Genomic DNA, 57671 nt, shown 5'->3' on the forward strand with positions numbered 1-57671 from the left:
CGCAGGCCGTCGGTGAGCAGGGCGAGGTCGGGGGTGTCCTGGCCGCGGTTGCGTGAGGCGTGTTCGACGGCTTCGAGCTGGTCGGTGAGGACCGATTTGGAGTCGTGCAGCAGTCGGCCGACGAGGGTGGACTTGCCGTCGTCGACGGACCCGGCGGTCGCGAACCGCAAGGTGTCGGCGGCCCGGGTGTCGACGGTGGGCATGTCGATGGTGGACGTGTCGGTGGTGGAGTCGACCGTCGCCGTGGTGGGGGTGCTGGTCATGGTTAGAAGTACCCCTCGCGCTTGCGGTCTTCCATCGCGGCCTCGGACATTTTGTCGTCGGCGCCGGTGCAGGACATGTCGCCGACGGTGCGGTAGCGGGCCAGGCGCCTCTCGACGCTCTCGCCGTTCCTGGGGCCGCCCCATTCGCCGGCGGTGAGCCACATGCCGGCGCGCTGGAAGACGTCGCGTCGGTGTGCGAAGTAGATCTGGGGCAGTTCGATGCCCTCGCGGGCGATGTACTGCCACACGTCCAGCTCGGTCCAGTTGGACAGGGGGAAGACGCGGACGTGTTCGCCGGCTGCGTGGCGGCCGTGGCGCTCGACGGATGCGAGGGCCGCCGGCAGGGTCGTCGCGGTGCTCACGCCAGCCCCCTGGCCGCCAGCACCGCGTGCACCGAGTCCGCCGATTCCTCGGGCGTCTGCGACCGCGTGTCCAGCGCGAGAGCCGGGTCGAGTGGAGGCTCGTACGGGTCGTCGACCCCCGTGAGTCCGGTCAGCCGTCCGGCCGCCTGCCGTGCGTACAGGCCCTTCACGTCCCGCTCGATGCACACCTCGACCGGCGTGGCGACATGCACCTCGATGTAGGGCGTCCCGCTCGCCTCGTGCCGCTTGCGGACCGCCTCGCGGCTGTCGGCGTACGGAGCGATGACGGGGACGACGGCGAGGACGCCGTTGCGGGCCAGTACCTCGGCGACCAGCCCGATGCGCTGCACGTTGGTGTTGCGGTCCTCGCGGGAGAAACCGAGGCCCGCGGAGAGGAAGCGGCGGATCTCGTCGCCGTCGAGCACCTCCACACGGTGGCCCTCGGCGCGCAGCCGGCCGGCGAGGAAGCGGCCGATCGTCGTCTTGCCCGCGCTCGGCAGCCCGGTGAGCCAGATCGTGGCCCCCTGAGCGGTGGGAGGCTTCTGACGGCCCCTTGCCGTGATGGTCATGCGTGGTGTCCTTTCGCGGCGTCCGGGGTGCGGTGACGTTGTTCGGGGAGGTCGAGGACGGGGTCGTGGGACCCGGGCCCGGCGGACCCGCCGGACCCGCCAGGTCCTTCGGCTCCGCCGGGTTTGCCGAGTTCGCCGAGTTCGTTGAAGAGGGCCTCCCAGCGCGGGTGCACCGCGTCCGGGCCGTACGAGGCGGCCGTCAGTACGGCGGCGACGCCCATGTCCGCGCGCAGCGCCCGGTCACCCATCAGCCTGGCCATGGAATCGGCGAGCGCGTCGGGGTCCTCGGGCGGAACCAGCAGGCCGTCGACGCCGTGGGTGAGCACGTCCGACGGTCCGGTCGGGCAGTCGAAGGACACCACCGGCAGTGCGTGGCTCATCGCCTCGATCATCACCATCGGCAACCCCTCGAAGCGGGAACTGAGCACGTAGAAGGAGGCCTTGGCGAGTTCGTCGTCGAGCCGGTCCGTGTGCCCCATCAGCAACACGTGGTTGTAGAGGTGGTACTCCTCGATGAGTGACCGCAGTTCGGCCTTCTTCTCGCCGCTGCCGTAGATCCTCAACTGCCAGTCGGGGTACGTCCCGACGAGCTTCGCCCACGCGGGGATCAGCAGGTCGAAGCCCTTCTGCGGGAAGAGCCGGCCGGCCGCCACCGCGATCCTCGACCGCTGGTCCGAGGGAACCTGGTCGAGGGAGTGCACGGCGTTGGGGATGCGGACCACCCGGGTGCCGGGCAGCAACTGCTCGTACTCCTCGCGGTCCCGTTCCGTCAGGACGGCGACCGCGTCGAAGCGCGCGTAGGTCTCCCTGATGCGTCGCTGCACGTCAGGCTTGTGCGTACCGTGGTTCATGTGCTCCTGCGCCACCCGCACCACGCCGCCCGCCGCGTGCTCGGCGGCGAGGAAGTTGAGCGCGGGCCGGGTGGTCACGAGGATGCCGTCGCGCAGCGAGGAGAGGTACGCGATCAGCCGCTGCTCCACGTACCGGTTGAAGTAGCGGTAGCCGAACTCGCCCGGCGGGATGTGCCGCGCGGACCGCTCGCTCAGCCGGCCGCGACGCCAGTCCCGCCAGCGCTCGGCCACGCCTTCGGCAGGAGCGCGGGCACCCTCGCGAAGGTCGACGACCGTGGTGACGTGGACGCGCGGATCCAGCGGGAACTGGAGGTCGTCCCGGCGGCGCAGCGCGCTCACCAGCTCGACCTCCCAGCCTGCCCGTACAAGGGAGTTGGCCTGGTTCATCACTGTCCGGATGGTGCCGCCACGGCCGTACGCGTGCAGCAGCAGATAGCGGACCTTCAGTCGCCCGTGCGTGCCTGACGGACGCGTACGTGCCTGATGGGCCGTCATATGTCAGCTCCCGTACGGCACTCTAGCGAAAGGTTGTCCCTCACTGTGTAGTACGGACGCACACTCAGACACCCGCTCAGACCGCGTACGCGCTGCTCCGGGAAGATCATGATCTTCTTCTTGCCGTGAATGTCGTCGAGCTGTCGCCCGGCTCTCAACCGGGCCTCGCCGTCGGTGAGATGGATGTCCCACTCCTCGGGCCCCTCGGCCTCTTCGGTCTCGGCGGGGTTCGGTGCCAGCAGGTCGGCGATGGGCAGCTCGCCCTCGAAGCGGTCGCCCGTCACCTGCGCGGGGTAGTCGAGATGCCGGTCCGCACGGCCGCGGCGGGTGAGCAGCAGGCGCCAGTCGCCCTCGGCGGGGCGTCCGTGAATGCGTCCGACGAGCCGGAGGTGTCCGTCGCGCGGCCATACCTCCGCTATCTCGGCGTGCGGCTTCACGAGCTGTATCCCCACGCCGTGCACATGGGTCGCAGGAGCTCCGGGATCTCGTCCTCGGCGGGCAGCGCGCGCCCGCTCTGCACCTGACCGGAGCGGATCTTGTCCCGCCAGTCGCCGAGGCCCTTCACCATCTGGGTGTCGTCCTTCCTGCCGTAGTCGAGCATCGACGGTTCGAAGCCGACGCCGAGGAAGGCGCAGAGCCTGCGCAACTCCTTCTCGGCGTCGGCGGTGAGGTCCTCGTAGCGCACGGTGTGGCCGCCGGTGGTCGCCTTCCGGGCGTTGTCGACGGCCTTCATGTAGCGCAGCGCGTCGGCCGCGGCCTCGTCGAAGGACCGCTTGCCGGGGTCGCTCTCGTGCCAGGACCGGGCGATGGACGCCGGATGGCGGAGCAGGAAGACGAAACGGGCGTCGGGCCAGCAGTCGCTGATACGCCGGTGGACGAACGCGTTGCTCGGCGTCTTCTCGACGATGACGTCCTTGCCGGACCTGACCAGTTCCCGGTGCATGACCCGGTCCCAGAGCAGATGCTCCAGGTCACCGCGCTCCAGGTCGAGGGCGCTCATGGCGCGCTGCGACAGTCTGCTGCCGAAGTCGACCTCAAGTCGGCGGATGTGCAGCTCGTGCGGGGAGTGCAGTCGCGAGTGCGCGTTCAGGAGCATCCGCAGCAGTGTCGAGCCGGAGCGTACGGGCGACATGATGAAGACCGGCTGCCGCAGCAGCCGGTCCGTGGCGAGGTCCCCGGGCGCCGGACATCGGTACACCGGCGTGGGCCGCTTCCCGGGTTTCGGCCCGGCCCTCCTCGGCTGTTGCGGTGCGGCGGGGGCGGCCCGGCGTACCTGAAGACCGGTGGTGGCGGAGAGCGCCCGGTTCAGATTGCCCATCAGACTCATGCGGCCCGACGCTAGGTAAGGATTATGAGAAGGGGGACTGAGCGGCCTGAGCGTTCCCTTAGCGACCTGGAATGTGCCTCAGCTCACATGGATTCAGGTTTCGGGGCCCACAGGTACGCCCGCGAAGGCCGCCCCGGCGTCCCGCAGTCGCTCGTGCAGGGCTCGGAAGACCGCCGCCGAGCGAGCGCCCGGCCAGTCCTCGGGCAGCAGCGCGGGGGGCAGCCCCGGATCGGCGTACGGGAGATGGCGCCAGGAGTCCAGGGCGAGCAGATAGTCGCGGTACGCCTCCTCATCGGGGGTGTCGGCCCGTGCCTCCCAGTCGTGCAGCACGCGCGCGTGCTGGTCGAGGAACGCCTCGTGCTGCTTGGCGATCGTGGCCAGGTCCCACCAGCGTGCGACCGCCTCCGCCGTCGCCGCGTAACCCAGGTGCTCGGCGCGGAACAACTCCACGTACGCGTCGAGGCGCAGCCGTTCCAGCGTGTGACGGGTCTCTTCGTAGAGGCGGGCCGGGGCGAGCCATACTCCGGGGGCGGCGGTTCCGAAGCCGAGGCCGGCCAGCCGTGAGCGCAGCACGTGACGTTTCTGCCGCTCGGACTCCGGTACGGAGAACACGGCGAGCACCCAGGTGTCGTCCTCGGGTGGCGTGGCCGCGTAGACGCGGCGGTCGCCATCGTCGAGGAGCTGCCGCGCGTCCGGCGACAGGACGTACCCGGCAGAGCCCGCCGCCGTACGGGCGGGCAGGAGCAGTCCGCGGCGTTTGAGCCGGGACACCGACGACCGTACGGAGGGTGCGTCCACGCCGGCCGCGGCGAGGAGCCGAATCAGTTCGGCCACGGGTACGGGACCAGGGGCGAAGCGGCCGTACGCGCCGTAGAACGTGACGATGAGGGACCGGGGGGCGTGCTGCTCGGACACGTTGATCACTCTAGATCGTCACCGTCACGCGAGATCGCCATCCGGGAGCAGGGGGTCACATTCCGTTCGTACGGAACGCCCGTCCGTACGCCCCGGGTTGACGCCCTCGGTCACGGTGTCGGTGGTCACGCGGGCTCGGGTCCCCTCGTTCGCGCGAGGTTCTGCGTCGGTCGCGGTCTTCGGTCGCGGTCTTCGGTGGCGAGCACCAGGAGCGTATCGATGTAGCGTATCGATTTCATGACGGCAGTCAACGGTCCGCGATAGCCAGCCTGTGTCCAGCGGCTGTCAACGGATGCCGACGACTGTCGACGGATGCCGGTGACTGTCGGCTGTCGCGGGCGGGCGGCGATGGTCAGGCGGCGATGGCCAGCTGCTCGACCGGCACCCGGTGCGGACCGACGACCTGCCCGTCGGGCAGCAGCGCACCGGTGTCGTCGAAGACGATCGCACCGTCGCACAGCAGGTACCAGCCCTGCTCGGGGTGCGCGGAGACGATATGCGCGTCGCTGCGGTCGGAGCGGCCGTCGGACGGGCACGAAGGCTGGTAAGAACACATGATGGGCCTCCACGTGCGGGGAGTTGAGCGGCGTTTTCGTCGCCCGTATGGATAGACCATGCGCCTGCCGCGAACTCATCGGAACAGCCGGACGGGAAGCGTGACAACACGCGGACAACACGCGGACAACACTCGGACGAGCCCAGGACGGACGGTGCGGACTCGCCACCAAAGGGGTGAGGATCACGCTCGCGGAGGCGCCGGTCCGGTACCTGTGGAGGCCCCCCACCCCAGGAGGTACTCCGATGCGATTGCACCAGGTCATGGGCACAGCCGCCGGTGCGGCACTGCTACTGCTCGCCGCCCCGTCCGCAGGCGCCCTGCCCCAACAGACCGGATCCGCCGAGCTGGTGGAGACAGTGACCGTCGATCCGACGGTCCCTCTCGCCGCGGACGGCACCGTCACACTGTCCGGTACCTACCGGTGCACGGGTGCCACCGGCCCGGTCTTCGTCAGCTCCTCCCTGCGGCAGGGCGGGTTCAGCCGGCGGGGGAGCGTCGGCGGCACCGCCGCGGTCTGCGACGGCGCCTGGCACCGCTGGACGAACACCGAGCGTACGAAACCGGGCTGGTTCAGGCCCGGCGCGGCGAAGGTCGGGGCGACGCTGACGGAACTGCGCGCGGTCGTCCTTCCGCTGCCGCTCTTCCACGCGGCCCGGGAGCAGGACGTCACACTCGTCGGCTGACGTCGTCGAACACACACCACGACCGCGCAGCCGCCCCTGGCCTCCGTACCGGCTTCCGTGCGGACCTTGTCATTGGAGATCCGTCAGAAGCCCCCTAGGGGGCAGGCCAGGGTCTTGCCGGATACCGGGCGGAGCGCCCACGGACGATGCTCAAGACCTCGGACGAGGTGAGGGGCAGTTGCTGTGGTGGACAGTCATGCACGGGGTGAACGGCGCGGCCGCCGCTGGAGAAGGCGGTCGCAGCTCGCCTGGGGTGCGGTGTTGGCCGTGACGGTCAGTTTGGCGGGCGTGGAGATCGCGAGCGGGGCGCCAGGTCGAGCGGAGGACGGAGCGGGGGCGGCGGGTGAGGGGCGGGGGCAGGGGCCCGTCGGGGCGGGTTCGCACATCGGGTGGAGGCCGTGCAAGGAGGATGCCTCGGCGGAGTGCGGCGCACTTTCGCTGCCGGTGGACTGGGCCGAGCCGGACGGGGAGCGGTTCGATCTCCAGCTCGCCCGGCGCAAGGCCACGGGCCCCGGCGCTCGGGTCGGTTCCATGGTGTTCGGCCCCGGCGGGCCCGGAGATTCGGGCGTGGACCGGATCGTGGGCAAGGGCAATATGGGCCGCTTCAGCGACAACCTCCGCAGCCGGTTCGACATCGTCAGTTTCGATCCGCGCGGTGTGGGGCTCAGCAACCCGATCCGTTGCTCGCAAGAACTCCTGGACAGGCGTCCGTCACCGCTCATGAAGAGCCGCGCCGAGTTCGACGCCACGGCGAAATTCAACAGTGACCTGCGAGAGGACTGCAGGAGGAACACCGAGAACGGACTCTTCGACCACGTCGACACCCTCAGCATGGTGAAGGACCTCGACGCCGTCCGGGCCGCTCTCGGCGAGAAGTCCCTCACCTTTCACGGCAGTTCGTACGGCACGCTGCTCGGCGAGCAGTACGCGGAGCAGTATCCGAAGCGGGTCCGTGCCCTCGTCCTGGAGTCCGTGGTGGACCACAGCCTGGACACGAGGGAGTTCCTCTCCACAGGGGCCGCCACACTCCAGGACTCCTTCGACGAGTTCGTGGCGTGGTGCGAACGGACCAAGAGCTGTGCCCTGCACGGCTCGGATGTGCGGGCACGCTGGGCGGATCTGCTGGACCGCGCCGAGCGCGGGGAACTGTCGGACAACGGCACGGCGCTGACCCCGTTCGACCTCAACGTCATGGTGATGAAGCGGCTGTACGGCCCCGAGTGGACGAGGCTGGGCGAGTACCTGCGCGGGCTGATGGAAAGCAAGCCGGAGGCGATACCGGCGGCCGGAACGACAGAGGACAGGCCCGAACCCGCGCTCGGAGCGAATCCGTTCGAGGTCTTCTGTCAGGACTGGAGCCTGCCCGTCCGCGGTTACCAAGGGTACGCACGGGAGTTGCGCCGCGTCGGCGGGATCGCCCCGGACATGAAGTACCCCCGCGCCCTGATGGCCGTCTCGGCCTGTCTCGGCGCACCCGAGCCCAACAACCCGCAGCACCGGCTGAAGGTGAGGAACAGCAGGCCCATCCTGCTCACCAACTCGCTGCACGACCCGGCGTCCGGCTACAACTGGGCCACCCATGTAGCCGAACAGCTCGGCAGCAACGCGGTCCTGCACACGTACGAGGGCTGGGGCCACGGCACCTACAGCAGCAGCCCCTGCGCACAGGAGACAATCGACGCCTATCTCATATCGCTGAAGGTCCCGCCCCGCGGCGCCAGTTGCCCTGCCGTCGAGCCGACCGGGTGAGGCAGGCTCATCCGGCGTCGACATCACCAACAGCGTCCTGGGCATTGCCTCTGGACCGGTCTTCTCCGCCGGTGTTCATGCCAGCCGCACGGTGAGGAGTACCGCCGCGTCTGTCTCGGCGGTCAGGCTGTGCCGTCGGCCGGGAATCGCGACGATGTCGCCCTGGCCGAGGGGCCATGTGCGGTCGGTGGTGCCGAGGGTCACCTGGCCGGTCAGACAGGTGAGGGTGGCGGCGTCCGGGGCCTCGTGTTCGGCGAGTTCGGAACCCGCTGTGAGCGCGATCAGGGTGACGCGGAGTCCCGGAAGCGCGACGACGGTTCGTGCCGTTCGCCCGGAGCTTCCGGAGTTCGCGGACCTGGCATCGGCGAGCAACTCCTCCCCCATGGCCGGAAGGCTGGTGACCTCACCGGCGGACAGGTGTGTCTCGTGAGCCCGGGCAGGACCGTTGTGGTGGGTGTTCATCAGGTGCGTTCCCATCCGCGCCGGGGCGTGCGGGAGCCCAGCTGCGCATCCCGGCTGCGATAGACGATGTAGGGGCGGGTGAGGTAGCCGAGCGGTGCGGTGAGCATGTGCACCAGCCGGGTGAACGGCCAGACGCCGAACAGCAGCAGGGCGCTGAGCGCGTGCAGGCGGAACAGCAGTGGCGCACCGGCCATCAGCGCGGGGTCCGGGTGCAGGTAGAAGACCGACCGGAACCAGGGCGAGATGGTGGTCCGGTAGTCGTAGCCTCCGCCGATGATGTTGCTGACCACGGTGGCGGAAAGACCCAGCGCCAGGGTCAGGGTGAGCATCACGTACATGAGCTTGTCGTTGCGGGTGGTGGCGCCGAACACCGATCCGACCGTACGTCGCCGGTAGACGAGGATCGCGAGCCCGGCCAGGGTGCTGACCCCGGCTACGGTCCCCAGCAGCGTGGCCATGACGTGGTAGCTGTGCTCGCTGACGCCGATGGCTCGGGTCCAGCTCTCCGGGATCACCAGTCCGCCGATGTGGCCGACCACCACCGCCAGGACCCCGAAGTGGAACAGCGGGCTGCCGATACGCAACAGCTTGCTCTCGTACAGCTGGCTGGACCGGGTGGTCCAGCCGAACTTGTCGTAGCGGTAGCGCCAGACATGGCCGACGATGAACAGGGTCAGCGCGACGTACGGCAGGACGACCCACAGCACGACGTCGAGCGCGTCCACGTCCCGGGTCATGACCTGCCTCCCGTCGGGGCCGGCATGGCCCCGCCATCACCATGGGGCGAGGGCGCGAACGGCGCGAGACCTACCTGTTCCTCGGGCGGTCCCTGGGCGGCGAGCTTGGCGACGGCTTCGCGCTCGTCGCCGGCCAGTGGGGGCAGGGTCGCCGACACGGAGTCCAGGACGTCGGCCCAGGCGGAGCGCGCGTCGCGCAGCGCCAGGCGCAGCAGTTCCAGTCCGGCCCGGTGCTCGGTGAGGAGGCGCTGTCCTGCTTCGGGGTCGCCGGTGGCGGCGAATTCCAGGACGACGCAGAGGTGGTCGGGCAGTTCGTCGTCGGTCAGGCGCAGCCCGGCCGCGGCGTAGGTCTGCTTGAGGCGCAGCAGCGCGGCGCCGCGATTGCGGGTGTCGCCGTGGGCGTAGTACGTCAGGAAGAGGCAGTTGCGTTTGCGGTGGTCGAAGGTGGTGACGTAGTCCGCCGCCAGTTCCGTGGCGGGCGTCCGGTGGAGGTGCCCGAGGAATCGGCGCAGGGGTTCGGCGACCCGGTCGGGCAGTGTGCCGGTGACTGCCCGTACGAGCCGTGCCTGTTCGAGCAGCCGCTCGTCGGGATAGCCGAGGAGCAGCGACTGGACCTGCCAGGCGGCGGCGTGCCGGGCAGTGCTTTCGCGGGCAGCGGCTCTGCGTTTGTTCGTGGGGCTCATGGACGCGGCTCGCTCTCGGTGTTCGTATGCGGTGCGCCGCGGTCCCCGTCCCCGGAGGGGCGGGGGAACAGGCCCTGGGGGCGGCCGTTGCCGTCCCAGTTGAGGAGGTTGAGCCGAGTGGACTTGTCGCCGGGGGCCGCGGGGGTGTCCACGGCGTCGGCGGTCTGGCGGTCGCGTTGCAGGTTGAAGTTCTCCACGGCGATCGGGGCCGGAGCCCCGGACGCCTCGCCGAAGGGACCGGAGCCTCCCATGCCGGGGCCGTCCTCGAAGTCGAGGCTGCACTCGGTGGCCAACTCCTCCAGGCTGTGCGCCTGTTCGGCGTGCGCGGGCGGGATGACGTACCTGTCCTCGTACTTGGCCAGCGCCAGGAGCCGGAACATGTCGTACATCTGCTCCTCGGTCATCCCCACCGCGGCGGGGATGGTCGCGTCGGGTTCGCGGCCGAGGTTGATGTCGCGCATATAGCTGCGCATGGCGGCCAGCCGCCGCAGCACGGCGTCGACGGGGGCCGGGTCGCCGGCGGTGAACAGCTGGGCGAGGTAGTCCACGGGAATGCGCAGGGCGTCGATCGCGGCGAACAGGTTGCCGCGGTCCTCGGCGTCGTAGCCGGTGTCGCGGACCACGTCCACGACCGGGGACAGCGGCGGGATGTACCAGACCATGGGCAGCGTCCGGTATTCCGGGTGCAGCGGCAGGGCGACCTTGTACGTGTTGATCAGGGCGTGGACCGGGGAACGCCGGGCGGCCTCGATCCAGTCCCGGGGGATGCCCGACCGCTCCGCGTCGGCGGCCACCTGCGGGTCGTCGGGGTCGAGGAAGACCTTCCGCTGCGCCTCGTACAGGTCGGTGTCGTCGGGAGTGGAGGCGGCTTCGAGGACCTGGTCGGGGTCGTAGAGGACCAGGCCGATGTAGCGGAGCCGGCCGACGCAGGTCTCGGCGCAGACGGTGGGCTGGCCGACCTCGATGCGCGGGAAGCAGAAGGTGCACTTCTCGGCCTTGCCGGTGCGGTGGTTGAAGTAGATCTTCTTGTACGGGCAGCCGGACACGCACATCCGCCAGCCCCGGCAGCGGTCCTGGTCGACCAGCACGATGCCGTCCTCGGAGCGCTTGTAGATCGCGCCGGAGGGGCAGGAGGCGACGCACGACGGGTTGAGGCAGTGCTCGCAGATCCGCGGCAGGTAGAACATGAAGGTCTGCTCGAACTCGAACTTGACCTTCTCTGCGATCCCGGCGAGCAGTACGTCCTTGTCACCGTGGTCGGCGGAGCCGCCGAGGTTGTCGTCCCAGTTGGCCGACCAGGTGATCTTCATGTCCTTGCCGGTGATCAGGGACTTGGGGCGGGCGACCGGGGTGTGTTCCTGGAGCGGCGCGTTGGTCAGCGTCTCGTAGTCGTACGTCCAGGGCTGGTAGTAGTCGTCGAGCGACGGCAGCGTGGGGTTGGAGAAGATGTTGATGAGCTTGTTGAACCGGCCGCCGCCCTTCAGCTTCAGATTGCCGCGCCTGTTGAGGTCCCAGCCGCCGCGCCACTTCTCCTGGTCCTCGTAGCGGCGCGGGTAGCCCTGGCCGGGGCGGGTCTCGACGTTGTTGAACCACACATACTCCACGCCGGGCCGGTTGGTCCACGCCTGTTTGCAGGTGACCGAGCAGGTGTGGCAGCCGATGCACTTGTCGAGGTTCATCACCATCGCCATCTGGGCCATGACCCGGCGGCCGGGCGCCGCGTTCGGGGGCTTCGCGGGCTTCGGGGCCATCAGTACGTCACCTCCTGGTCGGTGCGGCGGCGGATGACCGTGACCTCGTCGCGCTGGTTGCCGGTTGGACCGAGGTAGTTGAAGGCGTACGTCAACTGGGCGTATCCGCCGATGAGATGGCTGGGCTTGACCAGCAGTCGGGTCAGCGAGTTGTGGACGCCGCCGCGCCGCCCGTTGGTCTCGGTGCGGGGGACGTCGATGAGCCGGTCCTGCGCGTGGTGCATGTAGACGGTGCCTTCCGGCATGCGGTGGGAGACGACCGCGCGGGCGGCGACGACGCCGTTGCGGTTGACCGCCTCGATCCAGTCGTTGTCGTGCACGCCGATCTTCGCCGCGTCCTCCTTGCTCATCCAGATGGTCGGGCCGCCCCGGGAGAGCGAGAGCATGAACAGGTTGTCCTGGTACTCGGAGTGGATGGACCACTTGTTGTGCGGGGTCAAGTAGCGCACGGTGATGCCGAGTTCGCCCTGATCGCCGACTTCGGGCTCGTCGAAGAGGGCGTGCATGTTGAGCGGCGGCCGGTAGACGGGCATCCACTCGCCGAGTTCGGCCATCCAGTCGTGGTCGATGAAAAAATGCTGACGGCCCGTCAAGGTATGCCAGGGCTTGAGCCGTTCGACATTGATGGTGAACGGCGAGTAGCGGCGCCCGCCGGACTCCGTCCCCGACCACTCCGGCGACGTGATGACCGGGACAGGGCCCGCCTGGGTGTCGGCGAAGGTGACCCGCTTGCCCTCGGCCTCGGCGGCCAGGTCGGCCAACTTGACGCCGGTACGGGCCTCCAGGGTGCGGAAGCCCTGGGTGGCCAGGTGTCCGTTGGTGGTTCCCGACAGGGTCAGAATCGCCTCGCAGACCTGCACGTCCCGGGCGATCGAGGGACGGCCGTCCGCGGGACCCCCGCGCACGGTGCCGTTCTTGTGCCGCAGGTACTCCAGCTCCTGTCGTACGTCGAAGGTGACGCCCTTGGTGGTGGCGCCCAGGGTGTCCAGGAGCGGGCCGAGAGCGGTCATCCGGTCGGCGACGGCCGGGTAGTCGCGCTCGACCGTCACGAGCCTGGGCATGGTCCGGCCGGGGACCGGTTCGCACTCGCCGGCCTTCCAGTCCCGGACACGGCCGTGCGGGGTGGCCATCGCGTCGGGAGTGTCGTGCAGCAGCGGCGCGGCGACCACGTCCTTCACGGTGCCCAGCCGCCCCTCGGCGAGACGGCTGAACGCCGCCGCGATCGTGTTGAAGGCGTCCCAGTCGGTGCGGGTCTGCCACGGCGGTGGGATGGCCGGGTTGAAGGAGTTCACGAACGGGTGCATGTCCGTGGTGTTCAGGTCGTGCTTCTCATACCAGGTAGCCGCCGGCAGCACGATGTCGGAGTAGACGGTGGTACTGGTCATCCGGAAGTCCAGGGTGAGCAGCAGGTCGAGCTTGCCCACCGGTGCCTCCTCCCGCCACACCACGTCGCGCGGGCGGGCGTCGGGCGGCGCCTCGGTGGCGCGTACGGCGGAGTCGGTACCGAGCAGGTGCTTGAGGAAGTACTCGTTGCCCTTGGCGGACGATCCGAGCAGGTTGGCCCGCCAGATCGTCAGCACCCGGGGGAAGTTCTCCGGTGCGTCCGGGTCCTCGCCCGCGAACCGCAGCCTGTCTGCCTTCAGTTCGTCCACGACGTACTCCGAAACCTCCTGCCCGGCGGCTTCCGCGTCCGTCGCGAGGGTGAGCGGGTTGCGGTCGAACGTCGGGTAGGACGGCATCCAGCCCATCCGGGCCGAGGCCGCGATGACGTCCGCGGTGCTCTTCCCGGCGAACGTGCCGCCGGCGCCCGCGGCGGCGAGGGTGTCGGCGCTGAAGGGGTCGTAGCGGAACTGGTCGGTGTGCAGGTACCAGTACGCGGTCTGGATCATCTGCCGGGCGGGCCGGTGCCAGTCGGCGGCCGTCGCGATCGCCGAGTAGCCGGTGATCGGGCGGACCTTCTCCTGCCCCACATAGTGGGCCCAGCCGCCGCCGTTCACGCCCTGGCAGCCGGTCAGCGTCGTCAGGGTGAGGAAGGAGCGGTAGATGGTGTCGGAGTGGAACCAGTGGTTGGTCCCCGCCCCCATGATGATCATGGAGCGGCCCTTGGACTCCTCGGCGTTGGTGGCGAACTCGCGCGCGATGCGGGCCGCCGTCTCACCGGCCACCCCGGTGATGGCCGCCTGCCAGGCCGGGGTGTAGGGCTGGTCGGGGTCGTCGTATCCGGTGGGCCAGATGCCCGGCAGCCCGTCGCGGACGACGCCGTACTGGGCGAGGAGCAGGTCGAACACCGTGGTCACCAACTGCCCGGCGACCCGGCGTACGGGGACGCCGCGCCGCAGCTGTCCGGCGGTCCCGTCCGGGGTGTCGAACCGGGTCAGCTCCACCGTCACGGCGGCCTCGTTCTCAGCATCCGCCGTCGCCGCCGTCAGCAGTGGGTCGGTGTCACCGAGATCCAGGTTCCACTTTCCGGCGCCGGACTCGCCGTAGCGGTGGCCGAGCGAACCGTTCGGGACGACGGGCTCGCCGGTGGCGGCGTCGAGGAGGACGGTCCTGAACTCCGCGTTCTCCGCCTCGGCCGCCGTACCGCCCAGGTCGGCGGCGGTCAGGAACTTCCCCGGCGCGTACGTCACGTCGTCACCGGTGCCGCGTTGTTCGAGCGTGACGAGGAAGGGCAGGTCGGTGTAGCGCTTGACGTAGTCGGTGAAGTAGTCGACCTGGCGGTCGACGAAGAACTCCTTGAGGATCACATGCCCCATCGACATGGCCAGTGCCCCGTCGGTGCCGGGCGCGGCGGGCAGCCACTCGTCGGCGAACTTCACGTTGTCGGCGTAGTCCGGGGCGACCGCGATCACCTTCTGCCCCCGGTAGCGGGCCTCCGCCATCCAGTGCGCGTCCGGGGTGCGGGTCACCGGCAGGTTCGAGCCCCACATGATCAGATAGCCGGCGTCCCACCAGTCCCCGGACTCCGGTACGTCCGTCTGGTCCCCGAAGACCTGCGGGGAGGCGACCGGCAGATCGGCGTACCAGTCGTAGAACGACAACATCACCCCGCCGAGCAGCGAGTAGAAGCGGGCACCGGCGGCATGGGAGACCATCGACATCGCCGGTATCGGCGAGAACCCGGCCAGCCGGTCGGGCCCGTACTCCTTGATCGTGTGCACATGGGCGGCGGCGATCATCTCGCTCGCCTCGTCCCAACTCGCCCGCACCAGGCCGCCCTTGCCGCGCGCCGACTTGTAGCGCCGGGACCGCTCCGGGTCGGAGACGACGTCCGCCCATGCCAGCACCGGGTCACCGAGCCGGGCCCTGGCCTCCCGGTACATCTCCAGGAGCACTCCGCGCACATAGGGGTAGCGGACGCGGGTGGGCGAGTAGGTGTACCAGGAGAACGCGGCCCCGCGCGGGCAGCCGCGCGGCTCGTACTCGGGGCTGTCCGGGCCGACCGTGGGGTAGTCGGTCTGCTGGGACTCCCAGGTGATGATCCCGTCCTTGACGTACACCTTCCACGAACACGAGCCGGTGCAGTTCACCCCGTGGGTGGAGCGCACCACCTTGTCGTGGCTCCAGCGGTCCCGGTAGAAGTCGTCGGCCTTGCGGCCACCGATCTTGTACAGGGTGCGATGGTCGGCGGAGACCTCGGCTCGGGTGAAGAACCGGCGCGTGCTCACCAGCGCATCCGCCAACTCCCCGTCCAGGCCGGCTGGTCGGCGTGCCTGCGGGTCGGTTCCTGGAATTCCGGGGGTTCCGGGGGTTCGGGGGGTTCGGGGGGTTCGGGGGGTTCTTGGGCTCACGATGCCGCCTTCCCGGGCGTCAGCGGCCCGTCCTGCTGTGATCCGGCGCGCTGATCGATATCGATACCGGCTTCGGTGACGAACTCCGTTGTGGCGAACTCCGCGCTCATCGTTCCAACGCGGGAGCGGACCGCGTCCATGGCCTCCCAGTCCTCGGTGCTCAGCCCGGCCAGGGCGGCGGGGAACACGCCGTCCTGTTCCTTGAGAATGTGGTTGCGCAGCAGATCCAGGGCGTCCAGGAGCCGCCGGGGCCAGGCGGGGTCGGCCGGGACGCCCGCGGCAGCCTCGCCGAGGACGGCCTCGACGTGCCGGTGTTCGCCCCGAAGCGCCGCGATGTTGTCGGGAAACTCCTCCGCCAGCGGTGGGAAGAGACCCTGCTCCTCCACCGCCGTGTGCGGCACGAGAACGGCGGAGACATGGCGCGCGATCCGCGCCATCCGGGGTACGTCCGCGTTGCGGTGCGCGGTGCGGATGTCCCCGATGAGATTGACGACCAGGTCGTGTTCGCGGGTCAGTTCGGCGATCTGGGGCAGTGACTGGCAACCGCAGTACTCACACACGGTGACTCGTCTCGGGCAGGTCGACTGCCGTGGGCGTGCGGTGGGTGCCGCTGCTGACGGCCTTGCGGACGGTGGTCGCGGTGAACACCAGGGCGGTGGCGGCGATCAGAGCGAGCAGGGCCAGCCCGAGTGCGTAGTCGCCGTAAGCGCCGTACAGGGAACCCATCAGCAGAGGTGGGACGAAGCCGCCCAGCCCGCCGGCCGCGCCGACGACGCCGGTGACAGCGCCGACCTTGCCGGCCGGGGCGAGCAGGGCGACGAGCGCGAAGGTGGCACCGCTGCCCGCGCCGAGCGCGGCGGCGATCGCCAGGAAGGTGATGGTGCCCAGCGGGGCCAGCGGCGGGGCGAAGGCCTGCACGGCCGCGCTCACCGTGACCACGGCGAGCGCCACGGCCAGAACGCGGGTGGGGCCCAGCCGGTCGGACAACCAGCCGCCGACCGGCCGCATCACCACCGCCAGCAGCACGAACCCGGCCATCCGGTTGGCCGCGTCGGTCTGCGCCAGCCCGTACCCGGACTTGAGGTAGGTGGGCAGATAGACGGAGAAGGCGACGTAACCGCCGAACGCGACCGCGTACAGCGCCGATGCCTGCCAGGTGACACCGAGCCTGACGGTGGCGGCGAGCCGCCCCGTCATGGTCCCGGCCGGCACGGCCCTGCCCGGAGCGTCGCGCAGCAGGAACGCGGCCAGCACCGCGTAGCCGGCCAGCACGATCGCGGTCACCACGAACGGGGTGGCCAGACCATGCGACTTGACGAGGTTCACCGTGGTCAGTGCACTGATGGCGGTGCCGCCCATCCCGGCGCCGAAGACACCGATTGCGAGCCCCCGGCGCTCGGGCGGAAACCAGGCGCTGACGAACGGCACCCCCACCGCGAACGCGGTGCCGCCGATACCGAGAAAGAACCCGCCCACCAGCAGCTGGTTCAGGGAGGAGTGTCCGGCCAGCCCCAGGTACAGGACGGGGACGATGGTGGCCGCGGAGACCAGCGGGAACATCACCCGGCCGCCGAACCGGTCCGTCAGCGCACCCACCGGTATGCGGCCCAACGAGCCCACGACCACCGGCACGGCTACCAGCAACGCCTGCTGGAACGCGCTCAGTTGCAGGCTGTCCTTGAACCGCGGGCCGAGCGGGCTCAGCAGCGCCCAGGCCCAGAAGTTCACCGCGAACCCGGCCGTGGCCAGCGCCAGCATCAGCCACCGCCGGCCGGCTGACGGTGGCGCCTGCGCCTGCGCGTTCGTGGCGGGGCCGGGGGACCGGGGCGAGCCGATGGCTTCCTGCGGGTTGTCCGCCCGGTTGCCCGCCGGCGACCTGCCTGTTGACGACTTGTCTGTTGACGACTTGCCTGTCGGGGGCTCCGGCTTTGCAGGGCGGGGCATCGTAGACATGGTCTTCTCGGCTCCTCAAAAGTGCCGTCGGACGGTCGCGTTCCGTGTCTCTTGGCCGTGGCGGCCCGACCCCGCCGTTCCCACAAGGATCGGCAGGGGGCCGGCTCCCACGTCAGGGGCCGTTGGTCCCCACTCCGAGCCGGTCGGGGTACATGTGGCGGGCGGTGTTCGGGTCCGCCGCAGCGCGTTGGCCCGGACAGGGCCGATCGACCTCTTGTACGGGCCGATGGGCCCTGCTCCGATGTGCCGTGTGTGTGCGACCGTCGCTGCGGGCAGCAGGGCGGGCGCCGGGACCGTGATCTGGACGGACGGACGGACGGACGTGCAGGGCCGGCTCGACAGCGCGCCGCTCACCCCTGGGCAGGCCGTCGCGCTGTCCGCCATCGCCAAACTGCCGGCCGCGAGTGGTGTCGTCCTGTTGCTGCTTGCCGGTCGCCGGGCTGTACGGATGGGGCTGGACCGGCCGGGCGCACGCCCGAGACCGCGCACCACCGGCGGCCACCGCATCAAACCCGGAGAGAACCCATGACTGCTCAGCCAGCGCCTGCCCCCGGCATCGCGCACCCCGCGGGTCTCACCGAGGACCAGGCCGCCCGGCGGCTGGCGGAATGCGGTCCCAACGAGCTGGGCGCGCAGCGCCGGATACCGTTGCGGTCGCGGATCGGCGCGCAACTGCGCGATCCGATGATCCTGATCCTGCTGGCGGCGGTGGTGCTCACCGTGGCGACCGGGGACCATGCGGACGCTGTGGTCATCGCCCTGGTGATCGTGGCGAACACCGCTGTAGGGGTGGTCCAGGAGGTACGCGCGGACAACGCCGTCGCGGCGCTGTCCGCCATGACCGCTCCGACAGCCCGGGTGTTGCGCGGCGGCGCCGAGCGAGAGGTGGCGTCCGCCGACGTCGTACCGGGCGACGCGCTGGTGCTCGGCGAAGGTGACATCGTCCCTGCCGACGTGGCGCTGGCCGAGTCGTCCGCGCTGTTGGTCGACGAGTCGGCGCTGACCGGGGAGTCGGTGCCGGTGGACAAGGACGCGCGGAGCGAGGACCCGGATGCCGCTCGGCTCCAGGCGGGCACCGTAGTGGTGCGGGGCCGGGCCGTCGCCACCGTCACCGAGACCGGGCCGCGCAGCGCTCTCGGCCGCATCGCCGCTCTGCTGCACCCCCACCCAGAACCCACCCCGCTGCAACGCCGGCTGGCCGGCCTCGGCCGGGTGCTGGCCCTGGTGGCGGTGGGCCTGTGCCTGATCGTCTTCGTTCTCGGCCTGGCCCGCGGCCAGTCGCCGCAGGCCATGGCGGTCATCGCGATCAGCCTCGCCGTGGCCGCCGTACCGGAGTCGCTGCCCGCTGTGGTCACCCTCGGTCTGGCGCTCGGTGCCCGGCGGATGGCGGCCCGCCATGCGCTGGTACGGCGGCTGTCCGCGGTGGAGACCCTCGGCTCGGTCACCATGCTGGCCACCGACAAGACCGGCACCCTCACCGAGGGCCGGATGGTCGTGGAACGGGTCTGGACCACCCGGGGCACGGCCGAGCTCACCGGTTCGGGCTACGTGCCCGCAGGTGAGGTCCTGGTCGCGGGCAGGTCCCCGGACCCCGCCGGGCTGCGTGCCGTACAGGACCTGTTCACGGCGGCGGCGCTGTGCAACGATGCTTCGCTGCGGCCACCCGGGAACAGTACGAAGGGCGCTGACGGCACCGACGGGTGGACCGCGCTCGGGGATCCCACCGAGGCCGCGTTGCTCGCCGCCGCGGCCAAGGCAGGCCGCGACCGTGACGGACTGCTGCCCGAGCATCCGCGTATCGGCGAGGTGCCGTTCGACAGTCTCCGCAAACGTATGACCACGCTGCACCGCGCCCCCTCCGGCCAGGTGGAAGTCTGTCTCAAGGGTGCGCCGGAGGCGGTGCTCGACGGTGTGACCCTGGACGAGAGCCCCGACCTGCTGGAGCGCGCTCGCAAGGAGGCCGCCGCCCTCGCCACCGAGGGCTTCCGTGTCCTGGCGGTGGCATCGGCCCTGCGCGCGGACCTCCCGGCCCGGTACGAGGACGCCGAGAGCGGGCTGCGGCTGCTGGGCCTGGTGGCCATCAGCGACCCGCCCAAGGAGGAGGCCGCGGCGACCATCACGGCCTGCCGGCTGGCCGGCATCACCCCGGTGCTGATCACCGGCGATCATCCGGCCACCGCCCGCGCCATCGCGACCAGGGTCGGCATCCTGGGCCCCGGCGACCGCGTTTCCGGCGACACCGTCTTCGACGAGGTGGTCACCGGCCGGAAGCTGGCTGCGGGGGAGGTTCCGGACCTCACCCGGGTCCGGGTGTTCGCCCGCACCACTCCTCAGCAGAAGCTGGACATCGTCCAGGCATGGCGCGCCGGCGGTGCCGTCACCGCCATGACCGGCGACGGCGTCAACGACGGCCCGGCGTTGCGGCAGGCCGACATCGGCGTGGCCATGGGCCGGCGGGGGACCGAAGTCGCCCGGCAGGCCGCCGACCTGGTGCTCGCCGACGACGAACTGTCCACCGTGGTCACGGCGGTGGAGGAGGGCCGAAGGGTCTACGACAACATCCGCCGTTTCTTGCTCTACGCCCTGGCCGGCGGCGTCGCGGAGATCCTCGTCATGCTGCTCGGCCCGCTGTTCGGCCTGGCCCTGCCCCTGCGGGCCGGCCAGATCCTGTGGATCAACCTCCTCACCCACGGTCTGACAGGCGTCGCCATGGGCGCCGAGCCGGTCTCCCGGCACGCCATGCGCCGCCCGCCGCGCCCGCCCGGGCAGCATGTGCTCGGCGGTGGGCTGTGGCAGCGGATACTGCGCCTCGGCACGGTGGTCACCGGTACGAGCCTCGCTGCGGGGCTGTGGGTCCGGCACACCGGGCAGCCCTGGCAGACCACGCTGTTCCTCGCGTTGCTGGCCGCCCAGCTGGGCGTCGTACTCGGGCTGCGGGAGCGGCTGTTCACCCGTGAGAACCCCTTCCTGCCCTGGGCGGTGCTGGCCGCGGTGGGGCTGGGAGCCGCCGCGCTGTACGTGCCGTTCCTGCGATCTGTCCTGGAGACCTCGCCGCCGTCCTGGCCCGGTCTTGTGGCAGCTTTCGCCGCAGGGCTGACCGGATTCGGGACCGCCCGCGCGGAGAGCCGGTCCACACGGGCCGTCGGGCGCCAGGAAGGGGCCCGGCCCGTGAACGGCCCCCACCCCAGGCCTGACGAGTGACAGGGTGAAGGGAAGCGATCGGCCGTGCCGGATCGGACGAGGAACGCAGGAGACATCAGAAGTCCCCTGGCAGACGGCCGTCGCAAGTCCGGCACACGCACAAAGTCCCAGGGAAGTCCCAGAGATGCCGCCACAGCCCGTTCGGACTCGCATTCGTACAGGTCAGGCGAGGTGCAGCGGCGCTCTTTCGAAGAGCCCTCAGATGTCCCGGAAGATCTCGATCTGCGCCCCCACCGAGTTGAGCCGCTCGGCCAGGTCCTCGTAGCCGCGGTTGATGACGTACACGTTCCGCAGTACGGACGTGCCCTCGGCCGCCATCATCGCCAGCAGGACGACGACCGCGGGGCGCAGTGCGGGCGGGCACATCATCTCGGCGGCGCGCCAGCGGGTCGGGCCCTCCACCAGTACACGGTGGGGGTCGAGGAGCTGGAGGCGTCCGCCGAGGCGGTTCAGGTCCGTGAGGTAGATCGCGCGGTTGTCGTAGACCCAGTCGTGAATCAGTGTCTGGCCCTGCGCGGAGGCCGCGATGGCCGCGAAGAACGGGACGTTGTCGATGTTCAGGCCCGGGAACGGCATCGGGTGGATCTTGTCGATCGGCGCTTCCAGCTTGGAGGGCCGGACGGTGAGGTCCACCAGGCGCGTACGGCCGTTGTCGGCGAAGTACTCCGGTGTGCGGTCGTGGTCGAGGCCCATCTCCTCCAGGACCGCCAGCTCGATCTCCAGGAACTCGATCGGCACCCGGCGCACGGTCAGCTCGGACTCGGTGACGACCGCGGCGGTCAGCAGGCTCATCGCCTCGACCGGGTCCTCGGACGGCGAGTAGTCGACGTCGACGTCGATGTTCGGCACGCCGTGCACGGTGAGCGTCGTGGTGCCGATGCCCTCCACCCGCACCCCCAGCGCCTCCAGGAAGAAGCACAGGTCCTGGACCATGTAGTTGGAGGAGGCGTTACGGATGACGGTCGTGCTGTTGTGGCGGGCGGCGGCCAGCAGCGCGTTCTCCGTCACCGTGTCGCCGCGCTCGGTCAGCACGATGGGGCGCCCCGGGGTCACCTTGCGGTCCACGCGCGCGTGGTACATGCCCTCGGTGGCCGCGATGTCCAGACCGAACCGCCGCAGCGCGATCATGTGCGGCTCGATGGTCCGCGTCCCCAGGTCGCAGCCGCCCGCGTACGGCAGCTTGAAGCTGTCCATGCGGTGCAGCAGCGGGCCGAGGAACATGATGATCGAGCGGGTGCGGCGGGCCGCCGCCTCGTCGATGGACGACATCTCCAGCTCGGCGGGCGGCACGATCTCCAGGTCGACGCCACCGTTGATCCACCGGGTGCGTACGCCGATGGAGCCCAGAACCTCCAGAAGGCGGTAGACCTCCTCGATGCGCGCGACGCGGCGCAGCACCGTGCGGCCCCTGTTCAGGAGCGTCGCACAGAGCAGCGCCACGCACGCGTTCTTGCTGGTCTTCACGTCGATCGAGCCGGAGAGGCGACGGCCGCCGACCACGCGGAGATGCATCGGGCCCGCGTAGCCGAGCGAGACGATCTCACTGTCCAGGGCTTCACCGATTCGAGCGATCATCTCAAGGCTGATGTTTTGGTTGCCGCGCTCGATACGGTTCACCGCGCTCTGGCTGGTGCCGAGCGCCTCGGCCAGCTGCGTCTGTGTCCAGCCCCGATGCTGACGGGCGTCACGGATGAGCTTGCCGATACGTACGAGGTAGTCGTCTGCCATGACGGAAGGCTATCTCAGATATGAGATGGGGCATCCTGGAGGGGCCGAAGGGGTGACGCTTGGCGCGGGTGACCTCAGTGGCGCTTGGCACGCGTGGTGCGGCGCCAGCCGAAGGGCCCGGGGAGGTCCATCGAGGTGGTCCGCCGTCCCGTGCTGCTGTGCGTGCGCTTGGGCCCGTTCCGGCCGCCCGTGGTGATGGACCACGATTTCCGGTTGATGTTCAGTCGTACCCCGGGCAGGATCCGGAAGCTCTTGCGGAATGTGAGGGCCATGGGTGCCTCCTTGTCGTCCGCTGCCGGGTACCCCCGATGTCGACCGGTACGCCGAACAGCCGTTCGCCCGGGCCTGGTTCGGCATCGACCTGCTCGGACGGCAGTTGGCTGACCTGTTGGGTGACAGGCGGATCCAGGCGGATCCAGGCGAACAGGGGGTGACCGCCTCCCTGTGTACGGCGGCCGGGACCGGCTCGTACGCCACCATCTGGTCCGTGCTCGAAGCCGCCCTGCCCCACCTGCTGCGCGACCCCGTGGTCCAGGGCACCGGAGCGTAGCTCGCCCTAGCCCTCGCCCTCGGCGTCGACGTCGACTGCGCCTCGCGCTGTACGGCGGAGGGCGAGATGCCCGAGGTCACAGCGGTCGCGGCGCGCACCGGATCGAGTCAGGTGGTGAAGGCGGCCCGGGCAGCGTTATGTGATCACGGGCCGGGTGGCGGGAGTTCGTCAGCCACGCGAATCAGCCACGCGAACGAGCGCCCCGTGCCGTTCGAGAATGAGGCGTGCCGTGCCGGCCATGGCCTCGTCGACCATCTCACCCCGGAACGCCACAGCGCCCGTGCCGTCCCGCTGTGCCGCCTCGACCGCCGCGATCAGGTCCGCGCAGCGGGCGAGTTCGTCGGGGCCGGGAGAGAACGCCTCGTTGATCACGGGGACATGGGAAGGGTGGATCGCCATCATCCCCTCGTAGCCGAGGGAGCGGTTCTGTTCGGCGAAGGCGCGCAGCCCCGTCAGGTCGGTGATGCGTGTCCACAATCCGCTGACCGGGCACGGCACTCCGGCTGCCCTGGCATCCAGCAGGACGCGGGAGCGCAGTGCCGCCGTTTCGGTTCCCTCCGGGCTCCAGCGGTAGCCGACGGCGCGTTCCACGTCGCCGCCGGGAGCGGTGAGTGCGCCCATGTAGGCGATGCGCGAGGCGGCTCGGGCGATGTCGTATGCCTTGTGCAGGCCACGGGCCGTCTCCAGCAGCGGCACCAGGGCGACGCTGCCCGGCGACAGGCCCTGTTCCTCTTCGCACCAGCCCAGCAGCCGGTCGGCAAGCTTCACGTCCCGGGGGGAGCGGACCTTGGGGAGCACGACACCGGCGAGCCCGGGCCGTACGACGGCACGCAGTTCCTCGGCCCCCGCCCAGCCGTCCAGCGGGTTGATCCGGACGAACAGTGCCATCTGTCCGGCATGACCGGCATGACCGGACCTATCCGCCTCAGCGATGGCGTCGGCCACCTGTGCCCGGGCGGCGGGCTTGGCGGAGGGGGGCACCGCGTCCTCCAGGTCGAGGACGACCGCGTCGGCGCCCGCCGCCCGGGCCTTCGGCAGCCAGTCGGTTCTGGTGCCGGGGACGAAGAGCAGGGAACGCAGAGGCGGCCGGTCGACCGCTCTCGCGTCCGCCTCGGCGGGTTTTCCCACAGGCGTCTCAGATGACATCGCTCGTCTCCAGGTCGGCCAGCTCGTCCGCACTGAGCCCGAGCCACTGCCCGTAGACGAGGTGGTTGTCCTGGCCGAGGGCGGGCCCCGTCCGCCACACCCGGCCGGGCCGCTGCCGGAAGTGCGGGATCACCGCCTGCATACGCACCGGACCGAGGTCGGGGTCCTCGACCGTGACGATGTCCTCGCGTTCCGCGTACACGGGGTCGGCGGCGATGTCCGCGGCGTCGAACACCCGTGAGGCCACGACCTCGGCACGGGCGAAGCCCTCAAGGCACTCGCCGGTGTCGCGCTCGGCCACCCAGTTCCGCAGGCCCTCGTCCAGCTCCCCGCGTCGGTCGTACTGTTGCTGCGTCGTGGCGAAGTCCTCCTCGGGGAGGCCCAGCAGGCAGGCGATGTTGCGGACCGAACGCAGTGTCGCCGAGGTCACCGTGATCCACTGGCCGTCGCGGGAGCGGTAGGTGTTGATCACGGCCGCGGGGGCGACCGCCAGCTGGTTGCCGGAGCGTTCGGGTACGCGTCCCAGCTGGTCGTGGACGATCACCTGCCACTCGACGAGACGGAACAGGGACTCGAAGAGAGCGAGGTCGATCCACTCGCCGTCGAAATCGGGGTCGTGGTCCCGGCGGTGGAGAGCGGCGAGGATGGCGTAGGCGCCCATCAGGCCGGTCACGGCGTCGCCGTGCGAGAAGCCGGTGTGGACGGGCGGGCCGTCCGGGAAACCGGTCAGGTGGACGACTCCGCTGCGCGCCTCTCCCATCTTGCCGAAGCCAGGAGCGTCCGCCTGCGAGGAGGTGGCGCCGAAGCCGGAGATCTGCAGCAGTACGGCTCGGGGGTTGATCCGGTGCACGGAGTCCCAGTCGAGTTCCCAGCTGCGCAGGCGTCCGGCGCGCAGGGTGACGATGACGACGTCCGCCCAGGCGACGAGCCGGTGGGCGACGGCCCGGCCGGCCTCGTGGTGCAGATCGAGGGTGACCGAGCGCTTGTTGCGACCGGAGACCTTGAACCACAGGGGAATACCGTCACGTTGCGGCCCCATGGCGCGGGCAGCGTCTCCGGCGCCGGGAGGTTCTACGTGGACGACGTCGGCCCCTTGGTCGGCGAGCATCGAGCCCGCCAGCGGCCCGGCCACCACATGGGCGAACTCGACCACCTTCAGGCCGGTCAACTGCCCGCGTCCGGCGGTGTTCCGCTCGTCGTCCGACACCGATGCGCTCCCTTGCCCCTGCTGTTCCGCTGCCCCTGCTGTTCCGCGTTGGTCCCCGAGCGCGTCGGACCCTGACCGCATTGGATCGCGGCCGCGTGGGCGGCGGTGGCGGTGCCGCATGGTCGTCGCCGTTCGGGTCTCCAGGTTGCAGGAACGCATAGATGCTTGTCGAGCAACAGAAGGCCATGAATCCATGCGAAGAACGCATGGATTGGCAGGAGGGTGGCACGTAGACACGGTGGTCGGCCAGGGGGAGTGGAGCCTTGAGGGCCCACACGCCTCAAGCGGCCTCATGCCCACGAAACCCCGGGAGGAAGAGCGCTGCCCCGGACACGGAACTCTTCGAGCGTCTCCAGGAACCGCATCGTCACGGCCGGGAGTGTTCGCCGGGCGCGCAGCGCGATGTCCAGGCGCCGGTCCACCACGGGGTCCACCAGTGGGCGGAAGACGATGGGCCCGGCACCCATCAGCGGGAGCACGAGGGCGGGCAACGCCGACACCCCGAGGCCTGCGGTCACCAGTCCGCCCACGGTCGCGATACTGCCCGCCTCGGCCGCCGGTGCCGCATGCGCGTCGATCTGGGCGAACGCCGCATCGGTGAGCCGGCGCACGCTCGAATCCCGCCCGACGGCGAGGAACGGCTGACGAGCCAGGTCGTCCCAGGCGACCTCCTGGCGGTCGGCGAGCGGGTGGCTTTCCGGCAGCACCGCGACGAAGCGGTCCCTCACCAGGGGGCGGTGCTCCAACTGCTCCGGCGGGTCCCCGACGGTGGTGATCGCGAAGTCGGCGTCGCCGGACAGGACCCGGTCCAGTACCAGCCGCTCCAGGCCGTCGAGGAGGCGTACCGACACCTCCGGCCGCCGCTCGCGGAAGTCGGAGATCACCTGTGGCAGCAGCACCGCGGCAACCGAGGGAAGGGTGGCCACGGCGACCGTTCCCGACTCGCCCTGCAGAAACCGCCTGAGTTCCTTCATGCCCGCCCGGTGGGAGGTGACGATCTGCTCGGCGATACGCAGTGCCTCGACGCCCGCCGCGGTCAACTGCACATTGCGGGTGTCCCGTTCCAGAAGCTGAACGCCGAGCAGGCGCTCCAGGTCCGCGACCGCGCGGCTGAGAGAGGACTGGGACACGTGCATCTCCGCGGCGGCCGCGGTGAAGCTCGCGGCCCTGGCCACGGCCGAGTACGCCGCCAGTTGACGCAAGGTGGTGGTCTCCATGGCCGACGAGCATAGGGCGCGCCCGCTCGAATTGATGCGCTTAACGCATGGACAGATCTCGGTTTGATGCTGGACACCGATCGCCTCGTGCTTCGAAACTCTCGCGTAACACCTCGGCCCGTTCGGCTCGGTCTTCCTGCCCACCACCGCCGAGGGCCGTCCTTCAAGAACAAGAAAGCGAGCGCCGCCATGCTGGCAGCCCTGGGCTTCGCCACGATCGCCGCCCTACTGCTGCTCACCATGACCAAACGCGCCTCGGTCCTGGTCGCTCTGATCCTGCTTCCGGTGCTGGCGGCACTCATCGGTGGCTTCGCGAACGATCTGGGTGAACTGATTCTCGGCGGGCTGTCCCAGGTGGCCCCCACCGGGATCATGATCGCCTTCGCGGTCCTGTACTTCAGCCTGATGGTGGACGCCGGGCTCTTCGACCCCCTGATACGCGGCCTGTTGCGCGTGGCGCGGGGCGACCCGTTGCGGATCACCGTCGCCACGGCCGTCCTCACACTGTGCGTGTCCCTGGACGGCGACGGCGCCTCCACCTTCCTCATCACCGTCTCCGCGCTGCTGCCGCTCTACAAGAGACTCGGCATGAACCCCCTGGTGCTGTCCGGGGTGGTCTGCCTGGGCGCGGGCGTGATGAACATGCTCCCCTGGGGCGGCCCGACCGTACGCGCCATGGCGGCGCTGAAGCTGGACAGTTCCGAGGTCTTCACCCCCGTGTTGCCCGCGATGGGCTTCGGTATCGCCTGGGTCCTGGTGGCCTCGTACCTGCTCGGCCGCCGGGAGCGCAACCGTCTCGGCACGCTGTCCCCGCAGGACCCGGTCACAGACATGCGCAAGGGCGAGGACAAGCGGGACGCCCCTGAGCCCGGCGCTTCGACGAGTGCCGCGGCAGCCGTCGGCCGCGAACCCGGCGCCTCGACGACTGTCGCGGCAGACGAGCCGAGTCGGCAGGCCCCTCCCACGACGGCCGACGGGCAGGAGCGTCAGACTCTCCGGCCGGCCGGGGACGGACCTGGCACCGTCCGGGTCCCGCCGCTGCCGCGGACCTGGCTGCAGGTCTTCAATCTCCTACTCACCGTCGCTCTCGTGGTCTGCCTGATCCAGGAAGTGCTGCCGCTTCCCGTGCTGTTCATCCTCGGGTTCGCGATCGCGGTGCTGGTCAACCACCCCACCTGGGAACAGCAACAGGCGCTGCTGGACAAGCACGCCAAGAGCGTGGTCCTGGTCACCACGATGATCTTCGCGGCCGGCGTCCTCACCGGGATCCTCAGCGGCACCAAGATGATCGACGAGATGGCCGAGGCGTTCGTCTCCGTCATCCCCGACTCCTTCGGGGCGCACCTGCCCGTCGCGGTCGCCGTCACCAGCATGCCGCTGAGCCTGGTCTTCACCCCGGACGCCTACTACTTCGGGGTGCTGCCCGTGCTCGCCGAGACCGGCCACGGGTTCGGCGCGGACCCGGCCGAGGTCGCCCGGGCCGCCATTCTCGGCCAGATGACCACGGGTTTCCCGCTCAGTCCGCTCACCGCGTCCACGTTCATCCTGGTCGGCATGAGCGGTGTGTCGCTCGGCGAACACCAGCGCTTCATCTTCCGCTGGGCCTTCGCCACCACCCTCGTCATGACCGCCGCCGCCCTGGCGACCGGAGCCTTCCCCCTGTGACTTCCCAATGTGACTTCCCGACGTGTCACGACACCCCCTTCCGGAAGCCGGAAGCCGGAAGCCGGAAGCCGGAAGCCGGGAGCTGGGAGCCCGGCGACCGGATCCACGCACGGGGGCGCCCGGTCCGGGTGCCCCGCCGACGGATACGAGGCCCCATGAGAGGGATCAACCCATGAGACGGATCACCAGACGTACGGTGCTCGCGGCCACCGCGGGTGCGGTCACGGTGCCGGCCGTGAGCACGGCGGCCGCCGCGGCCGTCGGCCCCACGACAGCCACATCCGATGAACGACAAGCGGCCTCCGGACTCGGTCCGGCCCTCGATCCGGCCCTCGATCCGGCCTTCAATCCGGTCCTGCGAACGGACCTCGTCACGCGGGTGACACCGAGGAACAACTGGCTGGTGACAGCCGTCGCCGTCCAGTACTCGCATCGCATCGACCTGCGCGGTGGGACGATCCCACCCTCCGCCTTCGAGGTGCGGGCCACGGTCGGCGGGCAGACGGCGGCCCGTACGGTGACCCGGGTCTATCCCAGCACCACCGCCGAAGTGGACGACCGGCCCCGCCCCGGGCGGCCGGGAGACCGCCTCATCGTCGAACTCGACCCGAACGACCGCAACGCGCGGGCCGCCGGCGCCGATCCGCTGCCGCTCGACCGCGCGTACTCCGTCAGGCAGGTGGCGGACGTGCGCACCCCGGGAGGCGAACCGGTCCTCAGGGCCGGTCCGTTCGCGAGCCGGAACGGCGACACCCTCACTCCCGTGGTCGACGACTTCACCGCCGGTTCCTTCACCGACTCCGCAGGATTCGAACTGGACTTCCGGCTGTACCGGCCCGCGGGCCGCGTACGCAGCCCCGGGACGCCCACGCGCTACCCGCTCGTCGTCACCCTGCACGGCGGCGGCGAGGTCGCAGACAACAACATGACCCAGCTCACCTCCAACCGGGTCGCGGTCACGTTCGCCACGCCGGAACGACAGCGACGCAACCCCGCGTTCGTCCTCTCCCCGCAGATCCCCCTGCCCCGTCCCATGGACGGACCCGACGGCACGGACTGGACCGATGCCAAGGTCCAGGCCGCGCTGAGCGAGCTCATCGACACCTTCGTACGCGAGCACTCCAGAAACGTGGACACGAACCGGCTCTATGTCGTCGGCCTGTCCTCGGGCGGGCGCGGTATCTACAGCCTGCTGGCGAAGCGCCCCGACGTGTTCGCGGCCGCTCTGCCCACGGCCGGCTGGGGCGACCAGGCCACCATGGAGAGGATCACGCACATTCCGATCTGGGCCGACCACTCCATCGACGACCCGGTAGTCCCCTACCGGGAGGGCCGGTTCGGCAAGCCCGGCACCTGGACACTGATGAACGCCCTGGAGACCGCCGGCGCACGGGTCAGCCGGGGGGAATGGGCCAACGACCTGCCGAAGGCACAGTTCGAGGCACGGTCCCGGGCGCTTCTCCGGGAGGCCGCGGCCGCCCGCAGTCACGTGCTGTTCACCAGCTACACGGCGGGAACGACACCGGTGAACCCGCACTTCGCATGGGCCCAGACGTACGAGAACGACGTGGTCATCGACTGGCTCTTCGAACAGTCCCGTTAGCCGCCGGTTGCGGCTTCTCACTGTCCGGTACCGCGCTCCCACCGCTCTCCGGAGGTAGATCAATGCATCCATCCAGCCCATCCAGCAGTCCGTCCAACAGCTCATCCGGTTCGTCCAAGGCATCCAGCGGTCCGACCGGCACGACCGTGCCGTTACGGACCCGATCCCGTGCCATGACGGCACTGATCGCACTGGCAACCACCGTCGGCCTGGCGCTGACGCTGTTGACAGCCACCGCCCCGCCCGCGACAGCCGCCGCCGACCTGCTGTCCCAGGGCAAACCCGCGACCTCCTCGTCCACCGAGAACGCGTCCACCCCCGCGTCGGCTGCGGTGGACGGCGACACCCGTACGCGCTGGTCGAGCACGTTCAGCGGTCCACAGTGGCTGAGAGTGGATCTGGGCGCCACCGCCGCCATCAGTCAGGTGGTGCTGCGCTGGGAAGCCGGGTACGGCCGCGCGTACCGGATCCAGACCTCGGACAACGGCACAGCCTGGACCACCGTCTACTCGACCACGACGAGCGCCGGCGGCGTGCAGACCCTCGACGTGAACGGCAGCGGCCGGTACGTCCGCGTCCAGGGCACCCAGCGCGGCACCGCCTACGGCTACTCGCTGTGGGAGTTCCAGGTGTACGGCTCCGGTGGCGCCACCCCTCCCGGGGGCGGCATCCCGGACCCGACGACCGCTTCCGTCGAGGCCACCGACGGGCCGCTGACCACCGCGGCCTACACCGTTCCCGGTCCGAGCGGATACGGCTCCGGCACGGTCACGTATCCGACGACCGGTGGCCCGTACCCGGGCGTCGTACTGATGCCGGGCTATCAGGGCACCCAGGAGAACCTGCGGTGGCTCGCACCCCGCCTCGCCTCCTGGGGCTTCGTCGTCATCAACGTCGGGACCAACACACTCACCGACGATCCCGCGTCGCGTGGCCGCCAGATCAGCGCCGCGGGCACCCAGTTGCTCGCGCTCGGCAACACCACAGGCAACCCGGTATCGGGCAAGGTCAACGGCACGCTCGGCGCGGTCGGTCACTCAATGGGAGGCGGTGGCGTCATGGCGGCCCTGCGGGACGACCCGCGCTTCCGGGCGGGCGTGCCCACGGCCCCGTACTACCCGAACGCGGACTTCTCCGCAGTCACCGACCCCACGTTCTTCCTGACCTGTGAGAGCGACCCCGTCGCCAACGGCGACACCTACGCGGTGCCCTGGTACAACTCCATGTCCCAGGCCGAGAAGCTCTACGTCGAAGTTCCGGGCGACCACCTGTGCCCCATGACGGGCTACGGCAACAAGGCCAAACAGGGCAAGTGGATCGTGTCGTTCCTCAGCTTCTGGCTGCGTGCCGACACCCGCTTCGGGCCGTTCCTGTGCGGTCCCGCACGTGACGCCGACAAGAACAACACCTCCCTGGTCACGCGCTGGACGGACACCTGCCAGTTCTGACCGGACACAGCCGCCACTCCGACCACAGGGGTGACACCCACGTCGTGTCCGCTGCGAGGCCGTCGCCGTACCGGTCCCCGTTGCCGGCCACCGAGAGGCGTACGCCGGGGCGGCCGTCCTGGAGCGTCCCCGTCGCGTCGACCGTCACGCCGACACGGGGCGTGCCGGCGCGGCGGGACGCGGCGGCGAGGCGGGCGCTCCGACCGGCGCGGGGACCGCGCCGGCCACGGGGCTCGTGGTGGCGCATACCGTCCTGCGTGCGGCGTCGGCGGGCCTTCTCGCGGCAGCGCTCGGAAGAAGGCAGGGAGGAGGGGGAAGCGGCCCGCGATCCGGGCTTCCCGGGTGGCGCTCACCGCGACCACCGAAGCGGCCGTACGGGCGGTGTGTCCTCGAAGCGGGCCGTCACGCAGTCCAGCAGCGGGCCGTCGCCGCATGCCTACAGCAGTTGCGTACGACAGCTCCACGTAAGTCTCCGCACGATCCGATGCAACGGGTACAGCCACCCAGCCCCAGTGTGTCCGTCCGCACGGCCGGGTCTGCTGAGACGGAAGGCCGAATCACTGGGTTCGATGAGGGAACGCCTCGACTGGAGGAGAGCGGACAGCACCCTCCGGACATGACCCTCCGCCGGTCATGTACTAGAGTTATCTCGACATCGAGATATCTGCCGAGGCGTGCCGCAGCCGCCCGGACCGGTAAGTGAACGGTAAGGGTTACCTAACTTAGCCTGACCTTAGCGGATCGGCCAAGAGGGCATGGCGGCAGGATGCGGTGGTACGCGTACATGAATGAAGGAGACTGTCGTGTCGGCGAACAGCTTCGACGCCCGTAGCACGCTCAGCGTGGGCGACGAGTCGTACGAGATCTTCCGGCTGGACAAGGTGGAAGGCTCGGCCCGCCTTCCGTACAGCCTCAAGGTCCTGCTGGAGAACCTGCTCCGTACCGAGGACGGCGCGAACATCACCGCCGACCACATCCGTGCCATCGGCGGATGGGACTCGCAGGCCCAGCCCAGCCAGGAGATCCAGTTCACGCCGGCCCGCGTGATCATGCAGGACTTCACGGGTGTGCCCTGTGTCGTGGACCTCGCCACCATGCGCGAGGCCGTGAAGGAGCTCGGCGGCGACCCGGCGAAGATCAACCCGCTGGCCCCGGCCGAGCTGGTCATCGACCACTCCGTCATCGCCGACAAGTTCGGCACCAACGAGGCCTTCGCGCAGAACGTCGAGCTGGAGTACGGCCGCAACAAGGAGCGCTACCAGTTCCTGCGCTGGGGCCAGACCGCCTTCGACGAGTTCAAGGTCGTCCCGCCGGGCACCGGCATCGTCCACCAGGTGAACATCGAGCACCTGGCCCGTACGGTCATGGTCCGTAACGGACAGGCGTACCCCGACACGCTGGTCGGCACCGACTCGCACACCACCATGGTCAACGGACTCGGTGTACTCGGCTGGGGCGTCGGCGGTATCGAGGCCGAGGCCGCGATGCTCGGCCAGCCGGTCTCCATGCTCATCCCGCGCGTCGTCGGCTTCAAGCTGACCGGCGAGCTGCCGGCCGGCACCACCGCAACCGACCTGGTGCTCACGATCACCGAGATGCTCCGCAAGCACGGTGTCGTCGGCAAGTTCGTCGAGTTCTACGGCGAGGGCGTGTCGGCCACGAGCCTCGCCAACCGCGCCACCATCGGCAACATGTCGCCGGAGTTCGGTTCCACCGCCGCGATCTTCCCGATCGACGACGAGACCCTGAAGTACCTGCGCCTGACCGGCCGCGACGCCCAGCAGGTCGCGCTCGTCGAGGCGTACGCCAAGGAGCAGGGCCTCTGGCTCGACCCGGCCGCCGAGCCCGACTTCTCCGAGAAGCTGGAGCTGGACCTGTCGACGGTCGTTCCGTCGATCGCAGGCCCGAAGCGCCCGCAGGACCGGATCATCCTCGCCAACGCCTCGCAGCAGTTCGCGCAGGACGTCCGCAACTACGTGGACACCGCGGACGAGGCCGGTGTCGAGTCCTTCCCGGCCTCCGACGCCCCGGCCACCAGCAACGGCGTACCGAGCCGTCCCACCACCGTCACGGCCCCCGACGGCTCGACGTACGAGATCGACCACGGCGCGGTGACGGTCGCGGCCATCACCTCCTGCACCAACACCTCGAACCCGTACGTCATGGTCGCCGCCGCGCTCGTCGCGAAGAAGGCCGTGGAGAAGGGGCTTACGCGCAAGCCCTGGGTCAAGACCACCCTCGCGCCCGGCTCCAAGGTCGTCACCGACTACTTCGACAAGGCGGGGCTCACCCCCTACCTCGACAAGGTCGGCTTCAACCTCGTCGGCTACGGCTGCACCACCTGCATCGGCAACTCCGGCCCGCTGCCGGACGAGGTCTCCAAGGCCGTCAACGACCACGACCTCGCGGTCACCTCGGTCCTCTCCGGAAACCGCAACTTCGAGGGCCGGATCAACCCCGACGTCAAGATGAACTACCTGGCCTCCCCGCCGCTGGTCGTCGCGTACGCCCTCGCCGGGTCCATGAAGGTGGACATCACCAAGGACTCGCTGGGCACCGACACCGAGGGCAAGCCGGTCTACCTGGCCGACATCTGGCCGACCGAGGCCGAGGTCAACGACGTCGTCGCGAACGCCATCGGCGAGGACATGTTCAACAAGTCCTACCAGGACGTCTTCGCGGGCGACGCCCAGTGGCAGGCACTGTCGATCCCCACCGGCGACACCTTCGAGTGGGACGCGGAGTCGACGTACGTCCGTAAGCCCCCGTACTTCGAGGGCATGGCGCACGAGCCGTCCCCGGTCGCCGACATCAGCGGTGCCCGTGTCCTGGCCAAGCTGGGCGACTCGGTCACCACCGACCACATCTCCCCGGCCGGCGCGATCAAGGCCGACACCCCGGCGGGCAAGTACCTGACCGAGCACGGCATCGAGCGACGTGACTTCAACTCCTACGGCTCGCGCCGCGGCAACCACGAGGTCATGATCCGCGGCACGTTCGCCAACATCCGCCTGCGCAACCAGATCGCGCCGGGCACCGAGGGCGGCTACACCCGCGACTTCACCCAGCCGGACGCTCCGGTGTCGTTCATCTACGACGCCTCGCGCAACTACATCGAGCAGGGCACCCCGCTGGTCATCCTGGCCGGCAAGGAGTACGGCTCGGGCTCGTCCCGCGACTGGGCCGCCAAGGGCACCTCACTGCTCGGTGTCAAGGCCGTCATCGCCGAGTCGTACGAGCGCATCCACCGCTCGAACCTGATCGGCATGGGTGTCATCCCGCTCCAGTACCCGGAGGGCCAGTCCGCCGAGACCCTCGGCCTGACCGGCGAGGAGGCCTTCTCCTTCGCAGGGATCGAGGAGCTGAACAACGGCACCACCCCGCGCACGGTGAAGGTCACCACCGACACGGGCGTCGAGTTCGACGCGGTCGTCCGCATCGACACCCCCGGCGAGGCGGACTACTACCGCAACGGCGGAATCCTCCAGTACGTCCTGCGCAGCCTGATCCGCAAGTAAGCGGTCCGCGAGCAAGCGGTCCGCAAGTAGGCGGTCGGTACGGCAGTCGAGGGCCGCACTCCCCGAGCCCGGGGGTGCGGCCCTTCGCCGTGCGCGGAGTGACCGGTGTCGTCCGGCCTCCGCTACACCCAGCCTCGCTGAGAGGCCCGTGCGCCCAGCTGGAACCTGCTCGCCGCGCCCAGTCGTTCCTGTAGTTCGCTCACCCGGCGCCGCAGGGTTCGCAGGCTCACCCCCAGATGGCGGGCCACCGCCTCGTCCTTCATTCCGGCCGCCAGCAGCCGGATCAACACCCGTTCGCTCTCGGGCAGTTCACCGTCGTCGGCCGTCTGGCCGAGCGGAGTCGCCTGCTGCCAGGCCAGGTCGAAGAGTTTCTGCAGCGCTTCGGTCACCGCCGAGTCCCGTACCACGACGGCGCAGTAGCCACCCGTCTTCGAGGTGGTCAGCGGGAGCATCGCCCGGCGTCCGTCGACCACCAGCATCTTGACCGGCACCGACGGCAACACCCGGGCCTGCTCACCGAGTTCGACCATCTTCCACGCGTGCAGCAGGACGTCCGGGTCCTCCAGGGCGGTCGCCGCGTAAACCGCGCGATAGACGATGCCCCGGCTGAGCAGGTCGGACTGGAGGTCCAACTGCGGGGTGCGCGGAGCGAGATACGGTGGCGTGTCGAAGAGGCACACCTCGTGCTCGGCGCGTGCGTACAGCTCCTCCAGGCGCGCCGCGTTGGCGCCCTCGCCCGAGACGACCTCGACCAGCCGGGCGGGCTCCTCGCGGAGCAGCCCGGCCTCGTACGCGCTGGCCATCTCCTCGGCGGTGGCGGCGAGTAGTTCGGACTCCGTCTCGCGCCGCCGGATCAGCGCGCGGATCGCCACCCGCGGGTCGACCGCGCGTAACCCGCCCATGGAGTCCGGGGGTTGGAGAAGCCCCAGCGTGAGCAGCCGGTCGCAGGACTCGCGCAGCCCCGCCGGGGAGGCGCCGGCCAGCAGGGCCCAGCCGGCCGCGCCGGCATCGGGCTGATTGAGGATCGTCTGGTACACCAGCTCGTCGAAGACGGAGACCCCCACCGCGGCCCAGGGGCTCGCGGCGGGGGTCTGTCGTGCCGTGTCGTATGCCGTGTTCGCCATGGCTCGGCACGGTAGAGGATCTTTGTTAAGGCTGATACACCGTGCCGGACTGGTGGGTGGCTACTTCAGGCCGAAGGCCCGCAGCACGGTCTGGTCGATCCCGTTGCCGTCACGGTCGGTGGCCCGCACCCGCAGCGACACCGACTCGGCGCCCTTCGCGGGCTTGACCCGCGCCTTGCCGTCCTTGACCTTCGCCTCCTTCCAGGACGTGCCGTCGTCGTAGGAGGCCCATGCCTTGAGGGTGCTCGCCCGGACGCTTCCCAGTTGGTTCGCCACCGGCAGCCCGATCTCCAGTTCCTTCCCGCTCCTGGCCCGGTTGAGGAGGTCGAGACCCTTCGGGGCGATGCCGACGGTGAGCAGGGGCAGCGCCGTCTCGGCGGCGGTGTGCGCCGAGGCGAAGGTCCACTCGGTGTGCGTGCTCGTGGAGTACTTCGCCCAGGCCGCTCGGCGCTGTACGTCCAGCTCGAAGCGGTACGAGGCGTTGTCCGCCGCCACGTCGAAGATGCCGTAGCCGCCGAGCGTCGAGTCACCGACCAGTTTCCCGTCCGCGTAGAGCTTGCCCTTCGCGGTGCTGTCGATGCCGTCGATGTATCCGTAGTGGCCCGGCGTGGAGTCGGTCAACTCCGCCACCGAGAGGGTGAGTTTGTCGCCGGTGCGTTCGGAGAGGCCGTACTCCTCGCTGGTGCCGGGCCGGACGACCTGGCGCAGCCAGTTCTCGGAGGGCTCCGTGGCGGGCTTGCTGAAGGTGCGCAGCGGGCTCCACTGGCCCCTGAGCGTGTCCCAGTTCGGATAGACGACGTGCCGGGTGCGGGTGTCGGGGTCGACGTAGTAGTACTCGTCGCGTTCCGTGCCCAGCTCCAGGTACTTGCTGTTCTCGATACTGAAGGCCTGCCAGGGGCGGAAGGTGTACAGGGTGTCCGCTCCCATCTCGCCGGCCGTGGCTCCGTGGTAACGGGCCGTCCGCTTAACCGTGTTGGACTTGTCCAGGTCGTACGCCTGGTTGTCGGAGATGGCGCCGCTCTGTGCGGCGAGCAGGTTGTAGACGTACGGGCTGACCGGTGTGCCGCCCAGCTTCAGCGTGACCTTCTTGCCGGTCTGCTTGCCGGACTGCAGCAGGCCGGTGAGCCTGGCGCCCTCCTCGCCGGTGGCGATCATCAGCGGGACGGTGGTCGCGCGGTCCACGGCCTCGATCCAGAAACCGGGGGTCTTGCGGTACATGATGAGGTAACCCGCACCGGCCTTGGTCGCGTTGTCCAGAGCGCTCTGCGCCCGCTCCGTGGCGCCGACCCCGACCACCGCCACCTTGCCCTTGACGTCGAGACCCGCGAAGTCGGCCTCGGTACCGCCGCCCGCGTCCACCGCCTGGACCTTGCGGTCACCGCTGATCTTCAACGGGAAGTCGTTGTACGTCTGGGAGTAGTAGAGAGAGGACAGCTCGGACTTCTCCGGGCTGGTGACGCTCGCCGTCAACTCCTTCGCGAACATACGGAACTTGGCGGAGAACTCCAGGGTTCCCTCGGTGACCTTCTCGGTCGGCGCCACGTAGACGTGGTCGGTCCACCAGCCCTGGCTGTACGTCAGACCCCAGGCGCTGCCCGGCCCGGCCCGGTGCCAGTTGGTGCTGAAGCCCTGGAACTCGGAGTCCTGCTTGGTCTTCGGCTTGATCTCGACGGCCTTGCGGGCGTCGAGGACGACCTCGGCGTCCCCGTTCACCTTGATCTCGGGGTTGCCCACGATCGAGGTGCCGACGGCGGTGCCGCCCGCGTCGCGGTCCGGGATCCAGGTCGCGATCGAGTAGGTGCCGGCCGGAACCTGCCAGGTCCAGCCGGTGCCGAGGAAGCCGTACTCGTCGGGGTACGCGCCGTTTAGTTCCTGGAGCGTGTAGATCGACGCCGCGGTGGACGGCTTGCCGTCGCGGCCCACGAGGGAGACCTTGAGGTCGTACGTCTTCGGGGCCTTCTCGAAGCCGACGCCCGTGGTGACCTGGATGCCGGCGGCGGTCGCCGTGACATGGCCCGTGTACCGGCCCTGGGCCTCCTTCGCGGGGTCGACGCCGACCGGGACCGTGGCGGTGCCCTTGGCCGGAACCGTCACCGTTCCGTCGCCCGGGACGGCCTCGGCGAGCGATGAGGTGACCTTCAACTCCACCGCCGTGTCAGTGGTGTTGGTGTACGTGATGTTCTTGGTGACGACCTCGGCGTCGCCGTCCTCGAACTTGCCGAAGCTCAGTGCCGGGGTCGCGAAGACACCCTGCCGGACCGCCCGTACGGCGTCGACCCTGCCGTCGCCCTGCTCGAACACGGAGTTGTCGGCGTTCGTCTTCGCGGTACTGGCGAGGGCCTGCTTGATCTGCTGGCCCGTCCAGTCCGGATGGGCCTGCGCGACCAGTGCCGCCGCGCCCGAGACGTGCGGCGTGGCCATCGAAGTGCCGCCAGCCGTCGTGTAGTTGGCATCGACGGGCGTGCCCATGGAGGTGCCCGAGGCGCGGGCCGCCGTGATGGCCGCGCCCGGGGCGGTGATCTCCGGCTTGACCGCGGAATCACCGAGGCGCGGACCCCGGCTGGAGAACGGGGCGAGCTTGTCGGACTTGTCGACCGCGCCCACCGTCAGTGCCGAGTCCGCGATGCCCGGGGTGCCGATGGACTGCTCGGACGGGCCCGCGTTGCCCGCCGCGATGACGAAGAGAGCGCCCGTGGAGGCGGACAGCTCATCGACGGTCTCGCTGAGCGCGTCGGAGGGGCCCGACGCCGTACCGCCCAGCGACATCGACACGATCTTCGCGCCGGAGCGTGCCGCCCACTCCATGCCCGCGATGATCCACGAGGACTGACCGCTGCCGGCGTTGTTCAGCACCTTGCCGACCAGCAGCTCCGCGCCCGGAGCGACTCCCTTGCGCTTTCCTTCCGATGCCGCGCCCGAGCCGACGATCGTGGACGCCACATGGGTGCCGTGGCCGTGGCCGTCCTGCACCGCCTGGTCCGGCACGAAGCTCTGCGACTCCGCGATCCTCCCCGCGAGATCCGGGTGTCCCGCGTCCACGCCCGTGTCCAGGACCGCGACCTTGACGCCCTTGCCGTCGTAACCCGCCTGCCACACCTCGGGTGCGCCGATCTGCGGAACGCTCACGTCGAGGGACGCCTTCACCTTGGCGTCCAGCCAGATCTTCTCGATGCCGTCGCCGAGCTGCCGTGCGGCCTTCGAGGTCGCTCCGGTGCCGAGCGCGGGGGCGACGTCCGCCCAGAAAGCGGTGGACTTCTTCGCGCTCAGCGCGGCGCCGTCGATGCCCGGCAGCGTGAGCGTGCGGCGCGCGCCGTCGGGAGTCGCGCTGCCCTTGCTGTACGTGGCGATGACCGGAGTGGTGCCGGTCGTGGCGTCGGCGTATCCCTGCTTCACCAGCTGGGTGATGTTGAACAGGGCAGGATCGAGGCGGCCCGCCCGCAGCAGCGGGACGGCGTCCGCCGGCAGGACGCTGATCTCGCCGTCCCGTTCGCTGGACAGGAAGGTGGCGGCCTCACGGCCCTTGCCGCGCCGGACGTCGACGGCGTTCTTGCCGTCCGGTCCCGCGGTCAGTGACACGGTGTCGCCGGTGATGAGGGTGACGGTCTGTGTGTTCGCGGCGCCGGTCCCGGCGCCGGCCCTGGTGTTCGTCGCGTCGCTTGTGGCGGCGCTCTGCACGCGTGTGGCGTCGGGCATGGTGACCGGGGTGCCGGAGCCCGCAGCCGCAGGCGTGATCGCCCCGGTGAGCAGTCCGGCCGCTCCGGCCACGGCCCAGAGGGCCTGGAGTCTTCGCATGGGTGGAGGTCCTCCCCTGAACGCTGACAACGCTTCCGGCCTGGTGAGCGGAAGCCAGTGATCAGGGTGAATGCCGTGTGGCGAGAGACTCAAGGGATTCACGTGGCCGGGGAGTGCCAATGCCCCTTTCGGTCAGGGCAGTTGACGGCCGAGTCGCGTCCCCGACCCGGGCGGCAAGCTCTGGGCCACCTGGGCCACCCTGCCGCACGACAGCCCGTACGGGCGGGCCCGCCATCCGGAGGAGTCGGGCGCAAGATGCGGCGCAAGGCCGGTGTGGGGATGGCGAAGCTGGAACGGGCCGACGCCCTCTCCGAGTCCGAGCCGGGATCCGCATCGGATTCCACGTCGGACGGGAAGGGCGCCGGCTGAGGCGCGGAGGCCCCGTGGCTCAGGTGCGGTACGCGAAGTAGTCCGAGTTCGGGTACGAGGCGATGATGCTCGCGATCGAACGACGGTAGGTGTCCACGTCGTGGTACGTCAGATACGGGACGCCGCTGGCGCTGCGGTAGGTCGTCATCATGGAGTGGTCCTTGGACCCGTCCCTGTTGAAGTCGATCTGCAGTACGTCACCGATGTCCATCTGGTAGACGTTCGCGAGCGGTGTGGTGCGCTTGGCGGTCTGGGTGAACCAGGACCACTCGTCGACGCCGATCCAGGCGTCGGCCGTACCGTTCGAGGCGTAGTACCAGGTGTCGTACTCCTCGGGTGTGACCGTGGAGATCTGCTTCCAGCCGCCCGCCAGGAGACCCTGGCTGAGGTAGTTGGTGCAGTCGCCGCCCACCGCGTTGTATTTGCGGTACGCCGTGTTGTAGTTCTTCCAGTACTTCTCTGTGTACGACGCCATCGCCTGGTAGTTGTACGTGCCGCCGGTGAGCGTCTTCGGCGCGGCGGGGGAGGGCAGGCTTGTGCCCGCCTTCGGCGCCTGGTGGACGGCCCTCGTGGTACGGCTCAGCCTGGCGTCCGCCGCCGGGGCCACCGGGTCGTTGATGCGCGAGGCACCGCCGTCGGTGGAACGCATGGCGGTCAGTTGCCACGTACCGTCCGCCGCGGCGGTGAAGGTCAGCACGTGGTGCGCGTCGAATCCTGTGGAGGCAGGCTCGTCGCCACGTATCTTCTTGTACTTGAGGGTCGTTTGCTCGGTGACCTCGACCAGGGCCTTCTTGCCCTTGACCTCGGTGCTGTCGACGGTGACCTTGGTGTCGGCCGACGTATAGGCCTCACCCAGGGCGGCGAGGCGGGACTTGGTGCCCTTCAGGGCGGCCAGCTTGCCGTCCTCCGCGTTCTTCTGGCCGGCCGACAGGCTGACGCCGCCGGTGGGCCTGAGCGACGTGCGGGCGGCCTTGCTGCCGAGCAGCACGGCCGTGCGGTCGGTCAGCATGTTGTCCGCGACGCGGCCGAAGGCATCCTTGGTCGCCTTGGTGACCTTGGGCGTCGACGCGGCGGCGTTCGCAGCGGCGACGGGCAGCAGCGCGGAGGCCACCACGGCTGCCGTGAGAGTCGAGCCCGCGAGGCTCAACATCCTTGATCTCACTGAAAATCTCCTTGACACCGAGTTGGTCGTACCCGGGAACGAATCTTTACATGATCTCCTCAAAAGGACTGAGGTCAGGGGCGTAACAAGTGCGCAACGTGGGTGACTTGGCGGCTATTTCACGACCGATGCCCAGTCGGCCGGTGCCTGGGCGGGGTCGAGTCCGCGCAGGTTGGCCAGGGTCTGCGACGACTGGACGTCCAACCAGTCGGCCAGTTCGTCGAAGGACACGCACTTGACGTCCTTCTTCACGCACACGGTTTTGACCATCTCGTCGACGGCGTTCATGTAGATGCCGCCGTTCCACTGCTCGAAGTGGTTGCCGATGAGCAGGGGTGCCCGGCTGCCGTAGTACACGCGGTTGAAACCGGCCAAGTACGTGCCGATGGTCTTCTGCTGCCACGTCGGGTACATGGCGGGGTCACCCTCGGGGGAGCCGTGGGACTGGTTGTGGAGGAAGTTGAAGTCCATCGACAGCGCCTGGTACTTGTCGTCGTACGGGAGCAGCTGGAGCGGGAAGTCCCAGATGCCGTTCTTCTTTCCGGGCCAGACCTGGAAGGCGCCCGGCGAGCTGGCGTCGTAGCGGTAGCCGAAGTCCTTGACGGCCTTCAGCAGGTTGTCCTGGCCCTCCAGGCAGGGGGCCCGGCCGCCCTTGACCGCGTCGAGGGTGAAGGGCAGCGGGTCGAGGCGGGTGTTTCCGGTGTTGGTCTTCCAGTTCGTGAGGAAGCCGTTGAACTCCTTGATCTCCTGCTTCCACTCCGCGACACTCCAGTCGCCGCCGCCCTTCGGGCCGCAGAAGTGTCCGTTGAAGTGGGTGCCTATCTCGTTGCCCTCCTTCCATGCCTTGCCCAGCTCGTCGAGCGTGGTGCGGATGTGCTCGTCGGTGGGGTAGCTGATCGCGGCGGCGCCCTTGTCGCGCCGGGGCGGGTCGTAGAGGTCCCGCTTCGCTTTGGGCAGCAGGTAGATGCCGGTCAGGAAGAACGTCATGCGGGCGTCGTACTTCTTCGCCATCTGCCGGTAGTGCTCGAAGAGGTTGTCGTCGCCAGCGAGCGCGCCGTCCCAGGAGAAGACGACAAACTGCGGCGGTTTCTCACCCTTCTTGAGCGGTACCGCCTTCAGTCGCCCCTTCTGCGGGCCGGTGTAGGAGGTGGAACCGTCCCCGATGACCTTGGTCTTGCCGTCCCACACAGGCTCCTTCTTTGCGGACCCCCTGGTGTTCCCGCTGCCGGTCGAGGAGGCGGTCGGCGCGGTGTCGGCCGAACGGTTCAGCACCAGGTAGCCGCCGGTCAGCGAAGCGACCACGAGGAGTGCGGCCAGGGTCAGGAACTGCGGGCTGGCGGTGCGACGGCGCGGCGGGCGCGCTTTGCGACGGCGGCCCTTGTGCGGCTTGCTGCCAGGGTTCATGTACGGCTCATTCCGCGAGGGTGACGGGTGCGGGTGCGGGTGCGGGTGCTCATCGGTGGTCAGCCGATACTCATCGCACTGGACCAGATGTCGTAGGGGACACCGGAGTTGGGCGGTCCGGCGATCCCGTCGAGCCGCAGCGGCTCCAGGCTCCTGGTGAGGTCGATGCGGTAGACGACTACGGCGGTCGACACGTCCTCGGCCGTTCCGACGTACCAGGCGGCCTTGTCGTCCTGGGTGGTCCCGCCCTTGGCCGCCACCTCCGAGGAGGCGGCTCGGGGGAGGGTGGGGCGGTCCGCTCGGAAGGCGTCCGTGAGCGCCGAGGTGACCTCGGCGGCTGCCCTGGCGCCCACCACGCGTTCCGGCTTCGGGGTGTTCAGGCCGACCTTGGACCCGTTGTGGGTCATCTTCCGCACGGAGTACGGCTCGGTGTGCTCGCCCAGGGCGGCGAAGGTGCTGTAGCCGCTGGCCATGCGGATCGCGCTGGGCGTGGCGCTGCCCATGGACAGCGCGGGCACCTGGGCCCCGAAGCTGGAGGAGAGCAGTCCGGCCGCCTCGGCGGTCCTGCGCACCTTGTCCAGTCCAACGTCCATGCCGAGCTGCATGAAGGGCGTGTTCACCGATCCGGCGAGCGCGTCGTGCAGGCTGATCGGGCCCCAGGACTTCTTGCCGTCGTTGTGGGCGGAGACCCGGTCACCGTCCCGGTCCCAGTACGGCCCCTCAGGGGTCCTCACCGGGACGCCGTCGTTGCCGTCGTAGACCGTCTGCGGGGTTACCGGTGCAGCCGTGCCACCGCGCTTCTTGACGACCCCGTGTTCCAGGCCGGCGGCGTAGACGAACGGCAGGAAGGCCGAGCCGGACGGGACGGTGGTCGCGTTCGACTCGTTGTAGCCCTGTCTGCGGTGGTCGGGGCCGCCGTAGACGGCAAGGATCCGTCCTTCGGCGTCGACCGAGGAGGCGCCGAAGTGGGCGGTCTTCGCCTTCTTCGGGCTGTCCTTCCGTACGTCCTCGCGCGCCTTGGTGACGGCGTCGGTCAGCTCGGTCTGCCGGTCCTTGTCGAAGGTCGTGTAGATCTGGTAGCCGCCCCGGTCGAACTCCTGGGCGGTGATGTTCGTGCCCTTCTTCGCGTACTGGGCGGCCAGCTCCACCAGGTAGTCGCTCTGCTTGCCGGTGTCGTACTGGTTGGACTGGTCGAGTGGCTCGGGGAACTTCGTGTACTTGGCGCGCTCGGCCCCGGACAGCTTCCCGATGTCCACCATCCGGTCGAGGATCCACTCCCAGCGCTCGACCGTCCGCGCGTGGCTGGCCTTGCTGAAGGAGGGGTCGTAGAGGCCGGCGCCCTTGAGGAGGGAGGCGAGGACGGCGGCCTCGCTGACGCTCAGCTCACTGACGTCCTTGCCGTAGTACGCCTGGGACGCGCGCTGGATGCCGTAGGTGCCGCGGCCGAACCAGCTGGTGTTGAGGTAGCCCTCCAGGATCTGATCCTTGCTCATCTTGTTGTCGAGCTTGAGGGCGATCATTGCCTCGTCGAACTTGCGTCCGACCGAGCGGTCCTGTGACAGGTACACGTTCTTGACGTACTGCTGGGTGATCGTGGAGCCGCCCTGGGTGTCGCCCTCGCCGACGGTGCGGACCAGGGCGCGGGTGATGCCGCTGACGGATACGCCGGGGTCGGAGTAGAAGCTCGCGTTCTCCGCCGCGAGGACCGCCCAGCGGACGTCCTCGGGGACGTCCTTCAGCGGCATCGCCTGGCGCCGCACCCAGCCGGTACGGGCCATGGGGGTGCCGTCGGACCAGAAGTACACGTTGTCCTGCTGTGTGGCGAAAGTGTTGAGGTCGACCGGTATGTCCGTGGTGGCGTAGGCGACGGTGAGGAACATGCCGCTGCTGCCCACGGCCAGACCGACGGCGCCGAGCGACTGCCGCCAGGACGGCACCCAGCGTCGCCAGTCCACACGGCCCGGGCGCGGATACTGCGGGCGCATCCGGCTGACGAAGGGGGCGAAGGGGGCCGGCCGCGCGCCGGCGACGGCTGTGAACCTGGCCAGGACGGACGGCCTGGGCGCCTTGCGTCGGCCTCGCCCGCCCGGCTTCGGCTGCCCCTGCGGGATGTCGAACGAACCCGGCTCGGGCAGCCGCAGCCGTACGGTCTCGTCCGCCGGGGCAGGGGGGAGCTTCAGCTGCATGGTGAGGTCGGACTCCCGGACCTCCTTCGCCCGCCCCTCTCCCGGGGTACGCCGACGGCGCGCGCGGTCCTTCCCTCCGGTGCCGACCGGATTCCCCCGGCTAGTCACGGCGGGTCCCCTGGCACGGGCGGCCCGAGCGATGCGCGGCAACGATTCGGCGGTGCGCGGCAACCTTTCGCCCGCGCACGGCAACTATTCGGCCGGGAGACATGGCTCCCGATCGGCAAAGGACAGCGGTCATGACCGTCCCCCCTCCCCACTTGGCATCGCCTGTGTGGTCGGTCGCAGCCGCCGCTCGCGCGGCACATGAACTCCCTGACCCCCCGGCCGCCTTTCGGCCTTCACACGGTGATCACAAATTATCAGTCAGTTTCACAATTGCTTCTGTCGGTAGGGTGAAAATCTGGCCAGTGTGACCGGTGAGCCATTGTGCGGGCCCCTTGCCGCCGCGCGGGCGCCGCTTGGCCCGGGCCCATGCCGCGGCTACGAATACTGCTGCCGGACCTGAGACGACATCTGAGACGACATCTTCGAACTGAGCCGCTCGATGGCTGGGTCGTCCGCCCCCGCGGACTGGCCCGAGGGCCACTCCGACACGGTCAAATTCCTGTCGACGGCCGCCGTCGCAGGCTCGGCCGCCGTGTCCGCACCCGCGCTGCGGGCGGTTGGTGGTGGCACATGCGGCCGTTGATTCAGCCGATCAGAGCCTCGGTGATCTGGCGGGTGGTCTGCGAGGCGACCCGGGGATTGACGGCAGCGTAGGAGACGTAGGCGTTCAGGCCGGTAGCCAGGGCCCAGCCGCGCCCCCGGGCCCAGGTCGTGTCGTCGACGCCGAGTGCGGCGCGGAAGACGGCCCGGCTCCCGGCGGACATCAGAGTGAAGGCGATGGTCAGGTCGCAGGCCGGATCGCCGATGCCCAGCTCGCCGAAGTCGATGACGGCGCTGAGGCGGCCGCCGAGGGTCAGCAGGTTGCCGGTGTGGAAGTCGCCGTGGAACCAGACCGGCGGGCGATCCCATCCGGGGGCGCTCAGCGACGCATCCCACAATTCGGTCATGGCCGCGGCGTCGAACGTACCGTCGACCTCCGCGATGGCGGCCCGCGTCGCGCGGTCCCGGTCGGCCAGCGGCCGACCGGTGAGGCCCTCGCGAGCGCCCTCGTCCGGGAAGTCCTCGGGCAGGAATGCCTGAAGGGCGGTGAGGAACTCCGCCAGTTGGACGGCCGCCCCGGACGAGGCGGCCAGTGACTCGGTGGTCGCCACCTCGCCGTCCAGCCAGCGGGACACCGCCCACGGCCACGGATAGTCGAAGTCGGGCTCGCCCACCCCCACCGGTACCGGGACGGCCAAGGGCAGGTGTGGGGCGAGCCGGGGGAGCCACTCGGACTCCTTCGCTGCCTGCCCGATGGCCCCGGCGTGGCGGGGCAGCCGGACGGACAGGTCTTCGCCCAGTCGGTGGATCACATGGTCCGAACCGGCCGGGTCGAGCAGCTTGAGCGGCAGCTCGGCCCACTGCGGGAACTGCGTGTCGACCAGGCGCCTGGCCAGTGCGGCATCGATCGCGGGGCGGGGGTCCGTGGTACTCCCGGTGGCCAAGAGCAACTCCTGCGGTGGGCCCGCTCCGTGCGGCGGGCAGTCGGAGCCATCACAGTGCCTCGTGGACTCGTCTGTCGACCGGTTTACTCGACCGGCCGTCCTTCGCGTCCGGGCCTGAGCCCGCTTGTCGTCGCGGAGCGCCGGATGAGTCACATCGGCCTCGGCGAGCAGGGCGGCGAGGCGCTGGTTCGGGTCGCGACGGACCATGACTCCTCCGCGGGCCGACTCACATCAGAGATTCACAAGCGCGCAAGAGTTCAACGTGTTCACGGGTGGCTCACACGGGTGCCCTACTGGCAACCCCTTGCGGCGGTTTCCAATAGATCCATGCTCGGTCAATCAGTAGCCGTCACCTGGCTGTTGCCCTGTCCCATGTATGTCTTCCGCCGCCCCAGCGGTATCGCCCACGTGCCGTGTGAGGTCCCGTGAGGGCGCCCTCGGTTGTGCCGCCGCGGCAGTCGACCCGGCCAGCCCCGCAACGCGGGAAGGAGCAAACTCTGCGCCTGCTCCAGCAGGCGCAGACCGGTGCGGTTGTCAGTTACCAGCGCGATGGTCCGGCACCTGCATCCCGAGCCCGAACACCAGGTACACCAGGTACGGCCGATGACAGCCACAGTGGTACGCCTCAGCGGTGTGGTGCCCGCACCCCGATCCTCGTGGACGGCACACCGGCACCCGGGCGCTTCGCGGTCCTGGATCTGGACGGGACCCTGCACCCGGGCACACTCGGCCTGAAACTACTGGCAGCCCTGGCCGACCACGGCATCTGCGATTCGGAGCAGGCTTCCCGCCTGGCCGATTTCCTGGGGTCTCTGCCACCCCACCAATTGCACACCGGAGCCGCTTCGCAGCGCGCCTATCAGCTGTACGCACAGGCCGTGGCCGGAGCCAGGCCCGAAGCCGTCCACCATGTGGCGACACAGGTGTGGAAGCGCGAACGAGCCGGGCTCTTCGCCTTCGTACGTCCCGCCCTGACTCTTCTGCGCAACCGCTCCTACACCGTCGTACTGCTGTCAGGCAGTCCACAGGAGATCGTGCGAGCGGCCGTGACCGATCTCGGCATCACTGTGTGCCAGGGGGCCGAGTTCGAGACCGACGGCACCGTCTACAACGGTCGCATCGGCGCAGCGCCCGGAATGCCAGGAGCGAAAGCCACCATCCTCCATTCCGTTCTGCACGCGGCCTGGTCGCCGGCCGACAGCATCGCCATCGGCAACTCGGCAGCCGACATCGAGGTTCTCGCCCAGGTCGGCCATCCCATCGCCTTCGAACCCCAGCCGCCTTTGCGGCAGGCAGCGGCCCTGCACGGGTGGCGCGTCACCGACCGCGACTCTCTGCTCCCCGTTCTGCTGGCTGACACGGAGACACACGGAGACAGCACATGACCTTGCCGGTCCTCCCATACCAGACACATGCTCTCTCGCCCGTCACGCACGCCCGTCAGGTGGCCCGGGCCCGGTCCGGACTCATCACCCGCCTGACCGACCGGATCACGGTCAACGGTGCCGTACGGGACCGTTGCGGCAGCCGCGTACCGGAATCCGCTCTGCTGCTCACGCTGCTCCGGGAAACGCGGTCGCACCGGCGCTGCCAGGACGAGATCACTCGCTATCTGCGTCGTCACCCGGCCCGGGCGGGATCCTTCGACCGGTCCCTCATCGACGCGGCGCTGGGCGCCGCCGCCTGGCACCAGAGCCGATCCCAGCCATGGCTCGCAGACTTCGACCACTTCACAGCGCCACGCAAGCGGCTCATGTTCCGCACCATCCTGGCGATCGTCGGCGGTGCCCGCAGCGAGACGGACTCGGAATCCATCGACTACGACGGATTCGCCTCCTGGGCCGAACTCACGCTGTGCGCCCTCAAACTCCTGCACTTGAACAACCAAGGTCGCGGCGGGCCGAGGGAACTCACCTTCCTGACGGACCGGCTCAGGCACGGCAGCACCAAGCCCGTATGGGAAGGCCATGTCCTTGCGCATCTACTGGCCCTCACAGCCCTGCACCGCGTCGCACCGGGGCACCCCCTCGTCGCTGAAGGAGTGACCAGTCTTCTGCGCTGTCAGAACCCCGACGGGGGCATCCCCTTCATCGACGGCTTCGAGGTCTTCTGCACCGCCACCGCGGGCCTGGCCCTGCTCGCCTCCTCCGACCATCCCCGCCACCTGCCACCGCTCCTCGGCGACTACCTCGCCGACAGCCAACTCCCCGACGGGGGCTGGGCGTACGCCGCGGACGTCCGTCAGAGCGACGTCGACGACACGGCGTACTGCCTGCAATTCCTCCGAGCTCTCGAACCCGGCCGGTACGCCCGTCACCTCAGGGCCGGCGAGGAATATCTCCTCACCATCGCGAACGACGACGGGGGCTTCCCGACCTTCCGTCACGGACATGACTCGGAGTCCGCGATGACCGCGGGTGCCATTGCCGCTCTGGCTCCCGGCCGGAGGGAGAGTCTCCCCGCCGTGCAGCGTGCGGTCAGCCATCTCCTGGCTGCCCAGCAGCCCGACGGCACCTTTGGACGCAGCTGGAGTCTGAGCGAGTCGAATGCCGTGTTCCGCAGCGTCCAGGCACTCCGGCAAGCACCGGCTCTCCCCTCATCCTCCCGGCGCGCCCGGATCGACCGAGCCATGGCACTGGCCGCAGGCCGGCTGATGACCACACAGCACGCGGACGGCGGCTGGGGGCAGCAGCCGTCCGAACCGGGCGATGTCATCAGCACGTCCTACGCCCTCCTCACGACCCGGCACTGGCCCACGTCACCGGTGCATCGGGCGGGAGTCGCTCATCTCCTCGCCCACCAGCATCCCAACGGGGGATTCACCTCTCGCCCTGACCAGGCGGGGCCCCGGCCCCTTCCCTATGACGTGCCCGTGCTCGCGGACATTTGCGCGCTGTGGGCCTTGGGGGACCGGGAAGCGGGGGCAGGCGTGAAGCTCCCTCTGCGCAGAAATGAGTAATTCCGCCTTCGCGGAAGTGAGTAGTTCCGCGAACGAGCAAGCCGCCTCGAAGCGGGTCGGTCCGGCTGCGAGTGGGGCTCGGCTTCAGGCCCGGACGCACGTCCACTCCGTCATCGGGCATCCGTCATCCGTCATCCGTCATCCGTACGCCGAACGGCAACGACTGCGGGAAGGATCTCCTGCGACAGCACCACCTGGCGTCCCCTCACCACCGGTGAGCAGACGGCACCTTGGCTTTCCCTGTCATCGCGAGGGCCGCACCCGCTCAGGTACGGCCCTCGCGCGTCAGCCGTTTACAGGTGTACCGGTCCGCGCTAACTTCGACGTTACGTGAGGTGGGAGCGCTCCCATTCCGGGTGGACCGGAACCCGCCCCGGGACCGCTCCCATCTCGCGCATCCCGCACGCACCTCACGGCCTGTGAACGAAGGGATGAGCAGATCTGTCATGATCCTGACAAGTGCATCGACCCCGTCGCCCCCGCCGACCCCCCGCCCCCCACGGCGATTACCGCTTCCCGCCCGCGGCAGAGCCTTCCTCCTCGTCCTGCTGGCTCTGGTCGTCACGATCCCGGCTCTCGGCCTGGTCGTCTCGGCGGGTGGTGCGGCGGAAGCCCACGGAACCCCGATGAAGCCCGCCAGCCGCACTTTCCTGTGCTGGCAGGACGCGCTCACCAGCACCGGTGAGATCAAGCCGATCAATCCGGCCTGCAAGGCGGCGCAACAGGTCAGCGGCACGACGCCGTTCTACAACTGGTTCTCGGTACTCCGCTCCGACGGAGCGGGCCGCACCCGCGGCTTCGTGCCCGACGGCGAACTGTGCAGCGGCGGCAACACCAACTTCACCGGCTTCAACACGCCGAGCAGTGAATGGCCGCTCACCCACCTGACCTCGGGCGCGACCGTCGACTTCTCGTACAACGCCTGGGCCGCGCACCCGGGTTGGTTCTACGTCTACCTCACCAAGGACGGCTTCGACCCGACCAAGACGCTCACCTGGAACGACTTGGAGGAGCGGCCGTTCCTGAGCGTCGACCACCCGCCGCTCAACGGGTCCCCGGGTACGGTCGAGGCCAACTACTCCTGGTCCGGGAAGCTTCCCGCCGGCAAGTCGGGGCGCCACCTCGTCTACATGGTCTGGCAGCGTTCGGACAGCGCGGAGACCTTCTACTCCTGCTCCGACATCGTCTTCGACGGCGGCAACGGAGAGGTGACGGGTGTCCATGACCCGGGCAACCCGACCGAGCCCCCGGCGGGCGCCTGCTCCGCCACCCGTCGGACGACGGGCAGTTGGACCGGCGGATATCAGTCCGAGGTGACCGTCACCAACACCGGTGAGGTGCCCATGCTCGGCTGGATGGTCGATTGGTCGCTGCCGAGCGGGCAGTCCGTCGCCAGTCTCTGGAGCGGCAACGCCACGTACACCGGCCAGAACGTGATGGTCCACAACGCCGACTGGAACGGGTCGCTCGATCCGGGCGAGAGCGCCTCGTTCGGATACGTCGTCCAGGGCTCCGGAGGTGATGCGGCGACCGCCCTCGCGTGCCGGCCGGGCTGAGCCGGTTCTGTGTCGAGGCCGAACCCGCCGAACCCGGGACGTCATCCGCCCGGCTGCTCAGGGCGGACCCGGTGGCTGTAATCCACCGGGTCCGCGAGCCGGACAGGTCGGGGGAGTGCCTGGCCGGATGGAGCGTGGCTTGTGTCGACCGGAGGGGACGACAACGTTGTCCATCGGTCTGAATATGACTCTACTCCTCCAACGGGCAACGCTGCCAATCCAGTTGGGGCCCTGAGTCGTCCGTGCCGTCCATGCCACGGGAGCCGCCCGGGCCGTACGTGCGGCCCGGGCCGGCGGCGGCCGTCGTTCGTCGGGAGCGGGTTTCTATGCGGCCGAGAGTGCGGTGCGGGTGCCGCGGCGCCACACGTCACGCAGGTTGAGGGTGTCGCTGATCGTGGTGGTGGGGTCGCCGTCCACGAGCAGCAGGTCGGCTCGCAGCCCCTCGGCGATGCGGCCGCGGTCCTCCAGGCCGAAGCGACGTGCCGGGGTGAGGGTCGCCGCGCGCAGGGCCTGGACCGGGGTGAGGCCGGCCTCGACGAGATACTGGAGCTCCTGGTGGACGCTGGCGCCGTGGACCACGCCGCCCAGGAACGGCAGCGGCAGGGGGGCCGCGTCGGTGCCGGCCATCAGGTCGACGCCGACGTCGTGCAGGGCCTTGACCGAGGCCAGGACGTCCTCCAGTTTGCCTTGCGGGTAGCGGTTGTAGCTGCTGTTCAGGGTGTTGGTCCATGCCTCGTCGAGACGTGAACCGACGCGTGGGTCCTCGGTGAGGGATGAGCCGGTGACGCCCATCATGGAGGCGTTCAGGGCGACGCAGGGGACGACGAACGCGCCGGAGGCGGCGATGAGGTCGACGATCTCGTCGGTGTGCGGCTGATCCATGAACAGGTGGGCCAAGCCGTCGATGCCTGCCTCGATCGCCATCCGTGTCGCGTTGACAGTCAAAGTGTGGGCGATGGTGAGCATCCCGTGCCGGTGGGCCTCGGCGACACCGGCGGTCAGCGTTGCCTGGTCGAGCATGGGCAGACCGGGGTGGCCCTCGACGGTGCCGTCGTCGACCATGAACTTGATGTAGTCCGAGCCTGCCGCGACGAGCCGGGGGATGAAGGCGACCGCTTCTTCCGGCGTGGTGGAGAACGGCATCAGGGGCATCTCGCGCGGACCGATCCGATCGCCACCATCGCCACCATCACCTCGATCGTCCGGTCCGCGGTGGCCTCCCGGCTTGAAGCCCTTGGGCATGAGTTCGCTGGGGTGGCCCCCGGGAGGAGTGATGCCGAACCCCGCGGAGCGGACGTCGGCGAGGGAGTCGTTCTCCGTGATGTGCGCGCGGCCGGCCCTGGTGTTCATGCCCTGCATCTCCAGTTCGGTGGTGATCCCGAACCGCAACGCCAGCGCGAGTGCCTCGTCGGAGGTGTGGACATGGGCGTCGAACAGACCGGGCAGCAGTGTTCCGCCCCTGGCGTCGACGATGCCCGCCCCGGCGGGTGGTTCACCCCCGACCGCAGCGATCCGCGTGCCGTCCAGCACGACGGTGGTGTCCTCCAGGACGTGCTCGCCGTCGAACACCCGGCCGTTGATGATGGCTGTGATCATGACTCTCTCTTCTCCGGGCAGGCCCGTCGCTCCGCTGATGCCGAGTTCTCCCACCGCCGTGCCCACATTAATGCAACTTGCAATTCCATGCATCTTTGCATGCATCTGCAGTCTGCAGGTGTGTGCGATAAGCTGCGGGGGTGACTGACAGGGACGCCTCCATGCCGCAGGACCAGGCCCTCCTGGATGCCGTCGGCACGGCCTTCGCCCGGCTGAGGCGGCGCACCATGCAGGCCCCGGTCGACCCCCCGGTGGGCCCCAAGGACCTCAAGCGCAACCTGGTTCTCAACATCGTCGACGAGGCAACCGAGGCGGGTACGGAGATGACGGTCGGCGGGCTCGCCGACCACCTCCTGGTGGACCCGTCGGTGGCCAGCCGTATGGTGAGCGACTGCATCTCCCACGGCTACCTGGTCCGCGCGGCCTCGCAGCAGGACGGCCGCCGCACCGTGCTCCACCTCACCGAAGAAGGCACCGCCCTCCTCAACCGATTCCGCCACCAGCAGCGGCAGGCATTCGAATACATCACCCGCGACTGGCCCGAGGCCGAGCGGCTCGAATTCGCACGCCTCCTCCTCAAGTACGCGGACTCCACCGCCCGACTGCCCGCACCGGGCGCCGCCGGCAGACCGACCGACGATCTCCCCGGGGAGGGACCGTGCGCGAGCGAGGGACAGAACCAGGGACACAGGCTCTGAGGTCCGTGGCCGTCGGCCTGGCGCTGGTGATGCTGCTGGGCGGACTCGCCGGGTGCGGCGCGGGCGCCGGCGACGCGAAGGAATCAGGGATCGCGGTGCCCGGCCTGTTCTATCTGCGGCCGCCCGGGGACAAGTCCGGTCCGACGGACAAGGTGCCCTTCCACGTCCAGGCCGAGGACGTGGCGGCCAACAGCCGCATCGGAACGCAGGAGCACCGGCTCACGGTCGACGTCACCGGATCCGAACGGGCCGTACGGCTCAAGATCTCGGAGATCCGCAAGAAGAACCCCAGGTGCGCCGGGAGCGCCACCCGGGTCGTCTGCCGGGTGGGCGGCGTCTACGACAGCTGGTCCGACCTCGACCGGGTCTATCCGTTCGCCGCCCCGGGCAGTAAGCCCGGCGACAGCGGAACGGTCCGTTTCAGCTACACCACCCCGAAGGGGAAGACACTCAACGCCCGCACCCGGGTCGTCGTCGGTGAGCCCGTGGTGAAGGTGCGCACGACGAAGGTGTTCGAGGAGGTCGCGCCCGGCTCCGTGCTGCGTACGCCGGTAGTGGTCCGCAACACCGGCGAGGTGCCCGTGCGGGGCGTCGCCCTGAAACTCGGCACCGGCACGGGCGTCCGCTTCGAGCGCCAGTACGGCAACTGCCGCTATCCGGGGGCCCAGAAGGGCTCCATCGCCGTGTGCGAGTTCCCCGACCTGCGCATACCGGCGGGCGGGGCGGTCGTCCTGCGCCCGGCCCTGGCGCTGAACGTCTCCACGACGGAGATGTACACCTCGTTCCACCAGGAGGCGTGGGCCCTGGACCTGGGCCCCGCCAAGAACAGCGTCGTACCCGAGGGCGGCGACTCCGGCGACGGCCCGCGGCTGACGACCGGAACCGCGAAGGGCGCCGACCTGAAGGGGACGTTCGCCGGCGGCGATGTGTGGAGCGAGGTGCAACTGGACACCTACGCCGACTTCGAGGTCTCCGGCGCCGAGGTGAGCGGCGAGCGCGGCAGCGAGCACACCGTGCGCCTGAAGGTCCGCAACAAGGGGCTCGCCACCCCCGGGAGCACGACACTGCTGTTCACCCCGCCGCCGAGCGCCACCGTGGTCGAGCAGCCCGAGGAGGCCATCGACGAGGATGTGTACGAGCCCTACTGCGACCTGGAAAAGGGTACGTACTCCTGCTCCGTGGGGAGCGGGCTCAAAGCGGGCGACACGCGCACCTTCGAATTCAAGCTCCGCCTGGGCGGGCCGGGGGAGGGCAGCGTGGAGGTGACGGACGCCGCCGACACCGACCGCCGCGACCCCGACCCCGCCAACGACACGGCACCGGTTACCGTCCTGCCGTAACCGGTGCCGTACGCGCTGTGCTGTACGAGTCGTACGAGTCGTACGAGCCGTGCGCGCTTGTGCTCAGCCGCGCGTCAGCCCAGCAGTTCCACCTCCGCCAGCGTCGCCTCACCGTCGAGGACCAGGCGGTACTTCGCGTACGTGCCGGGTGCCGCGACCGTGAAGGCCCGCGTCTGCTTGTCCCAGGTGAAGGACTGCCCGGAGCGCTTGTCGAGGTCCTTCCACTTGGTCCCGTCGGACGAGCCCTGGAGGACCCAGCCCTCGGGAGCCTTGGCGGCCTCGGCCGACGTCAGCGTGTACTGGACGGCCTTGACCGGGTCGGTGGTCGGCAGGTCCGCGGACGCGACGGTGGCGTTCGTGGCCGACGTGTTGTCGAACAGCGCGCCCTCGCCCTCGATGGCGTCGGTCCGGGGAGCCGGCACCTTGTCGTCCTGGGTGATCGACACGGGCGCCGCGTTCTTCCCGGTGCCCCACGAGGACGGCTTCGACCCCATGTCGAACTCGATCACCGCGCCGCGCGAGATGAGGGAGTGGGGGAGCGAAGTCGACTTCCAGGACTTGCCGTTGACCTTCAGGCCCTGCACGTACACGTTCTTCGCGCTGTTCTTCGGGGCCTTCACGACCAGGTCCCGGCCGTTCTCCAGGTGCACGGTCGCCTTGGTGAACAGCGGGGATCCGACGGCGTACTCTCCGCTGCCCATCACCAGCGGATAGAAGCCGAGCGAGGAGAAGAGGTACCAGGCCGACTGCTCGCCGTTGTCCTCGTCGCCGTGATAGCCCTGGCCGATCTCGCTGCCCGTGTAGAGCCGCGAGAGCACCTCACGCACGTTCTTCTGGGTCTTCCAGGGCTGGCCGGCCGCGTCGTACATGTAGTTCACGTGGTGGGCCACCTGGTTGGAGTGCCCGTACATGCCCATCCGTACGTCGCGGGCCTCGGTCATCTCGTGGATGACGCCCCCGTACGAGCCGACGAACTCGGACGAGGCGGTCTCCGGGGTGCCGAAGTACGTGTCGAGCTTCTCCGCGAGTCCCGGCCGGCCGCCGTACAGGTTGGCGAGCCCCCGCGAGTCCTGCGGCGCGGTGAAGGCGTACCCGTAGCCGTTGGTCTCCGTGTAGTCGTAGCCCCACACGCGCGGGTCGAACTTCTCGGAGTCCACCCGCCAGTCGCCCTTGGCGTCCCGGCCCTGGAAGAAACCGGCCTTCGAGTCGAAGAGGTTGACGTAGTCCTGGGCGCGGTTGAGGAAGTACGCGGCCTCTTCCTTGTACTTCTTCTTGCCGGTCTTCTTGTGGAGCGCCTCGCCCATCTTCGAGATGCCGTAGTCGTTGAGGTAGCCCTCCAGCGCCCACGACAGGCCCTCGTGGGTGTCGGTGCTCGTGTAGCCGATGAAGGGCGAGGTGGTCATGCCCTTGCGGCCCACGCCCGAGGAGGGGGGCACGACGGTCGCGTTCTTCACGGCCGCGTCGTACGCCGACTCCGCGTCGAAGTCGACGCCCTTCACGTACGCGTCCGCGAACGCCACGTCGGAGGACGTGCCGGTCATCAGGTCCGCGTAGCCGGGGGAGGACCACCGTGAGGTCCAGCCGCCGTCCTTGTACTGCTGCACGAACCCGTCGACCATCTCACCCGCCTTGCCGGGCGTCAGGAGCGAGTAGGCGGGCCAGGTCGTCCGGTACGTGTCCCAGAAGCCGTTGTTGACGTACACCTTGCCGTCGACGATCTTCGCGCCGGTGTGCGTCGGGGTGTCCGGGCCGGGCATCGCCGAGAACGGCGAGGCGTACTGGTACTTCGAACCGACCTTCTCGAAGCCGGAGTTCGGGTACAGGTACAGCCGGTAGAGGCTGGAGTAGAGCGTCGTCTGCTGGTCCGGCGTCGCACCCTCGACCTCGACCTTGCCCAGGACCTTGTCCCACGCCTCCTGGGCGCGCGACTTGACCGTGTCGAAGGACGTGCCGTCCGGGATCTCCTGGCGGAGGTTGTCCTTGGCCTGGTCGATGCTGATCAGGGACGTCGCGATGCGCAGGGTGACGGTGCGGTCGGCGCCGGGCTCGAACTTCAGGTAGCCCTTGACCCCCGTGGAGCTGCCCTCCTTCACCGGCGCGTCGAAGGTGCCGTACACGAAGAGCCGGGTCGCACCGGTCGACAGGCCGGACTTCACGTCCGAGTAGCCGGTGAAGGTCCCGCTCTCCTTGTCGAGAGTGAGGCCCGCCTGGTCCGTGACGTTGTCGAAGAGGACGTTCGCGTCGTCACCGGGGAAGGTGAACCGCATGGACGCGGCGTGGTCCGTCGGCGCCATCTCCGTCTTCAGGCCGTTCTCGAACCGTACGCCGTAGTAGTACGGGCGTGCCGTCTCGTTCTCGTGCTTGAAGGGCAGCGCGCGGGCGGTGCGGCCCGTTTCCGGGGTGCCGGTGGCGGCCGACGGCATCACCTGGAAGGTCTGCCGGTCACCCATCCACGGGCTGGGCTCGTGGCTCGCGCTGAACGCCTGGACGGTGGGCAGGTTGTCCGCGTTGTTGCCGCGCGCGTAGTCGTACAGCCAGCTGAGCGAGCCCGCGTTCGTCACCGGCGTCCAGAAGTTGAAGCCGTGCGGCACGGCCGTCGCCGGGAAGTTGTTGCCGCGCGAGAAGCCGCCGCTGGAGTTCGTGCCGCGGGTGGTCGACGCGTAGTCCGAGAGATGCGCTTTCGCCTTCTCGGGCTTCTTCACGTTGAGTTTCACGTCGTCCAGCCAGCCGCGGAACTTCGCGGGCCCCTTCGCGGAGTCGTACGCGACCAGGATTCGGTCGACCGTCCGGCCGGCCGCGACCGAACCGATCCGCGAGGCGACGTTGTTCCACTGGTTGACGTACAGCACCTTCGAGGCGCCCTGCCCCTGCGGCGTCAGCGCGAACCCGTGCTGGTCCTGGGCGCGCAGGTCACTCAGGTAGGTGCCGTCCGTGAAGGCAAGGTCGACCGAGACGTTCGTGGCGTCGTAGTCCCGGTCGCCGTCCGCCATCGACGGGTAGATCCGGTAGGCCAGCTCGGTGTCGCGGCCGACGGCCACGTTCACGTCGAAGACCTTGTTGTACGAGTAGGCGCGGCCGTCCGCCTTGTGCGTGCCCGCGTAGCGCAGGGCCCGCTTGCCGGTGAAGCCCGCGCCCGACTTGGCCGTCGGGGAGCCGCTGGGACCGCGGTCCACGAGGGAGAGCATGTCCTTGGGCGTGGGGTCCTCTTCGTCGCCCGTCGAGAACTGGACGTCGGCGAGCTGCAGTGCGTCGGAAGCGCCGTTGTTCTTGGTGATGTCGAGCCGGAAGTGCTGGTATTCCGCCGGTTCACCGAGCTTGTACGACTTCGTCTGGAACCGCTCGCCGAAGGATTCGCCGGTCCGGGTGTCGAGGGTCTTCCAGTCCTTGCCGTCGGTGGAGCCCTGGAAGGTCCAGTCGGCGGGGTCGCGCTCGTCGTGGTCGTTGGCCGACGTGAGCGCGT

At 69.5% G+C, this 57671-nt stretch carries 41 protein-coding genes and 2 pseudogenes (1 of these 43 running past the window's edge); 15 read left to right on the plus strand and 28 right to left on the minus strand.

Annotation, left to right across the window (positions count from 1 at the left end):
- From AB0D14_RS19305 to AB0D14_RS19340, 8 genes and pseudogenes are all read right to left on the minus strand, one after another.
- A pseudogene (locus AB0D14_RS19305) lies at positions 1-203 on the minus strand (hypothetical protein); the annotation flags it as partial.
- A gap of 62 nt (positions 204-265) precedes the next feature.
- Positions 266-577, minus strand: a pseudogene (locus tag AB0D14_RS19310) (phosphoadenosine phosphosulfate reductase family protein); the annotation flags it as partial.
- 44 nt (positions 578-621) lie between these two features.
- Positions 622-1194: an adenylyl-sulfate kinase gene (gene cysC / locus AB0D14_RS19315; RefSeq protein WP_362780460.1), complete on the minus strand. Its 573-nt coding sequence runs from the start codon at positions 1192-1194 to the stop codon at positions 622-624.
- On the minus strand, positions 1191-2540 hold the full coding sequence (locus tag AB0D14_RS19320) for a glycosyltransferase family 4 protein (protein WP_362780461.1): 1350 nt from the start codon (positions 2538-2540) through the stop codon (positions 1191-1193). The genes cysC and AB0D14_RS19320 overlap by 4 nt, the downstream gene beginning before the upstream one ends.
- Positions 2537-2977, minus strand: a complete 441-nt coding sequence (locus AB0D14_RS19325) for a hypothetical protein (protein WP_362780463.1) — start codon at positions 2975-2977, stop codon at positions 2537-2539. Before AB0D14_RS19325 ends, AB0D14_RS19320 begins: the two co-directional genes overlap by 4 nt.
- A complete protein-coding gene (locus AB0D14_RS19330) occupies positions 2974-3867 on the minus strand; it encodes a sulfotransferase (protein WP_362780465.1) in 894 nt (297 codons plus the stop codon). Before AB0D14_RS19330 ends, AB0D14_RS19325 begins: the two co-directional genes overlap by 4 nt.
- A 93-nt stretch (positions 3868-3960) precedes the next feature.
- Complete coding sequence (locus AB0D14_RS19335; protein ID WP_362780467.1) at positions 3961-4791, minus strand: PaaX family transcriptional regulator C-terminal domain-containing protein; 831 nt, start codon at positions 4789-4791, stop codon at positions 3961-3963.
- Positions 4792-5134: 343 nt separating this feature from the next.
- On the minus strand, positions 5135-5338 hold the full coding sequence (locus AB0D14_RS19340) for a DUF5999 family protein (protein WP_362780469.1): 204 nt from the start codon (positions 5336-5338) through the stop codon (positions 5135-5137).
- A 245-nt stretch (positions 5339-5583) separates the two neighbouring features.
- Between AB0D14_RS19340 and AB0D14_RS19345 the strand changes: the two genes are divergently transcribed.
- Both AB0D14_RS19345 and AB0D14_RS19350 read left to right on the plus strand, forming a co-directional pair.
- Entirely contained in the window at positions 5584-6024 is a 441-nt protein-coding gene (locus AB0D14_RS19345; RefSeq protein WP_362780471.1) for a DUF6299 family protein, read from the plus strand.
- Between the two features lie 267 nt (positions 6025-6291).
- Positions 6292-7773 carry an alpha/beta fold hydrolase gene (locus AB0D14_RS19350; RefSeq protein ID WP_362780474.1) on the plus strand — a complete coding sequence of 494 codons (1482 nt, stop codon included), beginning with the start codon at positions 6292-6294 and terminating at the stop codon, positions 7771-7773.
- A gap of 75 nt (positions 7774-7848) precedes the next feature.
- Here the strand turns inward: AB0D14_RS19350 and AB0D14_RS19355 are convergent, their stop codons facing one another.
- The 7 genes from AB0D14_RS19355 to AB0D14_RS19385 all read right to left on the minus strand — a co-directional run bounded on the left by AB0D14_RS19355 (position 7849) and on the right by AB0D14_RS19385 (position 16955).
- Positions 7849-8235: a cupin domain-containing protein gene (locus AB0D14_RS19355; protein WP_362780476.1), complete on the minus strand. Its 387-nt coding sequence runs from the start codon at positions 8233-8235 to the stop codon at positions 7849-7851.
- Complete coding sequence (narI, locus tag AB0D14_RS19360) at positions 8235-8972, minus strand: respiratory nitrate reductase subunit gamma (protein ID WP_362780478.1); 738 nt, start codon at positions 8970-8972, stop codon at positions 8235-8237. The genes AB0D14_RS19355 and narI overlap by 1 nt, the downstream gene beginning before the upstream one ends.
- The gene (gene narJ, locus AB0D14_RS19365) at positions 8969-9655 is read right to left on the minus strand and encodes a nitrate reductase molybdenum cofactor assembly chaperone (RefSeq protein ID WP_362780479.1); all 687 of its coding nucleotides are present in this window, start codon (positions 9653-9655) and stop codon (positions 8969-8971) included. The genes narI and narJ overlap by 4 nt, the downstream gene beginning before the upstream one ends.
- A complete protein-coding gene (gene narH, locus AB0D14_RS19370) occupies positions 9652-11406 on the minus strand; it encodes a nitrate reductase subunit beta (protein WP_362780481.1) in 1755 nt (584 codons plus the stop codon). Before narH ends, narJ begins: the two co-directional genes overlap by 4 nt.
- Positions 11406-15074 carry a nitrate reductase subunit alpha gene (locus AB0D14_RS19375; protein ID WP_362780482.1) on the minus strand — a complete coding sequence of 1223 codons (3669 nt, stop codon included), beginning with the start codon at positions 15072-15074 and terminating at the stop codon, positions 11406-11408. Before AB0D14_RS19375 ends, narH begins: the two co-directional genes overlap by 1 nt.
- A 119-nt stretch (positions 15075-15193) precedes the next feature.
- Positions 15194-15757, minus strand: coding sequence for a hemerythrin domain-containing protein (locus AB0D14_RS19380; RefSeq protein ID WP_362780484.1), 564 nt, complete (start codon positions 15755-15757; stop codon positions 15194-15196).
- Positions 15750-16955, minus strand: a complete 1206-nt coding sequence (locus AB0D14_RS19385) for an MFS transporter (RefSeq protein ID WP_362780740.1) — start codon at positions 16953-16955, stop codon at positions 15750-15752. The genes AB0D14_RS19380 and AB0D14_RS19385 overlap by 8 nt, the downstream gene beginning before the upstream one ends.
- A 445-nt stretch (positions 16956-17400) precedes the next feature.
- Between AB0D14_RS19385 and AB0D14_RS19390 the strand changes: the two genes are divergently transcribed.
- The gene (locus AB0D14_RS19390; protein WP_362780486.1) at positions 17401-17679 is read left to right on the plus strand and encodes a hypothetical protein; all 279 of its coding nucleotides are present in this window, start codon (positions 17401-17403) and stop codon (positions 17677-17679) included.
- On the plus strand, positions 17676-20351 hold the full coding sequence (locus AB0D14_RS19395) for a cation-translocating P-type ATPase (protein ID WP_362780488.1): 2676 nt from the start codon (positions 17676-17678) through the stop codon (positions 20349-20351). Before AB0D14_RS19390 ends, AB0D14_RS19395 begins: the two co-directional genes overlap by 4 nt.
- Positions 20352-20549: 198 nt before the next feature.
- Here the strand turns inward: AB0D14_RS19395 and AB0D14_RS19400 are convergent, their stop codons facing one another.
- Together AB0D14_RS19400 and AB0D14_RS19405 are read right to left on the minus strand one after the other, a co-directional pair.
- Positions 20550-22079, minus strand: coding sequence for a UDP-N-acetylglucosamine 1-carboxyvinyltransferase (locus tag AB0D14_RS19400; RefSeq protein ID WP_362780489.1), 1530 nt, complete (start codon positions 22077-22079; stop codon positions 20550-20552).
- 74 nt (positions 22080-22153) lie between these two features.
- Positions 22154-22351, minus strand: a complete 198-nt coding sequence (locus tag AB0D14_RS19405; protein WP_362780490.1) for a DUF4236 domain-containing protein — start codon at positions 22349-22351, stop codon at positions 22154-22156.
- Positions 22352-22353: 2 nt separating this feature from the next.
- On the opposite strand from AB0D14_RS19405, the gene AB0D14_RS19410 reads away from it, so the two are divergent.
- Positions 22354-22629 carry a hypothetical protein gene (locus tag AB0D14_RS19410; RefSeq protein ID WP_362780493.1) on the plus strand — a complete coding sequence of 92 codons (276 nt, stop codon included), beginning with the start codon at positions 22354-22356 and terminating at the stop codon, positions 22627-22629.
- Positions 22630-22797: 168 nt separating this feature from the next.
- Here AB0D14_RS19410 and AB0D14_RS19415 read toward each other — a convergent pair whose 3' ends face one another.
- From AB0D14_RS19415 to AB0D14_RS19425, 3 genes are all read right to left on the minus strand, one after another.
- A complete protein-coding gene (locus AB0D14_RS19415; protein ID WP_362780495.1) occupies positions 22798-23775 on the minus strand; it encodes a CoA ester lyase in 978 nt (325 codons plus the stop codon).
- Entirely contained in the window at positions 23765-24982 is a 1218-nt protein-coding gene (locus tag AB0D14_RS19420) for a CoA transferase (RefSeq protein ID WP_362780497.1), read from the minus strand. Before AB0D14_RS19420 ends, AB0D14_RS19415 begins: the two co-directional genes overlap by 11 nt.
- 290 nt (positions 24983-25272) lie before the next feature.
- A complete protein-coding gene (locus AB0D14_RS19425; RefSeq protein ID WP_362780499.1) occupies positions 25273-26199 on the minus strand; it encodes a LysR family transcriptional regulator in 927 nt (308 codons plus the stop codon).
- Positions 26200-26388: 189 nt separating this feature from the next.
- Between AB0D14_RS19425 and AB0D14_RS19430 the strand changes: the two genes are divergently transcribed.
- From AB0D14_RS19430 to acnA, 4 genes are all read left to right on the plus strand, one after another.
- The gene (locus AB0D14_RS19430) at positions 26389-27864 is read left to right on the plus strand and encodes a citrate:proton symporter (RefSeq protein WP_362780500.1); all 1476 of its coding nucleotides are present in this window, start codon (positions 26389-26391) and stop codon (positions 27862-27864) included.
- 172 nt (positions 27865-28036) lie between these two features.
- On the plus strand, positions 28037-29467 hold the full coding sequence (locus AB0D14_RS19435; protein ID WP_362780502.1) for a PHB depolymerase family esterase: 1431 nt from the start codon (positions 28037-28039) through the stop codon (positions 29465-29467).
- A gap of 173 nt (positions 29468-29640) precedes the next feature.
- Positions 29641-30915, plus strand: coding sequence for a discoidin domain-containing protein (locus AB0D14_RS19440; protein WP_362780504.1), 1275 nt, complete (start codon positions 29641-29643; stop codon positions 30913-30915).
- Between the two features lie 803 nt (positions 30916-31718).
- Positions 31719-34433: an aconitate hydratase AcnA gene (acnA, locus tag AB0D14_RS19445; RefSeq protein ID WP_362780506.1), complete on the plus strand. Its 2715-nt coding sequence runs from the start codon at positions 31719-31721 to the stop codon at positions 34431-34433.
- A 122-nt stretch (positions 34434-34555) separates the two neighbouring features.
- Here acnA and AB0D14_RS19450 read toward each other — a convergent pair whose 3' ends face one another.
- From AB0D14_RS19450 to AB0D14_RS19470, 5 genes are all read right to left on the minus strand, one after another.
- A complete protein-coding gene (locus AB0D14_RS19450) occupies positions 34556-35557 on the minus strand; it encodes a helix-turn-helix domain-containing protein (RefSeq protein WP_362780508.1) in 1002 nt (333 codons plus the stop codon).
- Between the two features lie 60 nt (positions 35558-35617).
- Positions 35618-39349, minus strand: coding sequence for a S8 family serine peptidase (locus tag AB0D14_RS19455; protein WP_362780510.1), 3732 nt, complete (start codon positions 39347-39349; stop codon positions 35618-35620).
- A 388-nt stretch (positions 39350-39737) separates the two neighbouring features.
- On the minus strand, positions 39738-40868 hold the full coding sequence (locus AB0D14_RS19460; RefSeq protein WP_362780742.1) for an amidase domain-containing protein: 1131 nt from the start codon (positions 40866-40868) through the stop codon (positions 39738-39740).
- A gap of 126 nt (positions 40869-40994) precedes the next feature.
- Positions 40995-42284: a hypothetical protein gene (locus tag AB0D14_RS19465; RefSeq protein WP_362780512.1), complete on the minus strand. Its 1290-nt coding sequence runs from the start codon at positions 42282-42284 to the stop codon at positions 40995-40997.
- A gap of 59 nt (positions 42285-42343) precedes the next feature.
- Complete coding sequence (locus AB0D14_RS19470) at positions 42344-44470, minus strand: transglycosylase domain-containing protein (protein WP_362780744.1); 2127 nt, start codon at positions 44468-44470, stop codon at positions 42344-42346.
- 526 nt (positions 44471-44996) lie between these two features.
- Here AB0D14_RS19470 and AB0D14_RS19475 point away from each other — a divergent pair.
- The gene (locus AB0D14_RS19475) at positions 44997-45161 is read left to right on the plus strand and encodes a zinc ribbon domain-containing protein (RefSeq protein ID WP_362780747.1); all 165 of its coding nucleotides are present in this window, start codon (positions 44997-44999) and stop codon (positions 45159-45161) included.
- Position 45162: 1 nt separating this feature from the next.
- Here AB0D14_RS19475 and AB0D14_RS19480 read toward each other — a convergent pair whose 3' ends face one another.
- Positions 45163-46062 (minus strand): aminoglycoside phosphotransferase family protein, encoded by a 900-nt coding sequence (locus AB0D14_RS19480; protein WP_362780515.1) that lies wholly within the window; start codon positions 46060-46062, stop codon positions 45163-45165.
- Between the two features lie 656 nt (positions 46063-46718).
- Between AB0D14_RS19480 and AB0D14_RS19485 the strand changes: the two genes are divergently transcribed.
- From AB0D14_RS19485 to AB0D14_RS19495, 3 genes are all read left to right on the plus strand, one after another.
- Positions 46719-47447 carry a haloacid dehalogenase-like hydrolase gene (locus AB0D14_RS19485; protein WP_362780517.1) on the plus strand — a complete coding sequence of 243 codons (729 nt, stop codon included), beginning with the start codon at positions 46719-46721 and terminating at the stop codon, positions 47445-47447.
- Positions 47444-49021 carry a prenyltransferase/squalene oxidase repeat-containing protein gene (locus AB0D14_RS19490; protein ID WP_362780519.1) on the plus strand — a complete coding sequence of 526 codons (1578 nt, stop codon included), beginning with the start codon at positions 47444-47446 and terminating at the stop codon, positions 49019-49021. Before AB0D14_RS19485 ends, AB0D14_RS19490 begins: the two co-directional genes overlap by 4 nt.
- Positions 49022-49467: 446 nt before the next feature.
- A complete protein-coding gene (locus AB0D14_RS19495) occupies positions 49468-50577 on the plus strand; it encodes a lytic polysaccharide monooxygenase (protein ID WP_362780522.1) in 1110 nt (369 codons plus the stop codon).
- Between the two features lie 324 nt (positions 50578-50901).
- On the opposite strand, the gene AB0D14_RS19500 is transcribed toward AB0D14_RS19495, so the two are convergent.
- Positions 50902-52173, minus strand: a complete 1272-nt coding sequence (locus tag AB0D14_RS19500; RefSeq protein ID WP_362780524.1) for an amidohydrolase family protein — start codon at positions 52171-52173, stop codon at positions 50902-50904.
- 140 nt (positions 52174-52313) lie between these two features.
- Here AB0D14_RS19500 and AB0D14_RS19505 point away from each other — a divergent pair, with 140 nt between their 5' ends.
- Positions 52314-52871 (plus strand): MarR family winged helix-turn-helix transcriptional regulator, encoded by a 558-nt coding sequence (locus AB0D14_RS19505; RefSeq protein ID WP_362780525.1) that lies wholly within the window; start codon positions 52314-52316, stop codon positions 52869-52871.
- Between the two features lie 5 nt (positions 52872-52876).
- Positions 52877-54211, plus strand: a complete 1335-nt coding sequence (locus AB0D14_RS19510; protein WP_362780528.1) for a hypothetical protein — start codon at positions 52877-52879, stop codon at positions 54209-54211.
- A gap of 74 nt (positions 54212-54285) precedes the next feature.
- Here AB0D14_RS19510 and AB0D14_RS19515 read toward each other — a convergent pair whose 3' ends face one another.
- A protein-coding gene (locus AB0D14_RS19515) for a GH92 family glycosyl hydrolase (RefSeq protein WP_362780750.1) crosses the window boundary here: on the minus strand, positions 54286-57671 show its 3' portion. It continues 355 nt past the right edge of the window; only the last 3386 of its 3741 coding nucleotides appear in the window; its start codon lies beyond the right edge, outside the window — the gene reads right to left on this strand; the stop codon is at positions 54286-54288.

The organism is Streptomyces sp. NPDC048484 (genome assembly GCF_040651415.1).
Classification (GTDB): Bacteria; Actinomycetota; Actinomycetes; order Streptomycetales; family Streptomycetaceae; genus Streptomyces.

Bases quoted from the DNA above. Each gene is read 5' to 3' on its own strand.
- AB0D14_RS19450 (WP_362780508.1), bottom strand. From the start codon at position 35,557: ATGGCGAACACGGCATACGACACGGCACGACAGACCCCCGCCGCGAGC.
- AB0D14_RS19495 (WP_362780522.1), top strand. From the start codon at position 49,468: ATGATCCTGACAAGTGCATCGACCCCGTCGCCCCCGCCGACCCCCCGC.
- AB0D14_RS19340 (WP_362780469.1), bottom strand. From the start codon at position 5,338: ATGTGTTCTTACCAGCCTTCGTGCCCGTCCGACGGCCGCTCCGACCGC.
- AB0D14_RS19470 (WP_362780744.1), bottom strand. From the start codon at position 44,470: ATGCAGCTGAAGCTCCCCCCTGCCCCGGCGGACGAGACCGTACGGCTG.
- AB0D14_RS19425 (WP_362780499.1), bottom strand. From the start codon at position 26,199: ATGGAGACCACCACCTTGCGTCAACTGGCGGCGTACTCGGCCGTGGCC.
- AB0D14_RS19385 (WP_362780740.1), bottom strand. From the start codon at position 16,955: ATGCTGGCGCTGGCCACGGCCGGGTTCGCGGTGAACTTCTGGGCCTGG.
- AB0D14_RS19320 (WP_362780461.1), bottom strand. From the start codon at position 2,540: ATGACGGCCCATCAGGCACGTACGCGTCCGTCAGGCACGCACGGGCGA.
- AB0D14_RS19490 (WP_362780519.1), top strand. From the start codon at position 47,444: ATGACCTTGCCGGTCCTCCCATACCAGACACATGCTCTCTCGCCCGTC.
- cysC (WP_362780460.1), bottom strand. From the start codon at position 1,194: ATGACCATCACGGCAAGGGGCCGTCAGAAGCCTCCCACCGCTCAGGGG.
- AB0D14_RS19395 (WP_362780488.1), top strand. From the start codon at position 17,676: ATGACTGCTCAGCCAGCGCCTGCCCCCGGCATCGCGCACCCCGCGGGT.
- AB0D14_RS19405 (WP_362780490.1), bottom strand. From the start codon at position 22,351: ATGGCCCTCACATTCCGCAAGAGCTTCCGGATCCTGCCCGGGGTACGA.
- AB0D14_RS19440 (WP_362780504.1), top strand. From the start codon at position 29,641: ATGACGGCACTGATCGCACTGGCAACCACCGTCGGCCTGGCGCTGACG.
- AB0D14_RS19465 (WP_362780512.1), bottom strand. From the start codon at position 42,284: ATGAACCCTGGCAGCAAGCCGCACAAGGGCCGCCGTCGCAAAGCGCGC.
- AB0D14_RS19400 (WP_362780489.1), bottom strand. From the start codon at position 22,079: ATGGCAGACGACTACCTCGTACGTATCGGCAAGCTCATCCGTGACGCC.
- AB0D14_RS19345 (WP_362780471.1), top strand. From the start codon at position 5,584: ATGCGATTGCACCAGGTCATGGGCACAGCCGCCGGTGCGGCACTGCTA.
- narJ (WP_362780479.1), bottom strand. From the start codon at position 9,655: ATGAGCCCCACGAACAAACGCAGAGCCGCTGCCCGCGAAAGCACTGCC.
- AB0D14_RS19455 (WP_362780510.1), bottom strand. From the start codon at position 39,349: ATGCGAAGACTCCAGGCCCTCTGGGCCGTGGCCGGAGCGGCCGGACTG.
- narH (WP_362780481.1), bottom strand. From the start codon at position 11,406: ATGGCCCCGAAGCCCGCGAAGCCCCCGAACGCGGCGCCCGGCCGCCGG.
- AB0D14_RS19500 (WP_362780524.1), bottom strand. From the start codon at position 52,173: ATGATCACAGCCATCATCAACGGCCGGGTGTTCGACGGCGAGCACGTC.
- AB0D14_RS19460 (WP_362780742.1), bottom strand. From the start codon at position 40,868: ATGTTGAGCCTCGCGGGCTCGACTCTCACGGCAGCCGTGGTGGCCTCC.
- AB0D14_RS19355 (WP_362780476.1), bottom strand. From the start codon at position 8,235: ATGAACACCCACCACAACGGTCCTGCCCGGGCTCACGAGACACACCTG.
- AB0D14_RS19435 (WP_362780502.1), top strand. From the start codon at position 28,037: ATGAGACGGATCACCAGACGTACGGTGCTCGCGGCCACCGCGGGTGCG.
- AB0D14_RS19430 (WP_362780500.1), top strand. From the start codon at position 26,389: ATGCTGGCAGCCCTGGGCTTCGCCACGATCGCCGCCCTACTGCTGCTC.
- narI (WP_362780478.1), bottom strand. From the start codon at position 8,972: ATGACCCGGGACGTGGACGCGCTCGACGTCGTGCTGTGGGTCGTCCTG.
- AB0D14_RS19330 (WP_362780465.1), bottom strand. From the start codon at position 3,867: ATGAGTCTGATGGGCAATCTGAACCGGGCGCTCTCCGCCACCACCGGT.
- AB0D14_RS19415 (WP_362780495.1), bottom strand. From the start codon at position 23,775: ATGTCATCTGAGACGCCTGTGGGAAAACCCGCCGAGGCGGACGCGAGA.